The 57,458-nt window shown below is 72.8% G+C and carries 49 protein-coding genes and 1 tRNA gene (1 of these 50 running past the window's edge); 38 read left to right on the plus strand and 12 right to left on the minus strand.

What is annotated here, in order from left to right; translation table 11 throughout:
* Positions 1 to 133 precede the first annotated feature (133 nt).
* The gene (locus D1350_RS22015) at positions 134 to 1,117 is read right to left on the minus strand and encodes an acetylxylan esterase (RefSeq protein WP_125778249.1); all 984 of its coding nucleotides are present in this window, start codon (positions 1,115 to 1,117) and stop codon (positions 134 to 136) included.
* Between the two features lie 61 nt (positions 1,118 to 1,178).
* On the opposite strand from D1350_RS22015, the gene D1350_RS22020 reads away from it, so the two are divergent.
* Positions 1,179 to 3,131 (plus strand): ABC-F family ATP-binding cassette domain-containing protein, encoded by a 1,953-nt coding sequence (locus D1350_RS22020; RefSeq protein ID WP_125778204.1) that lies wholly within the window; start codon positions 1,179 to 1,181, stop codon positions 3,129 to 3,131.
* Positions 3,132 to 3,180: 49 nt separating this feature from the next.
* Here D1350_RS22020 and D1350_RS22025 read toward each other — a convergent pair whose 3' ends face one another.
* Genes D1350_RS22025 through D1350_RS22035 form a run of 3 tightly spaced genes read right to left on the minus strand, consistent with a single transcriptional unit; the run spans position 3,181 to position 5,059 of the window.
* Positions 3,181 to 3,627, minus strand: a complete 447-nt coding sequence (locus D1350_RS22025; protein WP_125778205.1) for a DUF6623 family protein — start codon at positions 3,625 to 3,627, stop codon at positions 3,181 to 3,183.
* A gap of 17 nt (positions 3,628 to 3,644) precedes the next feature.
* On the minus strand, positions 3,645 to 4,085 hold the full coding sequence (locus D1350_RS22030) for a hypothetical protein (RefSeq protein WP_125778206.1): 441 nt from the start codon (positions 4,083 to 4,085) through the stop codon (positions 3,645 to 3,647).
* Between the two features lie 17 nt (positions 4,086 to 4,102).
* Positions 4,103 to 5,059 carry a DUF6623 family protein gene (locus tag D1350_RS22035; protein ID WP_338068198.1) on the minus strand — a complete coding sequence of 319 codons (957 nt, stop codon included), beginning with the start codon at positions 5,057 to 5,059 and terminating at the stop codon, positions 4,103 to 4,105.
* Positions 5,060 to 5,223: 164 nt separating this feature from the next.
* Between D1350_RS22035 and D1350_RS22040 the strand changes: the two genes are divergently transcribed.
* The 4 genes from D1350_RS22040 (at position 5,224) to D1350_RS22055 (ending at position 8,393) form a co-directional block, all read left to right on the plus strand.
* Complete coding sequence (locus D1350_RS22040) at positions 5,224 to 5,685, plus strand: Lrp/AsnC family transcriptional regulator (protein WP_420807832.1); 462 nt, start codon at positions 5,224 to 5,226, stop codon at positions 5,683 to 5,685.
* Between the two features lie 51 nt (positions 5,686 to 5,736).
* Entirely contained in the window at positions 5,737 to 7,062 is a 1,326-nt protein-coding gene (gene lat, locus D1350_RS22045; protein WP_125778209.1) for an L-lysine 6-transaminase, read from the plus strand.
* An 87-nt stretch (positions 7,063 to 7,149) separates the two neighbouring features.
* Positions 7,150 to 7,701, plus strand: a complete 552-nt coding sequence (locus D1350_RS22050) for a hypothetical protein (protein WP_125778210.1) — start codon at positions 7,150 to 7,152, stop codon at positions 7,699 to 7,701.
* Positions 7,698 to 8,393 carry a hypothetical protein gene (locus D1350_RS22055; RefSeq protein ID WP_125778211.1) on the plus strand — a complete coding sequence of 232 codons (696 nt, stop codon included), beginning with the start codon at positions 7,698 to 7,700 and terminating at the stop codon, positions 8,391 to 8,393. Before D1350_RS22050 ends, D1350_RS22055 begins: the two co-directional genes overlap by 4 nt.
* Here D1350_RS22055 and D1350_RS22060 read toward each other — a convergent pair.
* Together D1350_RS22060 and D1350_RS22065 are read right to left on the minus strand one after the other, a co-directional pair.
* Positions 8,377 to 9,600: an MFS transporter gene (locus D1350_RS22060; protein WP_125778212.1), complete on the minus strand. Its 1,224-nt coding sequence runs from the start codon at positions 9,598 to 9,600 to the stop codon at positions 8,377 to 8,379. The genes D1350_RS22055 and D1350_RS22060 overlap by 17 nt on opposite strands.
* A 195-nt stretch (positions 9,601 to 9,795) precedes the next feature.
* Positions 9,796 to 10,302, minus strand: coding sequence for a MarR family winged helix-turn-helix transcriptional regulator (locus D1350_RS22065; protein ID WP_125778213.1), 507 nt, complete (start codon positions 10,300 to 10,302; stop codon positions 9,796 to 9,798).
* Positions 10,303 to 10,386: 84 nt separating this feature from the next.
* On the opposite strand from D1350_RS22065, the gene D1350_RS22070 reads away from it, so the two are divergent.
* Complete coding sequence (locus D1350_RS22070; protein WP_125778214.1) at positions 10,387 to 11,616, plus strand: hypothetical protein; 1,230 nt, start codon at positions 10,387 to 10,389, stop codon at positions 11,614 to 11,616.
* Between the two features lie 11 nt (positions 11,617 to 11,627).
* Here D1350_RS22070 and D1350_RS22075 read toward each other — a convergent pair whose 3' ends face one another.
* Positions 11,628 to 12,224: a TetR/AcrR family transcriptional regulator gene (locus D1350_RS22075; protein ID WP_125778250.1), complete on the minus strand. Its 597-nt coding sequence runs from the start codon at positions 12,222 to 12,224 to the stop codon at positions 11,628 to 11,630.
* A 207-nt stretch (positions 12,225 to 12,431) separates the two neighbouring features.
* Here D1350_RS22075 and D1350_RS22080 point away from each other — a divergent pair.
* From D1350_RS22080 to D1350_RS22120, 10 genes are all read left to right on the plus strand, one after another.
* Positions 12,432 to 12,503, plus strand: a tRNA-Gln gene (locus D1350_RS22080).
* A gap of 105 nt (positions 12,504 to 12,608) precedes the next feature.
* Positions 12,609 to 14,006, plus strand: a complete 1,398-nt coding sequence (gene glmU, locus D1350_RS22085; protein ID WP_240644287.1) for a bifunctional UDP-N-acetylglucosamine diphosphorylase/glucosamine-1-phosphate N-acetyltransferase GlmU — start codon at positions 12,609 to 12,611, stop codon at positions 14,004 to 14,006.
* Positions 14,006 to 14,989, plus strand: a complete 984-nt coding sequence (locus D1350_RS22090; RefSeq protein ID WP_125778216.1) for a ribose-phosphate diphosphokinase — start codon at positions 14,006 to 14,008, stop codon at positions 14,987 to 14,989. Before glmU ends, D1350_RS22090 begins: the two co-directional genes overlap by 1 nt.
* Positions 14,990 to 15,172: 183 nt before the next feature.
* The gene (locus D1350_RS24800; RefSeq protein WP_276313782.1) at positions 15,173 to 15,304 is read left to right on the plus strand and encodes a hypothetical protein; all 132 of its coding nucleotides are present in this window, start codon (positions 15,173 to 15,175) and stop codon (positions 15,302 to 15,304) included.
* 73 nt (positions 15,305 to 15,377) lie between these two features.
* A complete protein-coding gene (locus tag D1350_RS22095) occupies positions 15,378 to 16,199 on the plus strand; it encodes a 2OG-Fe(II) oxygenase family protein (RefSeq protein WP_125778217.1) in 822 nt (273 codons plus the stop codon).
* Positions 16,196 to 16,825, plus strand: coding sequence for a LysE family translocator (locus tag D1350_RS22100; RefSeq protein ID WP_164545278.1), 630 nt, complete (start codon positions 16,196 to 16,198; stop codon positions 16,823 to 16,825). Before D1350_RS22095 ends, D1350_RS22100 begins: the two co-directional genes overlap by 4 nt.
* Positions 16,806 to 18,317: an FAD/NAD(P)-binding protein gene (locus D1350_RS22105; protein ID WP_125778219.1), complete on the plus strand. Its 1,512-nt coding sequence runs from the start codon at positions 16,806 to 16,808 to the stop codon at positions 18,315 to 18,317. The genes D1350_RS22100 and D1350_RS22105 overlap by 20 nt, the downstream gene beginning before the upstream one ends.
* A complete protein-coding gene (locus tag D1350_RS22110; RefSeq protein ID WP_125778220.1) occupies positions 18,317 to 19,420 on the plus strand; it encodes a hypothetical protein in 1,104 nt (367 codons plus the stop codon). The genes D1350_RS22105 and D1350_RS22110 overlap by 1 nt, the downstream gene beginning before the upstream one ends.
* A gap of 28 nt (positions 19,421 to 19,448) precedes the next feature.
* Complete coding sequence (locus tag D1350_RS22115) at positions 19,449 to 20,711, plus strand: ATP-grasp domain-containing protein (protein ID WP_125778221.1); 1,263 nt, start codon at positions 19,449 to 19,451, stop codon at positions 20,709 to 20,711.
* A complete protein-coding gene (locus tag D1350_RS22120; protein ID WP_125778222.1) occupies positions 20,708 to 21,643 on the plus strand; it encodes a hypothetical protein in 936 nt (311 codons plus the stop codon). The genes D1350_RS22115 and D1350_RS22120 overlap by 4 nt, the downstream gene beginning before the upstream one ends.
* Positions 21,644 to 21,675: 32 nt before the next feature.
* Here the strand turns inward: D1350_RS22120 and D1350_RS22125 are convergent, their stop codons facing one another.
* On the minus strand, positions 21,676 to 22,383 hold the full coding sequence (locus tag D1350_RS22125) for a LuxR C-terminal-related transcriptional regulator (RefSeq protein WP_125778223.1): 708 nt from the start codon (positions 22,381 to 22,383) through the stop codon (positions 21,676 to 21,678).
* Between the two features lie 221 nt (positions 22,384 to 22,604).
* Between D1350_RS22125 and D1350_RS22130 the strand changes: the two genes are divergently transcribed.
* From D1350_RS22130 to D1350_RS22155, 6 genes are read left to right on the plus strand one after another with little or no spacing between them, the layout of a single operon-like run.
* On the plus strand, positions 22,605 to 23,843 hold the full coding sequence (locus D1350_RS22130) for an ATP-grasp domain-containing protein (RefSeq protein WP_164545279.1): 1,239 nt from the start codon (positions 22,605 to 22,607) through the stop codon (positions 23,841 to 23,843).
* A complete protein-coding gene (locus D1350_RS22135; RefSeq protein WP_164545280.1) occupies positions 23,840 to 25,129 on the plus strand; it encodes an MFS transporter in 1,290 nt (429 codons plus the stop codon). Before D1350_RS22130 ends, D1350_RS22135 begins: the two co-directional genes overlap by 4 nt.
* A gap of 2 nt (positions 25,130 to 25,131) precedes the next feature.
* Positions 25,132 to 26,364, plus strand: coding sequence for an ATP-grasp domain-containing protein (locus tag D1350_RS22140; RefSeq protein WP_125778226.1), 1,233 nt, complete (start codon positions 25,132 to 25,134; stop codon positions 26,362 to 26,364).
* Positions 26,348 to 27,634: a lysine N(6)-hydroxylase/L-ornithine N(5)-oxygenase family protein gene (locus tag D1350_RS22145; protein ID WP_125778227.1), complete on the plus strand. Its 1,287-nt coding sequence runs from the start codon at positions 26,348 to 26,350 to the stop codon at positions 27,632 to 27,634. Before D1350_RS22140 ends, D1350_RS22145 begins: the two co-directional genes overlap by 17 nt.
* Positions 27,631 to 29,238, plus strand: coding sequence for an aminoglycoside phosphotransferase family protein (locus D1350_RS22150; protein WP_125778228.1), 1,608 nt, complete (start codon positions 27,631 to 27,633; stop codon positions 29,236 to 29,238). Before D1350_RS22145 ends, D1350_RS22150 begins: the two co-directional genes overlap by 4 nt.
* A gap of 5 nt (positions 29,239 to 29,243) precedes the next feature.
* The gene (locus D1350_RS22155; RefSeq protein ID WP_240644288.1) at positions 29,244 to 30,458 is read left to right on the plus strand and encodes an ATP-grasp domain-containing protein; all 1,215 of its coding nucleotides are present in this window, start codon (positions 29,244 to 29,246) and stop codon (positions 30,456 to 30,458) included.
* Between the two features lie 124 nt (positions 30,459 to 30,582).
* Here the strand turns inward: D1350_RS22155 and D1350_RS22160 are convergent, their stop codons facing one another.
* A complete protein-coding gene (locus D1350_RS22160; RefSeq protein WP_125778230.1) occupies positions 30,583 to 32,475 on the minus strand; it encodes a serine/threonine-protein kinase in 1,893 nt (630 codons plus the stop codon).
* 212 nt (positions 32,476 to 32,687) lie between these two features.
* Here D1350_RS22160 and D1350_RS22165 point away from each other — a divergent pair, with 212 nt between their 5' ends.
* From D1350_RS22165 to D1350_RS22185, 5 genes are all read left to right on the plus strand, one after another.
* Positions 32,688 to 33,821, plus strand: a complete 1,134-nt coding sequence (locus D1350_RS22165; protein ID WP_125778231.1) for a glycosyltransferase — start codon at positions 32,688 to 32,690, stop codon at positions 33,819 to 33,821.
* Between the two features lie 277 nt (positions 33,822 to 34,098).
* Positions 34,099 to 34,713 carry a 50S ribosomal protein L25/general stress protein Ctc gene (locus tag D1350_RS22170; RefSeq protein ID WP_125778232.1) on the plus strand — a complete coding sequence of 205 codons (615 nt, stop codon included), beginning with the start codon at positions 34,099 to 34,101 and terminating at the stop codon, positions 34,711 to 34,713.
* 95 nt (positions 34,714 to 34,808) lie between these two features.
* Positions 34,809 to 35,414: an aminoacyl-tRNA hydrolase gene (gene pth / locus D1350_RS22175; RefSeq protein WP_125778233.1), complete on the plus strand. Its 606-nt coding sequence runs from the start codon at positions 34,809 to 34,811 to the stop codon at positions 35,412 to 35,414.
* Positions 35,415 to 35,514: 100 nt separating this feature from the next.
* Positions 35,515 to 36,738 carry a glycosyltransferase family 4 protein gene (locus tag D1350_RS22180; RefSeq protein ID WP_125778234.1) on the plus strand — a complete coding sequence of 408 codons (1,224 nt, stop codon included), beginning with the start codon at positions 35,515 to 35,517 and terminating at the stop codon, positions 36,736 to 36,738.
* Positions 36,739 to 36,797: 59 nt separating this feature from the next.
* On the plus strand, positions 36,798 to 41,477 hold the full coding sequence (locus tag D1350_RS22185) for a DUF4082 domain-containing protein (protein ID WP_164545281.1): 4,680 nt from the start codon (positions 36,798 to 36,800) through the stop codon (positions 41,475 to 41,477).
* Between the two features lie 42 nt (positions 41,478 to 41,519).
* Here D1350_RS22185 and D1350_RS22190 read toward each other — a convergent pair whose 3' ends face one another.
* The gene (locus D1350_RS22190; protein ID WP_125778236.1) at positions 41,520 to 42,122 is read right to left on the minus strand and encodes a hypothetical protein; all 603 of its coding nucleotides are present in this window, start codon (positions 42,120 to 42,122) and stop codon (positions 41,520 to 41,522) included.
* A 199-nt stretch (positions 42,123 to 42,321) separates the two neighbouring features.
* Between D1350_RS22190 and D1350_RS22195 the strand changes: the two genes are divergently transcribed.
* Genes D1350_RS22195 through D1350_RS22235 form a run of 9 tightly spaced genes read left to right on the plus strand, consistent with a single transcriptional unit; the run spans position 42,322 to position 51,762 of the window.
* Positions 42,322 to 43,389 carry a Gfo/Idh/MocA family protein gene (locus tag D1350_RS22195; RefSeq protein ID WP_125778237.1) on the plus strand — a complete coding sequence of 356 codons (1,068 nt, stop codon included), beginning with the start codon at positions 42,322 to 42,324 and terminating at the stop codon, positions 43,387 to 43,389.
* The gene (locus tag D1350_RS22200; protein WP_125778238.1) at positions 43,386 to 44,438 is read left to right on the plus strand and encodes an NAD-dependent epimerase/dehydratase family protein; all 1,053 of its coding nucleotides are present in this window, start codon (positions 43,386 to 43,388) and stop codon (positions 44,436 to 44,438) included. Before D1350_RS22195 ends, D1350_RS22200 begins: the two co-directional genes overlap by 4 nt.
* A 29-nt stretch (positions 44,439 to 44,467) precedes the next feature.
* On the plus strand, positions 44,468 to 45,580 hold the full coding sequence (locus D1350_RS22205) for a DegT/DnrJ/EryC1/StrS family aminotransferase (RefSeq protein ID WP_125778251.1): 1,113 nt from the start codon (positions 44,468 to 44,470) through the stop codon (positions 45,578 to 45,580).
* 1 nt (position 45,581) lies between these two features.
* Positions 45,582 to 46,235 carry an acetyltransferase gene (locus D1350_RS22210; RefSeq protein ID WP_125778239.1) on the plus strand — a complete coding sequence of 218 codons (654 nt, stop codon included), beginning with the start codon at positions 45,582 to 45,584 and terminating at the stop codon, positions 46,233 to 46,235.
* Positions 46,232 to 47,359: a DegT/DnrJ/EryC1/StrS family aminotransferase gene (locus tag D1350_RS22215; protein WP_125778240.1), complete on the plus strand. Its 1,128-nt coding sequence runs from the start codon at positions 46,232 to 46,234 to the stop codon at positions 47,357 to 47,359. The genes D1350_RS22210 and D1350_RS22215 overlap by 4 nt, the downstream gene beginning before the upstream one ends.
* A complete protein-coding gene (locus D1350_RS22220) occupies positions 47,356 to 48,561 on the plus strand; it encodes a glycosyltransferase family 4 protein (RefSeq protein WP_125778241.1) in 1,206 nt (401 codons plus the stop codon). Before D1350_RS22215 ends, D1350_RS22220 begins: the two co-directional genes overlap by 4 nt.
* A complete protein-coding gene (locus tag D1350_RS22225) occupies positions 48,558 to 50,048 on the plus strand; it encodes a glycosyltransferase (protein WP_125778242.1) in 1,491 nt (496 codons plus the stop codon). Before D1350_RS22220 ends, D1350_RS22225 begins: the two co-directional genes overlap by 4 nt.
* Positions 50,045 to 51,520: an oligosaccharide flippase family protein gene (locus D1350_RS22230; RefSeq protein WP_125778243.1), complete on the plus strand. Its 1,476-nt coding sequence runs from the start codon at positions 50,045 to 50,047 to the stop codon at positions 51,518 to 51,520. The genes D1350_RS22225 and D1350_RS22230 overlap by 4 nt, the downstream gene beginning before the upstream one ends.
* 20 nt (positions 51,521 to 51,540) lie before the next feature.
* Positions 51,541 to 51,762, plus strand: coding sequence for a hypothetical protein (locus tag D1350_RS22235; protein WP_125778244.1), 222 nt, complete (start codon positions 51,541 to 51,543; stop codon positions 51,760 to 51,762).
* Between the two features lie 157 nt (positions 51,763 to 51,919).
* Here D1350_RS22235 and D1350_RS22240 read toward each other — a convergent pair whose 3' ends face one another.
* A complete protein-coding gene (locus D1350_RS22240) occupies positions 51,920 to 53,197 on the minus strand; it encodes a glycosyltransferase family 1 protein (protein ID WP_125778245.1) in 1,278 nt (425 codons plus the stop codon).
* 5 nt (positions 53,198 to 53,202) lie between these two features.
* Positions 53,203 to 55,065, minus strand: a complete 1,863-nt coding sequence (asnB, locus tag D1350_RS22245; protein WP_125778246.1) for an asparagine synthase (glutamine-hydrolyzing) — start codon at positions 55,063 to 55,065, stop codon at positions 53,203 to 53,205.
* Positions 55,066 to 55,292: 227 nt separating this feature from the next.
* Here asnB and D1350_RS22250 point away from each other — a divergent pair, with 227 nt between their 5' ends.
* Entirely contained in the window at positions 55,293 to 56,525 is a 1,233-nt protein-coding gene (locus D1350_RS22250) for a hypothetical protein (RefSeq protein ID WP_125778247.1), read from the plus strand.
* A 4-nt stretch (positions 56,526 to 56,529) separates the two neighbouring features.
* Positions 56,530 to 57,458, plus strand: partial view of an acyltransferase family protein gene (locus D1350_RS22255; RefSeq protein ID WP_125778248.1) — the 5' portion only. Its footprint extends 115 nt past the window's final position; only the first 929 of its 1,044 coding nucleotides appear in the window; its start codon is at positions 56,530 to 56,532; the stop codon falls past the right edge of the window.

Here is a 57,458-nt window from a genome sequence, read left to right on the forward strand (position 1 = left end):
GCGGGCGCAGGTGCGCGCGGGTGAAGCCTTGCGCAGAGAGTAGCGCCGCTCGCTACGGGAACACACGTGCGGCTCCCGTACGGACGAAGTCACTATCTCGCCTGCGGGGTGGGGTGGGGCTTGCCGGGGCAGGTCAGGCCAGGTGCTTCGCGAGCCAGCCCACGTGCCGGGGGAACCGGTAGCCCTCGCCGCCCTCGTGCCCGTTGTACGGGTAGACGTCGATCTCCTTCTCCACCCCGCCCGCACGCTCGCCCCACGCGTTGTAGGCGGCGTAGACCGTGGACGGCGGGCACACCGCGTCCATCAGCGCCGTGGAGAACAGGGCGGCTGCCCGCGCCCGGCGGGCGAACGAGACACCGTCCAGGTACGAGAACGTGTGCCACACCGCGTCCTCGTGGGTGCGGTGCACGTGCAGGTACTGCGTGATCTCGCCGTAGGGGAAGGCGTCGGAGACCTGCACGGCGCGGCGGTAGTGGCAGAGGAAGGGCACGTCGGGCATCGCGGCCACCAGGTCCGGGACCAGCCCCGACACCGCGACGGCGATGCCGCCACCCTGTGACCCGCCCGTGACGGCCACCTTCGAGGCGTCGATCCCGTCGATGGCACGGACGGCGTCGACCGCCCGGACGCCGTCGGTGAAGACCCGCCGGTAATAGTGGTCGTGCGGGTCCAGCACGCCCCGCGTCATGAAGCCGGGCGACGACGGACCGGTGCCCACCGGGTCCGGCGTGTCGCCGCCCGTGCCCCAGGCCGACCCCTGCCCGCGGGTGTCCATGACGAGGTGCGCGTAGCCGGCTGCCGCGGCGCCGAGCCGCTCGTGGGGGAGGCCCCGCCCGCCGCCATAGCCCACGAACTCGACCACGGCGGGCAGCGGGCCCTCGGCGTGCGCGGGCCGGGTCAGCCACGCCTTGATCGGATGCCCACCGAAGCCGGGGAACGTCACGTCGTCGACGACGATCTCGGTGAGCCCCGTGTCCACGCGCTCCACGACGGGCGCGCCGCCCGCCGCCCGTGCCTCGGTGAGGGTGCTGCTCCAGAAGTCGTCGAAGTCGGCGGGTTCGTCGATCTGGGGGGAGTAGGTCTCGAGCTCGGCGAGCGGGAGGTCGAACTGGGCCACGGGTTCCTCCGGGTGGGTCTGCACTGACGGCCAGAGCGTAGCGGCCAACTACCCTGGGGGCGTGGCACATCTCCTCGGTGCGGACGGCATCACGCTCGCCGTCGGCACACGCACCCTCCTCCGCGACGTCTCCCTCGGCCTCGACGACGGCGACCGGATCGGCGTGGTGGGGCCCAACGGCGCCGGCAAGTCGACGCTCCTTCGTCTCCTCGCCGGTACCACCACGCCCGACGACGGTCGGGTCACCCGGGTGGGCGGCTCCACCGTGGGCATGCTCGACCAGCGCGACGAGCTGCCTCCCGGGGCGAGCATCCTCGACCTCGTGCACGGCGACGCCGAGACGCACGCCTGGGCCTCGGACGCCCGGGTCCGCGCCGTCCACGAGGGCCTCCTCGCCGACCTCGAGCTCGACGCGCCCGCGACCGAGCTGTCGGGCGGCCAGCGCCGCCGGGTGGCGCTCGCGGCCCTCCTGGTCCAGGACCCGGACGTGCTGCTGCTCGACGAGCCCACGAACCATCTCGACGTCGAGGGCGTGGCCTGGCTCGCCGCTCACCTCACCGAGCGCTACGGCAGGCCCGGCGCCCGCGGGGCTGTCGTGGTCGTGACGCACGACCGGTGGTTCCTCGACGCGGTCTGCACGCGGACCTGGGAGGTGCGCGGCGACGAGACGGGTGACGTCGACGGCTACGAGGGCGGCTACGCGGCGTACATCCTGGCGCGCGCCGAGCGGTCGCGGCAGGCGCAGACCGCCTCCGAGAAGCGTGACAACCTGCTCCGCAAGGAGCTCGCCTGGCTGCGCCGGGGCGCCCCGGCACGCACGTCGAAGCCCAAGTTCCGGCTGGACGCGGCGTCGGCGCTCATCGCGGACGAGCCGCCGCCGCGCGACTCGCTCGAGCTGACGCGCATGGCGACCCGGCGGCTCGGCAAGGACGTGCTGGACCTCGAGGACGTGACGGTCACGGTGGGCGGCGACGGCCAGCCCGAGCGCACGCTGCTCGACAACGTGACGTGGCGGCTCGGCCCGGGCGACCGGTACGGCGTGATCGGCGTGAACGGCGCCGGCAAGACGACGCTGCTGGCGCTCCTCGCGGGTCGTCGCGCCCCGGACGGCGGGCGCGTGCGCCGCGGCAAGACGATCCATGTCGCGGAGCTGAGCCAGGACGTGGCCGAGCTCGACGAGCTGGGCGACCTCACCGCCGTCGAGGTGGTGGAGCAGGAGAAGGGCCGCGTCGTGGTGGGCGGCAAGGAGCTCACCGCCGCCCAGCTCACGGAGAAGCTCGGCTTCACGCGCGACCGCGCGTACACGCTGACGCGGGACCTGTCCGGTGGCGAGCGCCGCCGCCTCCAGCTCCTGCGCCTGCTCGTCGCCGAGCCCAACGTGCTGCTCCTGGACGAGCCGACGAACGACCTCGACACGGACACGCTCGCCGCGCTCGAGGACCTCCTCGACGGCTGGCCGGGCACCCTGATCGTCGTGTCCCACGACCGGTACCTCCTGGAGCGCGTCGCCGACCGCCAGGTCGCCCTCCTGGGCGACGGCGCCCTGCGCGACCTGCCCGGGGGCGTCGAGGAGTACCTCGCGCTGCGGCGCGCCGCGGCCTCGACCGGGTCGTCGGCCCTCCGGGCCCCCGCCCCGGGCAGGACGGGTACGGGAGGCGAGCGACCGGCGCCCTCACCCCACGAAGTGTCCTCGCTCCGCTCCGGTACTTCGCGGGGGCCCCGAGGTTCGGGCACCGGCAGCGGGACGACGGCGGACCGGGCGCCCGTCGGGGGGACCGCGCCCGCCCCGGCGGCGAGCCAGGGGGAGCTGCGCGCCGCGCGGAAGGAGCTGGCGCGGATCGAGCGGCGCCTGTCGCGCATCGCCGAGGAGGAGAAGACGCTGCACGACGCGATCGCGGCCCAGGCCACCGACTACACGGCGGTGGCGGGGCTGGACGGGAAGCTGCGCGACCTCGCCGCCGAGAAGGAAGAGCTGGAGCTGGCGTGGCTGGAGGCGGCTGAGACAGCCGGCTGAGACACGGACAGGGCCGCCGTGGCGGAGCGACGCCACGGCGGCCCTGTCGTCACGGGAAGAAGTCGACTCCCGCGGAGGCGAGCTCGAGCGTGTTCGCCGCGTCGGTGGTCCCCGTGAAGGAGACGCCGACGGTGACGCCCACGCCCCAGCGCACCTCGGGACGGCCTGGGACGGCCCAGCGGAGCATCTGCCAGGTGGTGGGGGCGACGGAGAGGCTGTCGTGGGAAGCGATCTTGCGCTCCCCGTCGAAGACGTGGACATTGGTGATCTTGGCGCCGGCGCCCGCGGACTTGAGCCGCACGAGGGCGGAGTCGACGGTGAGCCGGTTGTCGTCCACGATGACGGGCGTGGGGATGCCGAAGTGGAACCAGTTCGTGGTCCCGCGGCGTCCGACGGTCCGGATGAAGAAGCCTGCGCGCCACTCGCTGACGAGCGCCGCGGGGTTCTCCACGACCATCGAGTGGCCGTGGGACCACATCGCGTGGTTGATGGGCATGGCGGTTTCCTTCCTGGTCAGCCGAGCCGGCGGAGGGTGTCCGCCGACAGGTCCCGGACGACGTCGGACGGGCTGGAGGAGCTGAGCCGGCGAAGTCGGTCGGTGAGTGCGGGCGAGAGCTCGCCCTCGAGGGCGCGGATGGCGAGCTTGTCGACGGCGGCGTCGCCGCGGCCCACCAGCTTCTCCGCGATGTGCGCCCGGGCGGGCGCCGGAAGGTTGGCGAGCGCCGACGCCGACGCCGCCTGCAGGATCGGGTCGGTGGCGTCGGCCGCCTCGGCGACGACGTCGGAACCGCCCAGGAGGCTTGCGAGGTAGATCGCCTTGCTGGCGCGCATCGGGTCGTCGTCGTGCGCCAGCTCGGTCACCATCGGGAGGTCGGCCGCGGTGAGCTGCGGCGCGATGCGGGAGTACTGCGTCTCGTCGGCGTCCAGGAGCCGGCGGAGCTCGTCCGGTGTCATGGCAGGTCCTTTCTGGCTCATGGGCCCTGGGTCAGGGCGCTGGCGAGCATGGTCGTGACCTCGGTGCCGACCAGGTCGGGCGGGGGGTTCGTGATGTTGTTGGTGCCGCCTCCCATCATCAGACGGTCGGTCGGCGTGACGTGGCGGAGGCCGAGCACGTGCCCCACCTCGTGGGCGAGGGTCCACCGGCTCGCACCGGACGCCACGACCGCGCCGGGACGACCGGCAGGGTGGGCGGCGCAGCCGTTCGTGGGCGGGTTGGTCGCGCGGACGAAGTAGACGACGACGTCGTTGGCGCCCGCGCTGTTGCGGTTGCCGTACAGCGTCGTCTGCTCCGCCGTGGGCGTCTGGCCCATGTTGCACTCGCCGATGTCGACGATGTCGAGCGCGGGCAGGTTGAGCGTCTGGTCGGACGCCCGGACCACGCGGATGCCTGCGGGCTCGTAGACCTGGCGCATGGCGGCGATCATCTGGTCGATGGTGAACCGGGTGGGCGCCGTCAGGGTCTTGACGTGCAGCCGGATGGTCTGGACCAGGGTCAGGTCGACCCCGGCGGACGCGATCTCGATCGTGTTCTCGGCGTTGGTGGTGCCGTCGAACCGGACGCCGAGCGTGACCCCGAGGCCTTCCCAGACGTCCGGACGCCCGGGGACGTCGAACCGCTCCATGCCGAAGGCGCTGGGCGAGAGCGACAGACCGTCGTACGCAGCGATGCGCCGGGTGCCGTCGAAGACGTGGACGTTGGTGATCTTCGCGCGGGGAGAACCGGTCCGCAGCCGCACCAGCGCGGAGTGGACCATCTGGCGCTTGTCGTCCACGATGACCGGGGTAGGAACCGGCAGGTGCAGCCAGTTCGTGGTGCTCGGCCGGCCCACCAGGCGGGCAAAGAACCCGGCCCGCCAGACCTGTGCCATACGTTCAGGGTTCTCGACCCGTACTTGATGGCCGTGGACCCACATGGCGTGTGTCAGCATCTTGTTCCTCCAAGCCTCGTGTGCTCGGGTGTGGGCGGGTGCCCACACCTGGAACGAGGACCGGCGACACGCCGACGGGACGCGCCGGAAGGGTGAAACAGCGAGGCGGATGCGGGTGAAGCGGCGGGTGAATCGGCCGGGCCGCTCGGAAAGGACAAGAGATGCTGGACGACGAGGTGGACCGCGCGATCGTTCGCGCGCTGCGTGAGGACGGGCGCACCACGCTCGCGCAGCTGTCGGAGGTGTCGGGGCTGTCGCTCTCCGCCGTCCAGGTGCGCGTGCGCAAGCTGGAGGCTCGCGGCGTCATCACCGGGTACCGGGCGGTGGTGGACCCCGAGTCCGTGGGCCTGCCGCTCACGGCGTTCGTGGAGGTGACCCCCTTCGACCAGTCGCAGGAGGACGACTCCCCGGAGCGGCTGCGCGACCTTCCCGGGATCGAGGCCTGCTACTCGGTGGCGGGCAACGCCAACTACATGCTGCTGGTGCGGGTCGCCTCGCCGCGGGCACTGGAGGAGCTCCTGGGCCAGATCCGGCGCGCGGCGTCGGTCTACACGCGGTCCACGGTGGTGCTGCAGACGTACTTCGAGGGGCGTCCGGTCGCGGCCCCAGGGGACCCTGACAAGTAGATTTCCGCTCGGGTGTTGTCAGGACAGGAAGTTCTCCCATAACGTGCGGCTATGGCCGCTACTGTTTCCGTCACCCCCGCTGACGTCCTCGACACCCTCCGGGAGCACCTCCTCGTGGACGGGTTCGACCTCGTGCTGGACCTCGAGAAGTCTCGCGGGTCCCTCCTGGTCGACGCCCGGGACGGCCGCGAGTGGACCGACCTGTTCACCTTCTTCGCGTCCAACGCCCTCGGCATGAACCACCCGGCGCTCACCGACGACGCCACCTTCCGCACCGAGCTGCTCACCGCCGCGCTCAACAAGCCGTCCAGCTCCGACGTGTACACGGTGGAGCAGGCCCGGTTCGTCGCCACGTTCGAGCGGGTGCTCGGCGACCCCGCCCTGCCCCACCTCTTCCTCATCGACGGCGGGGCGCTCGCCGTCGAGAACGCCCTCAAGGTGGCGTTCGACTGGAAGTCGCGCCTCAACGAGTCCCGCGGCCTGTCGCCGGAGCTCGGCACCAAGGTGCTGCACCTCGAGCACGCGTTCCACGGCCGCTCCGGCTACACGATGTCGCTGACCAACACCGAGCCGGGCAAGGTCGCCCGGTTCCCCAAGCACGACTGGCCCCGCATCCCCGCGCCGTACACGGGCACGCACCGGGACGGGACGCCGCGCGACGTGGACGCCCTGGAGGCGGAGTCGCTCGCCGCCGCGCGGGCCGCGTTCGAGACGTACCCGCACGACATCGCGTGCTTCATCATGGAGCCCGTCCAGGGCGAGGGCGGCGACCACCACTTCCGGCCGTCGTTCCTGCGGGGCATGCAGGACCTGTGCCGCGAGTTCGACGCGCTGCTCGTCATGGACGAGGTGCAGACCGGGGCCGGGATCACGGGCACCGCGTGGGCGTACCAGCAGCTGGGCGTGCAGCCCGACGTCGTGGCGTTCGGCAAGAAGACGCAGGTCTGCGGCGTCATGGCCGGCGGGCGCGTCGACGAGGTGCCGGACAACGTGTTCGCCGTCTCCTCCCGCATCAACTCCACCTGGGGCGGCAACCTCACCGACATGGTGCGGTCGCGCCGCATCCTCGAGGTGTACGAGGCCGAGGGCCTGATCGCCCGGGCCGCCGAGCAGGGCGCCTACCTGCTCGGCCGGCTCGCCGAGCTCGCCGGGCGGTACCCCGCCGTGACCGACGTGCGGGGCCGGGGCCTCATGTGCGCCGTGACGCTGCCGTCGCGCGAGGTGCGGGACGCGGTGCTCGCGGGCCTGGTGGAGCGCGGGATCCTCATGCTGGGCTGCGGCGAGCGCTCGGTGCGGTTCCGGCCGGCGCTGACCGTGGACCGCGAGACCCTCGACCGCGGCGTCACGGCCCTCGACGAGGTGCTGGCCGCCCTCTGACGGTCCGGTTGCCGCCGTTCCAGGCGTTCCGCCGGATACGACCGGATTGGTACGCTCACCACCGCCGACGAAGAGCGGAGGTGCGGCGTGGCGGACGGCGGCAGCAAGCCCTGGGTGCACTTCGTCGGGATCGGCGTGGGTGTGGCCCTCGTGGCGTACCTGGTGTCGTTCAGCGACGAGGTCCGGTACGCGTGGACGGATCGCGACCGGGTCGGCACGTGCGAGAACCGGACGTCCGACGAGCAGGGCGGCGAGGTCCTCGCGCTCCAGAGCATCCTCGCGGCGACCACGGGCTTCACGCCCGCGGACAGCCGCTGGGACAAGGGCACGGAGACGGCGACCCTCGCCCTGCAGGGCTGGACCGGGCTGGACCCGAACGGCTGCGTCGAGGACAGCACATGGGTCACGATGCGGGTGCTCGCGGTCCCGATCTGCGCCCCCGGGCGGGACTGCGGCGGTCCCGACCACCGGGTCCGGTTCCCCGGCACCGAGGGGGACCCTCGGGAGGCGTGGTTCGCGCACGACGAGTGCGACTGGGGGACGTACGCGTTCCCCGGCGTCGTGGCGTCGCCCGTGTCGTCCGGAGCCGTCTACGCCTTCGGGGAGGACGACCTCGTCGCGCTCAGGTGCGACCGATGACGTCCGTGGTGACGCACAACCCCCGCTCGCACCGCCGTCTTCCGCGGCCCGAGCTGATGATCGGGATCGGGGTGGGCCTCATCGTCGTGCTGCTCGTCGTGGTGGTGATCATGAGCGTCCAGGCCCTGGGCGACGACGAGCCGGTGGTGCGGACCGACGCCTCGGCGCTCACCGACGGCACCTGTGCCGAGGGCCTGGCGCAGCCCACATGGGTGCCGGCGGCGGTCCTCGACGCCACGGTGGAGTGCCCGGACGAGATCGCCAGCCGCATCGGCTACCTGTCGGCCACGGACCGGCTGGGCACCTGGGTGGTGTACTCCCTCGACGGCGTCGAGAACGCCGAGGCGCTGCCCGGCGACCCGGCCGACCGCTGGTCCCGGGCCGACGCCGAAGCGGGCGCGATCCACCCGGCCACGACGATCGTCTTCGTCGTCTACCCGGGAGCGACGGAGATCTCCGAGAAGCTCCGGGGCCAGAACCTCATCATCTCCGACACGGACCTCGGGGAGGGCCGCACGGCCCGCCTCACCCGCGTCGACAACAACGGCTACGGCCCGGTCCGCCTCGAGTGGGCCGACGACGACGGCTCCTACCTGCTCCTCAGCGTCGTCGGGCGCACGGCGGACGGCCGCAGCGGGCCCACCGTCGAGGAGCTCGTCCGCATGGCCGAGAGCGTCAACCCCGAGCGGTAGCGGGCGGCCGGCGCCGGGCGGTGGCCACGATCATGGCGGCCGCCATCGTGGTCAGGGCGCCGAGCACCACCAGGAGCGGTGCGTCCCACCCGTGGGTGGCGGCGTGCACGGCGCCGAGGACCGAGGGCCCCGTCGCGGCGCACGCGTAGCCGACGAGCTGGACGGTGGCCGCCGTCCGCCGCGCCTGCGCCGGGTTGTCCGTGCGCTGCGCCACGAGTGTGAAGATCACCGCGAAGTTGCCGCCCTGGGCCACGCCGGCGAGCGAGCACCAGAGCGCCCACGCCTCCGGGGCCAGGAGGAGGCCCACCGGCAGCGACAGCCACATCGCGGCCATCGCGACGGCCACGCCCCGCATCGGGACGCGGGTCGCCAGCGCGGCCGGGACGGCCACGCCGCCCAGGATCGCCAGCGCCTGGAACAGCGACGCCGCCCCGCCCGCGGCGGCCGGGTCGATCGAGAGCAGGTCGCCGAGGAGGTCGGGCAGCCAGCCGGTCACGGCGAAGTACGAGAAGGCCTGGCCGCAGAACGCGGCGGCCAGCACCCAGGTGATGGCCCGCCGCAGCACGCTGCCCGACGCCGGTGCGTCCGACGGCGACGCGACCGCCCGGGGCGCGCGACCGGCGTCGGGCAGCCTGCGGCTCACCACCAGCCACCAGACCAGGGCGACCACTGCCAGGACCGACCAGGAGGCGAGCGCGCCCTGCCACCCGAGCAGGGCGGCGAGCGGGACGGTGAGCGTGGTGGTGAAGACTGAGCCGAGGTTCAGCGACGACGTGTACAGGCCGGTGGCGAGAGCGGCGCGGCGCTTGAAGTCGCGCGCGACGATGACGGGGACCGCGACGTTGCCGATGGTGATCGCCGCGCCGATCACGACGGTGCCGGAGAACGCCGCGACCGCGCCGGGCGTCCCCGTGCCCACGGAGCGCAGGAGTGTTCCGGCGAGAACGCCCACCAGGGCGACCGTCACCGCACGGTAGGGGCCTACGCGGGCGATCAGCGCGGACGCCGCAGGGGCCACGACGGCGAAGCACAGCACGGGCAGGCCGGTCAGGAGCCCGGCCATGGCCGGGTCGAGATGGAGCGCGGCGGCCACGTCGGTGACCACGGGCGGCACCGCAGTCACGGGGGCGCGCAGGTTGAGCGCGAAGACGAGGACGGCGCCCAGGAGGGCGGCTGAGCCGACTGCGCGGCGGGGGAAGGAGCTCACGATGCTGCCATTGTGCGCCAGCGGGCCGGATCGATTCGACCCTGCCCGCGCGCATCACGTCGGGCGCGAATGTCTGTGCCCGCGCACATCACTTCGGCAGTTCGTCGTCGGATCGGCACTTTGAACTGCCGATTCGACGACGAACTGCCGAAGCAAAGTGCCGAATCGAGGCGCCCCGACCGCGTGCAGCGATCCTCACTCGTCGAACTGGGCCACGACCGTGCGCAGCAGGTCCGCGAGCTGCGGCCGCTCGCTCGGCTTGAGCGCCGTGAGGACCTGAGACTCGACGTCGAGCAGGTCACTCATGGCGGCGTCCACCCGGGCGAGGCCCGTGGCGGTCAGGTGAACCACGATGCCGCGGCGGTCGTCGGGGGAGCGGTGCCGCTCCACGAAGCCGCGCGACTCGAGCCGGTCGATCCGGTTGGTCATGGTGCCGCTGGTGACGAGCGTCTGCGTGACGAGCGCCCCCGGCGACAGGCGGTACGGGTCGCCGGCGCGGCGCAGGGCCGACAGCACGTCGAACTCCCACGTCTCCAGGCTGTGCCGGGCGAACGCGCCACGGCGCGCGAGGTCCAGGTGCCTGGCCAGGCGCGACACGCGGCTGAACACTGTCAGCGGCTCCAGGTCCAGGTCCGGCCGCGCGTCCTTCCAGGCCGCGACGATGCGGTCGACCTCGTCGGGATGAGCGGTCTCGTGCTCCATGGCGTGAGCCTACCGCGACTGTCTCGACGTCAAGAGTCTTGATGGCTAGGGCCGGGCCCGCTGAGGGGCAACTAGCATCGGAGCATGTCAGACAAAGGGGGCGGGGATCCGGGGCAGAGCGAGAACGTCTCGGAGGAGGACAGGCGGCTGTGGGCGGCGGTGGAGGCCGCGCAGATGGAGCTCAGCCGGGCCCACCGTGACTTCTTCGAGCATGTCGGGGCCGGCGCGCGGCGCGAGATCCTCGCCGAGCGGCTGACGGTCAAGTTCAACCGGTCTGCCCTCGACTTCCTCGACGGCGTGTCCGACGATGTGCCTGACTTGCTGGACGAGCTTGTCGTCGCCGTGGGGATGGCGTGGGGGCGCAAGGCGGTGTACGCGCTCTGGCGCCGCCGCTGGATGATCCGGCCCGAGGTGCGCTCGATCATCGCCCGGGACCTTGCGACCAGCGACTACGAGAGCGACTTCGCCGAGCTGGGTGCCCTGCTCTACGAGCTGCGCGACTTCGACGGGTTGCGTGCCGTGATCCGGCTGGCCAGGGAGCGCGAGGACCCAGAGTTCGACGAGGTCGCCGACGGACTCGACGAGCTTCTCGACGTCAGTGATCCGCGACCCCAGGACCACACCGACCCCGCCGTGATCCTCCGGACACCCCGCGAGCCCTGGTGGGACTACCTGCGGGAGCTCGCCGACGAGCTCCTCGACCGGCCGCTCGAGCCGGAGGACGGGTTCACGGCCGACGAGCTCGACGCCGCCGAGGCGGCGCTGGGCGTGACGCTCCCGGTGGCGCTGCGTGAGGCGTACTCCTTGTTCGGTCGCCGACGCGAGCTCACGACCGTGCAGGACCAGTTCCTGCCGCCGCAGGACCTGCGGGTCGAGGCGGGGGTGCTCGTCTACCGGGTCGAGACCGAAGGGAACCTCGCCTGGGGGGTCCGTGCGGAAGACCTCAAGACCGACGACCCACCGGTGGTGCGAGTGTCCCGGGGCTCCACGACGGCGCCGCAGCCCTGGGCGGCCACGGTGACCGACGACGTGGTCCGGGCCGCCCTGGCCGAGCTGGTGCAGCCGGACGGCACCGGGACCACCGCCTGGACGGACACCTTCGACCAGGGTTTCGAGCGGCTGAAGGCCTCGACGATGCAGGCGTCCGCCCCGAGACTGATCGGTGAGGGCGACGGCCGCACCTGGCGACGCAGCGGCACCCCGCTCTACCTGCTCGGGCCAGGGCAGATCGTCCGGGTCCGGGCGGCGACGCCAGAGATGCTCGCCTGGGTGCTCGACGTCCATCCCGGGGCGTGGAGGACCGAGCTGGACTGACCGGCCGCGGCCTACGGCTTGGTGAGGATCGGCTTCTTCTCCATGTTGGAGAGGCCGTTCCACGCCAGGTTCACCAGGTGCGCGGCCACGTCCGCCTTGCGCGGGCTCCGCGCGTCCAGCCAGTACTGGCCCGTCAGGGCGATCATCCCGACGAGCATCTGCGCGTACAGCGGCGCGGTGCTCGTCGGTAGGCCGTTGGACTTGAACTGGTCGATGAGGATCTGCTCCACCTGCGTGGCCACGTCGCCGATCAGGCTCGAGAAGGTGCCGGTCGCCTGCGCCACGGGGGAGTCGCGCACCAGGATGCGGAAGCCGTCCTCCGAACGCTCGATGTAGTCGAGCAGCGCGAGCGCCGTCCGCTCCAGCAGCACCTTGGGATGGCCGCCCGAGCCGAGGGCGCCGGACAGGGCCGCCGTGAGCCCCTGGACCTCCCGGTCCACGACCACCGCGTACACACCCTCCTTGCCACCGAAGTGTTCGTACACCACCGGCTTGGACACCTCGGCGCGCGTGGCGATCTCCTCGACGCTCGTCCCCTCGAAACCCTTCTCCGCGAACAGCCCGCGACTCACCGCGATGAGCTGCTCACGGCGCTGGCTGGCCGTCATGCGGGGGCGTGGTGTCTTGCGGGGGTCGGCGGCCATGGACCCATTCTGCCGTGCCCGCGTTTCCGGGGAGCGGTGGTCCATGTGGCGGGGACCACCCTCGGGTGCGTCCGGAATGCCCGCGACCGGCCCGAGGCACCCGGCGTGACCTGGCAGACTGTGAACGGACATGCGACGGTGGCGCCGCAGCGCAACTCCGGCGTGGTCCGGTCCGCCTTGGTGTAATCGGCAGCACAAGGGTTTTTGGTGCCCTTGGTCCAGGTTCGAATCCTGGGGGCGGAGCCTGCACGTCGTCGTCCGATCCGCCTCGTCCCCCGGAGCCACTACGTGACTGACACCCCCAAGCCTGCCGCTGTCGTCGTCCTCGCCGCCGGACAGGGCACCCGCATGCGGTCCGCACTGCCGAAGATGCTGCACCGGATCGGCGGGCGCAGCCTCGTGGGGCACGTCATCACCGCCGCCCGGGAGCTCGAGCCGCGGCGCCTCGCCGTCGTCGTCCGGCACGAGCGGGAGCTCGTCGCCGCGGCCGTGACCGAGCTCGAGCCGCGCGCCATCGTGGTGGACCAGGACGAGATCCCGGGCACCGGCCGCGCCGTCCAGTGCGCCGTCGAGGCGCTCGGCGACTCGATCGAGGGCGCCGTGATGGTGCTCGCGGGCGACATCCCCCTGCTCGACGGCGCCACGCTCGGCCGCCTGCTGGCCACGCACTCGGCCGACGGCAACGCCGTGACCGTCCTGACCACCGAGGTCGCCGACGCCACCGGCTACGGACGTATCGTGCGCGACGCCGCGGGCGACGTCGTCGCGATCGTCGAGCACAAGGACGCCACGCCCGAGCAGCGCGAGATCCGCGAGATCAACTCCTCCGTCTACGTCTTCGACGCCGCGGTGCTCCGCGCCGGGCTCGCGAGCCTCGGCACCGACAACGCGCAGGGCGAGGTCTACCTCACCGACGTCATCGCGTTCGCCCGCCAGGCCGGCGGGTCCGTCCGGGCCCTGGTCAGCGACGATCCCATGACCGTCGAGGGCGTCAACGACCGCGTGGCGCTCGCGGCGCTGGGCGCCGAGCTGAACCGCCGCGTGCTGGACCGCTGGATGCGGGCCGGCGTGACGATCGTCGACCCGCGTTCCGTGTGGATCGACGTGGACGTCGAGCTGGCCGAGGACGTCACGATCCTGCCGGGCGTGCAGCTGCACGGCGCCACGCGCGTCGAGACCGGCGCGACGATCGGCCCCGACACCACACTGACCGACGTCGAGGTGGGTGCGGGCGCCACCGTGGTGCGCACGCACGGCAACCTCGCGGTGATCGGCGAGGGCGCCTCGGTGGGCCCGTTCGCGTACCTCCGCGCCGGCACCAACCTGGGCCGCGACGGCAAGATCGGCACCTTCGTCGAGACCAAGAACGCCGAGATCGGCGAGGGCTCCAAGGTGCCGCACCTCTCCTACCTCGGCGACGCGACGGTCGGCGAGCACACGAACGTCGGCGCGGCGTCCGTCACCGTGAACTATGACGGCGAGAAGAAGCACCGCACGGTGATCGGCTCGCACGCGCGCACCGGGGCGGACAACATGTTCGTCGCACCCGTCACCGTCGGCGACGGCGCGTACACGGCGGCCGGCTCCGTCATCGTGAAGGACGTGCCGCCGGGCGCGCTCGGCGTGGGACGCGCCCAGCAGCGCAACATCGACGGCTGGGTCGCCCGACGGCGCCCCGGCAGCGCAGCAGACCGGGCCCAGGCCGCCGCCCAGGCAGCCGAGGCCGCCAAGGAAGGAAAGAACTGATGTCCAGCACTATCGTCGGCCCCGCGGGCCACCCCCTCGTCCTGGCCTCCGGCCGGGCCCACCCGGAGCTGGCGAAGGACGTCGCCAAGGAGCTGGGGATCGACCTGCTCCCGGTGACCGCGTACGACTTCGCGAACAGCGAGACGTACGTGCGGTTCGGCGAGTCGGTGCGCGGCGCCGACATCTTCCTGCTGCAGAGCCACACGCAGCCGATCAACCAGTGGATCTTCGAGCAGCTGCTCATGGTCGACGCCGCGAAGCGCGCGTCCGCGCACACCATCACCGCCGTGGCGCCGTTCTACGGCTACGCCCGTCAGGACAAGAAGAGCCGCGGCCGCGAGCCCATCTCGGCCCGCCTCGTGACCGACCTGCTGACAGCTGCGGGCGCCGACCGCATCATGAGCGTGGATCTGCACACCCCGCAGATCCAGGGCTTCTTCGACGGCCCCGTGGACCACCTGTGGGCCATGCCGATCCTCGTGGACTACGTCCGTACGCGGGTGGACCTGGAGAACGTGACGGTCGTGTCGCCCGACGCCGGCCGCATCCGCGTGGCCGAGATCTGGGCCAGCAAGCTCGGCGGTGGCCCGCTCGCCTTCGTGCACAAGACGCGCGACGTGACGCGCCCCAACTCGGCGGTGGCGAACCGCGTCGTCGGCGACGTCGAGGGCCGTGACTGCGTCCTGGTCGACGACCTGATCGACACCGGTGGCACCATCGCCGAGGCCGTGAAGGTCATCATGGGCGCGGGCGCCCGCTCCGTCATCGTCGCTGCCACGCACGGCGTGCTCTCCGGCCCGGCCCCGCAGCGCCTTGCTGAGTGCGGTGCGTCGGAGGTCGTGGTGACAGACACGCTGCCCATCGAGGAGAGCAAGCGTTTCCCGAGCCTGAAGGTGCTCTCGATCGCGCCGCTGATCGCCACGGCGATCAACGAGGTCGTCACGGACGGGTCGGTGACGTCGCTGTTCGACGGGAACAGCTGACACAGTCTCACCGGAGGTCCGCTGAGGACCAGGAGCGGGCGGCCCCGAGCACGGGGCCGCCCGCTCTGTCGTCTGCGGACGGTCGTGGTGCGGGTCGTGGTGTGGCCAAAAGTGACCACTGCCGGGTCGCGGGAACGCATGATGTGATTCATTCGTCATCCCGACCGCATTGAGGGGAATTGCGTGATGCGCCGCAACACCGTGCTCGTGTTCATTGTCCTGGTATTCGGAATGGTTTTCACCACGGCGGGTGGAGAGCCGGGCGGAACATTCACGACGGCGGACGTGGCGAGCGACAACTGGGTCTGGGACTGATGACGGCTCTTTCGCTGTCAACGCCCGCCCGGGCTCGGTTCACGAAGACACCTCCGAGAAAAGGAGACGACGAATGACGGTCCAGCAGGAGAACGCAGGAGCAGCGACCCCGGTACACGGCCTGTTCGACGTGGTATCGACGGACAGCCTCACGCGGGAGCACATCGTGTCGCTCGCGGCCGGCACCACCGCGGCGGTACAGGTGAAGAACTTCTTCGACGTGGGGTTCTGCACGGAGATCATGGATGCGCTGGAGACGTGCGAGCTCGGGGCGTACGACGAGCAGGTGGTGGTGCCGCGCATCGCGAAGCTGGGCCCGGCAGCCTATGACGCGTACTTCGACGGTCAGCTCGCCGACTCGTACTGGGAGCACGCCGACCAGGCCACGACCACCCGCAGGTCTCTCGTGTCGGGGCGCGACCCGCTCTGGACGGCCTTCGACCGGCTCGAGTCCGCCTGGGGCACCAGCAGGATCGACTGCGCGACCGTGGGTGGTCGCCAGCTCTTCGCGGGCATGATCCGGGAGATCAACAAGGGCGCCCGGATGCACTTTGACGAGGTGGTACGCGAGTTCCCCGGCGTCTTCGACGAGATGCCGCTCGTGCAGCTCGCCTTCAACTGCCATCTCGCGATGCCGGAGACCGGGGGTGAGGCAACGGTCTTCCGCCGTCGCTGGCACCCGCAGGACGAGAACCACCGGGACGGCTACGGCTATTCGGCCGAGCTCGTCGAGGGCCAGCCGAACGTCAGCCTGCGGACGGAGGTAGGTGACGCGATGCTCTTCGACCCCCGCAACTATCACCGTGTCGAGCCCGCGACGGGCGCGGGCCGACGGGTGACGCTGTCCTTCTTCATCGGCATCACCGCAGACGGGCGCCTCATCGCATGGTCATGACCGGTACGGTGGCCGCGTTCGCCCTGGTGGTTCTCGTTGCGGTGATCTCTCCTGGGCCCGACCTTGTCGTCGTCCTCAGGAATGCCGCCGCGGCGGGCTTCCGTGGCGGCGCGGCCACCGCACTGGGTGTAGGTCTCGGCGTGGTGGCGTGGGTCGTCGCTACGGGTCTCGGCCTCGCCGCCCTCGTCGCCGCCTCCAGAGCGCTGTTCACCGGGGTCCTCCTCCTCGGCGCCGCGTACCTGGTCTGGCTGGGTGCGCGAGCGGTCTGGGGGGCATGGCGACCAGCCGAGACCGCTCGTCCAGGCCCCGAGCAGACCCTCGCCCCGAGCCAGGGTGTGGCGGCGGCGTTCTGGCAAGGGCTCGCCTGCAACGTGCTCAATCCCAAGGCCGCGGTCTTCTTCGTCGCGCTGATGCCTCAGTTCGTCGGTGCGGACCCGGACCTTCCCCAGGTCGTCCTGCTCTCTGTCGTCGCGGGACTCGTCACCGTCGCGTGGTTCGTCGCTGTGGCGGGAATGGTCAGCAGGGTGCGTCAGCTCCTCGCTCGTCCGGCGGTACAGCGAGCCGTCGGGACGGTGACCGGTCTTGTTCTCATCATCTTGGGGATCAATGTCGTACTCGGCATCTGAGCTTCCGGAGACGTCGTCGACGCGTCCGGACGCGGCACCGGGCCGCCACGTGGCGATCGTCGGCGGCGGTCCCACGGCGGTCGCGGCTCTTGTGCAGCTCGCGAGCGGCTCCGCCGTGCAGAGCGTCTCGATCATCGCGCCGAACGACATCGGGCTCACCCCCGCATTCTCGGCCGGCGGCTCGAGAGTCCTCTGCAACACGTCGGTGGACGTCACCTCGCTCAGTCCGGACGGCCGGTCGGACCTTCTCGACTACCTCGTGGGCCGGGGGTGGCCGGTGAGCTCCACCGACTTCGTCCCGCGATATCTCGTGGGCTGCTACCTGCGGGAACGTTATCTCCAGGCGCGGTCGGCGATGCGACGGACGCGGCGGCCGGTCACGCACGTACGGGACCGCGTCGTCTCGATCAGCGGCGGCCCGGGGACCTACCGGCTCGTACTGGCGGGCGGGGACGAGCTGTTCGCCGGTGATGTCCTGATCTGCACCGGTGGGGGAGCTCCCAAGATTCCCGAGGTCCTGGAGAGTCACGTGAACAGCCCGGGCGTCACCGTCATGCCCGTCGCTCCCTCACGGCTCCACGAGGTGCCTCCCGGGTCCCGCGTCCTGGTGCTCGGGAGCAAGCTGGGGGCGGTGGACGCGGCGCTGGTCCTCCTGGAGAACGGGTGCGTCGTCACCCTCTCCTCGCCGTCCGGCCGCCTTCCCGCTGTCCGTACCCGGCTCGTTCGCGGACGGGCGCACGGGGTCGCGGAGCAGTGGCGTGCGCGGGCCGCGCACCTCGCCACCCAGGAGGGGCTGCGCCACGTGACACGCCGGCTGGTCCGTCTGGCACGCTCGGCAGGTGCCGGTACGGCCGGGGTTGAACCGGCCAGGCGCGACCCCCTGGACCAGCTCGCCGCCGAGGCGGCCCGTGCCGCGGCCGACGACGTGCCGTGGCAGGACATCGTGTCCGAGGTCATCGACGCGATGAACTCGGTGCTCCCGGAGATCTCTGCAGACCACAGGCAGCGGATCATGGAGAGCTGCCGCGAGTCGGTCTCCCGGTACGTCTCGGCGATCCCGGAACGCAACGCACGTCGTCTCGTCAGCCATGCGCGGGCAGGCAGGCTGACGCTCGCCGGCGGTCTCGCCCGGTCGATCAGCCCCGGACCTGAGGGCGGCTGGCGTGTCGTCTGGGCGGACGGCGGGACGTCCGCCGGCTTCGACCACATCGTCTCGGCGGTGGGTCACCGCCGGCCGCAGCACCGGTTCGACGCGTCCGGGACGATCATTCTCGACGGCGGAGCCGGCCAGCCACGCCCTGGCTCCGAGGCGGGCGGAGGCCCGGTCCGGGTGCGACGTGACCTCCGGCTGGACCGCGGGCCGGGGACTCCCGCCGAGCGGATCTGGGCGCTCGGAGCGACGGCCTGGCCCACGTTTCCCGTCGTCAACTACCTCCGTGCCTCGGCCCAGCACGCTGCCCTGGTGTCGGCGCAGCTCGAGGGGGCCGACTGATGATCGTCCTCGTCGACCCGGCCGGGGACGGTCTCGGGCTCTCCGCCGCTTTCCGCGAGGAGGGCGCCGAGTGCGTCCACGTGTACTCGGAGGCCCGCAAGCGCGCATACGACGAGGACCCAGCGGCTCTGAGGGTCCTGCACGACGACCTCGAGTCCACCGTCCGGATCCTGCGGGACCTGGGCGCACGAGTTGTCGTCGCAGCACACAGGGGCGGGCCGGCGCTCGCGGACGAGCTCGCGGAGGCGCTGGGCCTGGATCATCACGACCCGTGCCGGCGCGCGGCGCGTGCGGACGGGGCGCAGACGCTCTCGGTTCTCCGGACCGCCGGTGTGGCGCACCTCGGGCTCCGTGCGACGCGGACCGTGGTCGGTCTCACCGGCCTGGACGAGGACGAGCCGGGGTGCGTCCCCGCCTCCTTGCGCGGCTGGGCAGGTGGTGACCGGTACGTCGTCAGCACTGTCAGTCTGTCAGGCAGCCACCTGGTGACCGAGGTCATGAGCGCCCGCGTGGACCTCGTTGCGGGCGTGCCGGTGCTGCGCCACCTGCTCGCGTCCGACGAGGCGGGCCGGCGGGAGCAGGAGGTGGTGTCCTGCGCCCTCGCGGGTCTTGACGCTCTGGGCGTCCGGGAGGGTCCGGCCCATACCGAGGTCCTGCACGGCGCTGACGGTCCACGGCTGGTCCGGACGAGCTCCTCGCTGATCGAGGTCGGACGGCGGACGGACCCGTTCCACGCAGCACTGGGCTACAGCCACCGGTACCTCACCGTGGAGCGATACCTCCGGCCGCGGGAGTTCGAGCGGCGGCTCGGCCACGGATACCAGCCCCGTGCCGCGGTCGGCGTCGCGTATCTGCGGGAGCGAGGAGAGGGCAGGCGGCGGTCGGCCGACGGGCTCCGTTCGCTGCGCCGGATGCCTGGTTTCCACAGCGTCGTCGATCTCCCCGTGGTCGGCACGCCGCAGGTCCGGCAGGAGGAGCCCGCGCGGCAGAGCATCGCCTACTTCGTGCACGAGGACGGTGCGCTCGTGGCGCACGTGCTGGCTTCCCTGCACGAGATCGAAGACTCCGGGGACCTTGTCCGTACACCGTCCGCGATCCGCTGATGTCGCTTCTCGAAAGGCTTGCCGAGTCATGAAGATCCTTGTCATCGACCCTGTGTCCAGCGGACGTGACCTGGTCGAGGTCCTTGGCCGCGCCGAGGGGACCGACCTGCACGTGTACAGCCAGCAGGCGCCGGTCGAGTTCACCGCGCCGGGGCAGCACAGCGACCCGGACCCGGAGCTGGTCGACCTGCTGTCCGGTGAGCGTTTCGACCGGGTCCTGGCCGGCTCCGAGCGCTCCGTCACGGCGGCGGACTGGGCCGCCTCGCTCGTCGGCGTCCCTGGCAACGTTCCGGAGCTGATCTGGCACCGGCGGAACAAGAGAGGCATGGTCGAGCGCGCGGAGCGAGCAGGGCTGGCGGCCCCGCGCACCTGGCTCTTCCGCGACGAAGGCGAGCTGTCCGAGCAGGACTGGGCGACGGCGGGCCTCGCCGACGGGTTCGTCGTCAAGCCCGCGGGCAGCGGCGGCAGCGACGGCTGCTTCATCTGCCCGGGCCCGGACGACGTCGCTGACGTGGCCCGCAGGGTGCTGGGGGCACGCAACCTTCTCGGGATCGCCAACCAGGAGGTACTCGTCCAGGAACGCGTCGTCGGCGACCAGTACTTCGTCAACGTGGTCTCGGTCGACGGATCGCACCTGGTGACCGAGGTGTTCCGTTACGGCATGGACGAGTCCGGGGAGACCCCCCACATCTACAGCGCCTGGACGATCGCCACGGACGACCCCCTGTACGCGTCGAGTGTCGCGTACGTGCTCCGGCTCCTGGAGGCGCTCGGTGTGCGGGACGGCGCTTCGCACACGGAGCTTCGCCGATCCGGCGACCGGTGGGTGCTGATCGAGTACAACGGGCGGTGCATGGGGCCGACGGTCCCTACCGCTGTCTACCGGAAGGACCGGGGCTTCAGCCAGGTGACGGTGCTCGCCGACAGCGTCCGGTACGGCTTCCAGGCCGCGGAGGCGGCGGTCGCGGACGGGCGCCCCGACGCCTGCGTGGGCTGGCACATGCCCGCCCCGCGCCAGGACGGCGAGCTGGCCGGGCTCGACTGGGGCCCGGCGGAACGGCTGCCGACGTTCGCGGGGGTGTACGACGAGCCCCGGCTCGGGCAGGTGTTCCGCACGGACGGGCGTGTCACGACCGCGTCGGGCGGTCTGCTCTTCTTCAGCGACCCCGACGGCGCCCTGGTCGACGAGGACCTGCGGCGTTCCCGGCTGGTCGAGCTTGCTGGTGGCTACTACCGGTTGGGCGCCCTCCCGGGCGCGCGCGAGGTGTCACGCGCAGGGGCCCTCTCGTGAGCGACCAGGTCGTCGCCCCGGTCGTCGAGCGAGCGGTACAGAGGACCGGTTCGGCGGGCGTCCTCGTGGTCGCGGCCGCGGTCGTGTGGCAGGGCGTGGGAACGGCGATCGTGGGCTCGACCGTGACCCCCTCGCTCGCCACGTTCGCCACGTTCGTCGCCTTCGCGGCGGCTGCTGCTGCTGCGATGGCCGCGCGTACGGGGATCCGCGCCCGGAGTGGTTCCCCCGTCCCGGGATCGGCGCGGATGAGCCTTCGTGACGCGGTATGGATCAACGTGGCGACCGCTGGAGCGTTCGTCTCCTTCTATGTCGCCGTGACCCTCGTCCCGCCGACTGCCTCGAGCGTCATCGAGACGGGGGTGGGTCCCTTCGCCGTGACGGTGCTCGCCGTGCTGCGCGGTGGGCAGACGGCCCGCAGCCTGGCGTGGCCCGTGTTCGTCCTCGCGGCCTGCGCAGGTGTCGCGGTCCTGTCTGTGGGCGGTGCGCAGCCTCCCGGCAGCGTCGGGCAGACGGTGCTGGGGGTTGCCCTCTCGGTCCTCGCGGGAGCGTGCGCGGTCGGTATCCTCCTGGCGAGCCACCGGTTCGCGCGCAGCGGCCTGGGGGCCGTCGACGTCGCCGCCGTGCGCTTCCACCTCGCATGGGTCGTCTGTGGAGCGCTGGCGATCCCCGCCCTGGCCTCAGGAGTGGCGGACGCGGCGGAGCTGCGCGGCGTGGCGCTCACGGCGGTCCTGTGCGTGGCTGCGCCGATCCTCCTGCTGCAGTGGGGGATCACCCTGTGCCCGCCGCTGCCGGCGTCGCTCGTCATCGCGACGCTGCCTGCGGTCGTCCTCGCCACCGAGGTGCTTCTCGAGGGCAGGCTCGATCCCGTACTCTCCGCGGCGATGGGCCTCCTCCTCGTGGTCTCCGTGCTGGCGGCACTGAGGAGCAGGTGACCGTGCGGAGGCATACCCAGGTCGAGCAGCGGTCAGGGAAGCTCGGCGGAGCGGACGAGACCGAGCTCCGAGGCGCGCAGCCCCACCTGGAACCGGCTCGTCGCTCCGATCTCCGCCGACACGCGGTCACTGATCCGGCGCACCGTGCGGTGCGACACCCCCAGCTTCCGGGCCACCATCTGGTCGGTGCATCCCTCGGCCCAGAGCTCCAGGGCTCGTTGCTCCTGAGGGGCGAACACTGTCGACCGGCGGGGTCGCCGCTCGCAGAACGGTGCCGCCCTGCGCCACGTGGCCAGGAAGAGCTCGGCCAGGCCGGCGACAACCGGTGCGGTCGAGAGCAGCAGCGCGCCGGCGGAGCTGTCCTCGGGATCGAGCGGGATCACGGCCACCTGCCTGTCCACCACCAGCATCCGCATCGGGAGGGTGGGTACGGTCCGGACCTCGGCGCCCCGCTCGGCCAGCCAGGTGATGTGGTCGAGGGTCGGCTGGTCGTTCCTGAGGCTGTCGAGGTAGATGGTGCGCATGTCGACCCCGCGCGCCAGGGTGGCCTTGTCGAGCGGGCGCGAGGCGGCCAGCGCGGCGGGGGACTGAGCACCACCAGGCTGGAACGCCCAGAGAGACGAACGGCACCCGGCGGCGAGCTGGGTGAGGCGCTCTCGGACCGCCTCGATGCCCTCGACGATCTCGCTTCCCTCGTCCGGCAGACGCCCGGCCTGTTCTCGCGTGCTGACCGATGCCATAAGGCCCCCCAACCTTGCATTGAACAGTGCGGTGGAATCGTAGGTCCTCTTTGCCGTTGGAGGTCCTGAAGTACCACTTCTTGAGACCTGATCGTTGCCGCGGGCTGCGATTATTTGGGCGATATACCCCGCTATGCGGGTCTGTTGGCGTCCCTTTTGCACGTTATCTCACGATGTGAACCATGGGTGAACAGAAGTTAACGACAGGGTTAACTGATTGGGTGTTCGTTACTTCCGGTTTTAGCAAGGGCCTGCTCGCTGATCTCGACAAGCTCGTGCCCGCGGGGTCTGTGGTGGTCCTGGAAGAACGGGACGTCATCGTGGTGCGCGAGGTCGAGCGGCGCGCGGCGAAGCATCCGTGCGTCGCAGAGGTCCGCGCGGTCCCGATCCAGGACGAGGACGCGATCGAGTCGGCCACGGCAGGGGTCGAGCGCCCGTCGACGCTCCGCGCTGTGATTCCCGCGGTCGAGTACGGCGTGGTCGCCGCCGCCGCGCTCGCCGAACGCTGGTGCCTCCCCGGTGCGGGTCTCCACGCGGCACGCCGGCTCCGGGACAAGCGGCTGCTCCGTCGTGCGGCGGAGGCCGCGGGCATCTCGCAGCCGGCGTGGCGCGAGGTACGGGACGCCGAGGATCTCGCGGGCTTCCGGACGACCCGGGACGCATGCGTGCTCAAGCCCGCCAACCGGCAGGCGAGCCTGGGCGTGCTCCGCCTCGGGGCGGAGGATGACACCGTCGCCGCCTGGACCGTCGCGAGCGCCGTCGAGGAGCCGAGAGCGCGTGCGTCGAGCGCGCCACCGACCGCCTACATGGTCGAGGAGCTGCTGGTGGGACCCGAGGTGAGCGTGGAGGCCCTCGTCGTCGCTGGGTCCGTCACGTTCGCGAACGTGACGGCCAAGGCCGTGGCGGAGGGAAGGCACCCGGTCGAGACCGGGCACCTGGTGCCCGCGCCACTACCCACCGAGGTCGGGCGACGGCTCCGTGCGGCGATGACCTCTCTCGTGCGAGCGGTCGGATTCCGTGACGGGGTGCTGCACGCCGAGTGGATCCTCGTGGACGGGAGCCGTCCCCACCTGGTGGAGTGCGCGGGACGCCTTCCGGGGGACGGGATCGACACCCTCATCGACCTCGCCTACGGCGGCAGCCTCCTGGCCGACTACCTGGCGGTCCTGGGCGGCGAGCCTCGCCCCGAGCGCGGTGGGCCTCTGCGTGCGGCGGCGGTCGCCTACGTCTGTCCTGTGCCCGGCACGGTGGTCAGGGTGGGTGAGCCGTCCGCGGTGCTGCGGAGGGACGGGGTCGTCGCCGCGGAGCTGACGGTGGCCCCCGGCGACAAGGTCCAGCCCTTGTCGAGCTCGTGGGACCGCGTGGGGCACGTCGTCGTCGTGGCCGAGACCCCGCAGGGGGCGCTGGCGGACGCCCGGGCCCGCGCGGCGGAGCTCGCCGTCGAGACGGTGCCCCGGTGAGCGGGCGCATCCTGGAGCGGTACGTCCCCCGGACGCGCGCCGGCAGGCTCTTCGTCGGGATCGCGCTCGTGGACTCGCTCGGCACGGGGCTGTATCTTGCGGCGTCGGCGATCTTCTTCGTGAGATCGGTGGGCCTCACGCACACGGAGGTCGGGATCGGCCTGGCCGTCTGCGGCGGCGCGGCGCTCCTGTCCACGGTGCCCCTCGGACGGGCGTGCGACCGGTGGGGCGCGACGAGGATGCTCGTCCTGTTCCAGCTCTGGCGTGCCGGGGCGTTCACCTGGCTCGCGCTCGTCGACGGCCCGGTCGGCTTCGTGCTGGCCAGCGCGGCCGTCGGGCTCGTCGACCGGGTCGTCTCGCCGGCCTCGCAGGCGGTGGTCGGTCTGGCCGTCGGCGACGAGGACCGCACCCGGACGATGTCGGCGATGCGGGCCGTGCGGAACATCGGTTTCGCCGTGGGCTCGGCCGTGGCCGCTCCGGTGATCGCGACGGGTTCGTCGGACGCCTTCCGGGCACTGATCGTCGCCGACGCGGCAACGTTCCTCGTCGCCGCGCTGGCGCTCGCGGTCCTGGCCCGGTCGCTGCCGGTCGTGGTCCGGCAGCCTGCGGGGCGGGCAAGCGGGGGTCGCCCCGGTCGCGGCGGTCGGCAGGTCGGCAGGTGGTACCTGGCGCTCACCGGGCTCAACGGTGTCCTCGGCGTGCACATGACCCTCCTGTCCGTCGGCCTGCCGCTCTGGACGATGTCCGGGACGGCCGCGCCGGAGTACCTGGTCGCGGGGCTCCTCGTGGCCAACACCGTCCTGGTGGTGACGCTCCAGGTGCCCCTCTCGGGCATCGTGGAGCGGGCCCGGGGGGCCGAGCGTGCGTGGGCCTTCGGCGGCGCGTGCGTGGCGGGAGCGTGCGTGGTCGCGGCGCTGGCCGGCGTGCCGAGCTCGGCGGTCGTCGCGAGCGCCCTCCTGGTCGGCACCGTCGTCGTCCTGACGTTCGGTGAGATGTGGCACTCGATCGCCGCCTGGGAGCTGTCGTACCGCTACGCGCCTCCGGCGCGCCGGAGCGAGCACCTGTCGGTGTTCGCGCTGGGTCCCGCGGTCCAGGAGGTCGTGGGACCGCTCGTCGTGACGGGAGTGGTGCTGGCCGCGGGCTGGCCCGGGTGGGTGGGGCTCGCCCTCGTCGTCGCACTCGCGACCGGTCTGGTTCGGCCGGTCCTCGGCCGTCTGGACGCAGCGCGAGAGCCGGAGCCGGAGCGCGCGCCGGACGCCCGGGCTGCCGCCGCAGAGGTGAGCTAGCCGTGCACGTGCTCGTGCTCCAGAGGCCCGGTTCCACGGCGCGGCCCGACGTCTGGCTGGCCGAGGCGGCGCCGGGGGTCCGGGTGACTCTCGTGACCGGCAGGCAGACCGTCCGACCGGACAGCGACCTCGCACCCGGTACGCGCCGGGTGGTCCTCGACGGCTACGACGACGGGCGGTCGTTCGAGGCGCTGGCCGACCTGTGCCGGCGTGACACGCCCGACCGGATCGTCGCGAACTCCGAGGACGACGTGCTGCGGGCCGCGGAGCTCCGCACGACCTTCGGCGTCCCCGGGCAGCCCTCCGACGTCGCGGTGCTCTTCCGCGACAAGATCCGGATGCGCGCGTTGTACCGGGACCCGCTCGTCCCCCCACCAGGGGCACGTGGTCTTCGCTGTGCCGGAGACCTGCTCGACGCCGTGCGGGAGCTCGGGCCGGTCGTCGTCAAGCCGCGATCGGGCGCCGGTTCCGTGGGCGTCCGCATCCTCGCCGACCGCGGCACCTGCCTGCGTGCGCTGGCGGACGAGCCGGCACTGGTCCGGGCGGTCGGGTCGGGCGCCCTCATGGCGGAGGAGTACCTGCCGGGCGACGTCCTCCACGTCGACGCACTGGTCCGGGAGGACCGGGTGGTCCTGGCCTCTGCGTCCCGGTACACCACCCCGCCACATACGTTCGTCACCCACAACCTCGGCTCGGTGATGCTGGACGAGACCTCGACGGCCTACCGGACGACCACCGCGGCGGTGCGGCGACTCGTCGCCGGGCTGCCGCGCGGGCACGGCGTCCACGTGGTGCACGCCGAGTTCTACCGGCTCGCCGATGGTTCGTTCCGGGCCGGCGAGGTGGCGTGCCGCGTCGGCGGCGCGCTGGTGCGGGACGCAGTGAGGCACACCTACGGCGTCGACCTCTCGCGCGCGGCGAGCCTGCTCGCTGTCGACGCGATGGATCTCCCGGAGCGCGGCGTGCTGCCCAGGAGAGCCGGGCCCACAGGCTGGCTGCTCTGGAACGGCGGGCCCCGGGTCGGCTTCCGCGAGCCGCTCCCGGAATGGGTGGTCCGGTACGACAGGCCCGACGAGGCATCCCGCACGCCCAGCAGCTCGGTCGACGCGAGGGCCGCTGTCCTCGTCGAGGGCGAGGACGAGGCCGAGGTCGAGTCCCGGCTCTCGGACGCGGTGCGACCGCACGAGACATTTGCCGATCACAACAGGGGAGAGATCCATGCAGCACGTCCATGATGTCGTCGGGGTCGGCTTCGGTCCGTCCAACATCTCGGTGGCGGTGGCGGCCCGCGAGGCCGGCACCGGGCTCTCGACGCTGTTCGTCGATCGCAAGCCGGCGTTCTCGTGGCACGAGGGGCTGATGTTCGAGGGAGCCGAGATGCAGGTGTCCTTCCTCAAGGACCTCGTCACGATGCGGAACCCGCGCAGCAGGTTCTCGTTCCTCAACTACCTGGAGCAGTGCGGCCGGCTCGCTCACTTCATCAACCTCCGGCAGTTCTATCCCACCCGGATCGAGTTCAACGACTACTACCGGTGGGTAGCGGACGAGCTGTCCGACGTCGTCCGATGGTCGACCGAGGTCGTCGACGTCCGGCCGACGTCCGAGCCCGGCGAACCGGTCGAGGTGCTCGCCGTGATCCTGCGCGACATGGCGACGGGACGCGAGCACGAGGTCCTGACGCGTTCGCTGGTCCTCGCGCCCGGCGGGGAACCTGTGACACCGTCGGGCGCCGAGACGGGCCCCCGGGTGTTCCACGCGTCCCGAACGCGCGAGCTCTTGCCGGCTCTCCTGACCGACACCGGGGCGCCGTACACCGTGAACATCGTCGGGGCCGGCCAGACGGCGGCGGACGTGTTCCTCCATGTACGCCGCACGTACCCCGAGGCCCGGGTGGTGTGGAGCTTCCGCGGGTTCGCCCCGCGTCCCGAGGACGACACCCACTTCGTCAACGAGCTGTTCCTCCCCGAGACGACGGACTGGTTCTACGAGCAGTCGCCCGAGTTCCGCGCCAAGGTGTTGGACGACTACCGGCTCGCGGCCCACACGGGGGTCAGCTACGACGTGCTCCCGCAGATCTACAAGGAGGTCTACGCGGACAAGGTCGCCGGTGCGCTGGACCTGGAGATCCAGCGGTACAGCGAGCTCGTGACCGCTCGTGGCGAGGACTCGCACGCCGTGGCCACGTACCGCCGGCTCGACACCGGCGCGCTGGTCGACCTGGAGGCGGACGTGGTCGTCCTGGCGACCGGATACCGCTACGCCATGCCCGTCCCGGCGCTCGCGCCGCTCGAGCGCTGGCTGGACAAGGATGATCTGGACAGGTACGTCATGGGACGCGACTACTCCGTCAGCACCTCGCAGGACTTCCGCGCCAAGGTCTTCCTCCAGGGTTTCGCGGAGCACACGCACGGGTTCAGCGAGGTGCTCCTCTCGCTGATGCCCTTCCGCGCGGCGGCCATCGTGGACGCGGCCGGGCTGGCTCGCGTGCAGGTGGCGGCCCCGTGAGCCGCGCGACGGACGAGCTGCACGCCGTCGCACGGGAGGCCACCGAGGCCGAGCTGGTGGCGGTCGGCCGGCTGCTCCGGGGCTCGGGCCGGACCGGGCTGCGGCCCCGGGTCGTGCTCGCGTACCCGGGGGTCGGGGTCGGCGAGCGCATCTCCTCCCTTGCTGGATGCACCAGCCAGCTCGCGGTGCTGAACCTGGCCCGGGAGGCGCTCGAGCGCCTCGGAGTCGAGGTCCTGGTGCTCAGCACGCAGGACGCGGACCGGCCGCAGGTGGGCGAGATGCGTGACGCGCACGTCCAGGTGGACGAGGTCACGGCAGGACTCCTGCCGCACGTCGACACCGACGAGGGCCGATTCCTGACGAGGTGGTCCCTCGTGCTCGGCGGCGTGCTCGGCGGCACGCTGTTCGAGGACATCACGGACTCGGCGGCGCACACGAGGGCGCTGATCGAGGTCGTCGCCGCCAAGAGGCTGGCGGCGTGGGCAGCGGTCGCGGGCAGGGCCGCGCCGGAGCACGGGGCCGAGGTGGTGTCGTACCCGTGCGGTGCCGACAGCGACGGGATCGTCTCGTTCGTTGCCGACGGGACCCTCGTCGTGAAGACGACGTCGACGGCCGTGGCCCGGGTGGAGGTCCGGGCGCTCAGCCGGTTCGCCGCCGTGACGGCTCCCGGCGAGCCATCCTTGGTGCCGGCCGTCCACGGCGTCCTCGAGGAGGGTGAGCGGTCGTCGATCGTGATGGAGCACCTGCCCTCGGGCACGATCGAGGACGACGTCTTCGCGGACGAGCGCCGTCAGCGGGTCGACCCAGGCGTACGAGCGGTGCTCCGGCCGTTCGTCGAAGGACTGGGCCGTGCGGCCGGCAGGACCGCGGTGGCGGGGGGGCCCGCCGCCACCGACTACCTCCTCCGCCGGAGGTTTACGGTGCTGCGCCACCACCCGGACTTCCTGGCGTGCTTCGACGCGCTCGGGGTCCAGGGGTCGCCCGCCCGGGTGCTCGGCGCGGCCGTGCGCCTTCCCGGCGGCCGTGTGATCCCGGGCTGGGACGAGGCGGTCGGCCGGCTCGACGGGGTCGCCCATCGGCTGGCGCCGGCAGAGGGTGCGCTCATGCACGGGGACGTGCACCTGCGCAACATGCTCAGACGTGGTGACGGCAGTCCTGTCCTGATCGACCCCCGGCAGGCGTGGGACGAGACCTTCGAGCTTGTCGACGGCGTCGGCGACCCGGCCTTCGACCTGGGAACCTTGCTGCACAGCCTGCTGCCGATGAGCGCGGTCCTCCGGGCCGTGGACGCGGGCCGTCACGAGGACCTCCTGGAGCGCGGGCCGACGCTGTCGGACGGCATCGTCGATGTCACGGGCCTTGCCCTGGACCTGAGGGTGGAGGGCAGCCTGGCGGACCTGGAAGCCGACCTCGTGGCCGCGCTCGCGGACCCGCGGGAGGGCGTCGGTCGCGCGCGACTTGCTGTCGCGGCGGCGAGCGCGCTGGCAGGGTGGCTGAAGTACCCGGACGCCCTGAGGTCGGCGGAAGCCTGGTGGGCCGTCTACGTCGCGACAGTCTGGTACCTGGACCGCGGGTGCGGGCTCGCGGGCGGAGAGGACGCGTGAACCGTATGCATGTGGTCGTGATCAACACCGGCAAGTCCGGGGTCGTTCCCCGTATCCGCGCGATGGCCCCCGGCGCGCGCGTCCAGGTCGTCACCGAGAGCTCCTACACAGGTCTCTACGCGGGCTCGGAGGTGGAGCTGACGATCGTCTCTGACGTCGGTGACGTCCAGGAGGTCCTGCGTGCGGTCCTGCGGATCGCGGCGGCGGACCCGGTGACCGCCGTCGTCTCGCCGTCGGAGCGCTCGGTCCCGGCAGGCGGCTACGTCCGCTCGATGCTGGGCCTCCCGGGGACCACGGTCGAGACCGCCCTGCGTTTCTCCCACAAGGGCATCATGAAGAGCGTCCTGGCCCGCGGCGGCCTCCCCGTGGCGGACCATGTCCAGACGGTGGGCCGTGCGGGCGTCGAACGGGCTCTTCGCGAGCTGGGCGGGCCTGTCGTCGTGAAGCCGGTGCTCGGGACCGGCGGCATGCAGACCGCCGTGGTGCGGACGCCGCGAGAGCTCACGGACTTCTGGGCGACGACGGGTCGTCGCCTCGACGACAGCGGCTCGCCGGTGGTGGTCGAGCGCCTGGTGGACGTGACTAACGAGCTGCACTGCGACGGCGTCGTCGTGGACGGAACGGTGCGGTTCGCGGCGGTCCAGCGCTACTTCATGCCGCTGCTGGGCCAGATCGACGCGTTCACCGGCTCGTCCTTCCTCGCGGCGGGCGACCCGTTGGCCGACGAGGTGACAAAGCTTCACCAGCGGGTCGTGTCGACGCTGGGGCTCAAGGAGGGGGTGACCCACCTGGAGGTCTTCGAGACGGCCGAAGGGCTCGTCGTAGGCGAGATCGCGTGTCGTCCCGCGGGTGGCGGCATCGTGGAGAGCATCCGCCTCCAGCTCGGGGTGGACCTCTGGGAAGCCTTCCTCGCGATCTCGCTGGGGCTGCCGGTGCCGCACCTGGGGAAGGGCGAGCGCATGCAGCCGGGGATCGTCGTCAACTGCGACCTGCCGACGAGGCCCGGCCGTGTGCTCCGCATCACCTCGGCGGACGAGCTCGCAGCACTTCCCGGCGTCGTCCGGGTGGAGATGTTCACCACGGTGGGCGACGTGATCGGGTCGCGTCTGCACTCGGCCTCGACGACGGGTCTGGTGTATCTGGTCGTCGAGGACGAGACAGCGCTCCCGAGCGCCCTCGCCGGCGTGCGCGACGCCTACGTCCTGGAGACCGTGGTCTGACGGGTCGGAGCGACCTTCCACGACGCGCCCCCCGGTCGCTCGTACCGGCGGCCCGGGGGCGCGGTCGCGTCGACCGCCTTGGTGACCCTCGACGACGGCGGTGCCGATCCGGGAGCCCTGTACGTCACTTCGGCTTGATCGGCCCCACCGCCGCGCTGCTCTTGTCGACGGTGGTGTAGCCCGGCTTGGTGACGGTCACGTTGCAGCGGACCTTGAAGCCCTCGGCCGCGGAGGGGATCGTCGCGTAGTGCTGGGTCAGGGGGCGGCCCGTCTTCGCGAACTCGGTCGGGTCGCCCGCGCCGTCGCCGTGGTAGAAGCGGTAGGCGTACGAGGCGCCCGGGATGCTGTTCACCTTGCACGTCAACCGCTGGCCCACCCTCAAGGTCCCGGTGGCCTGCGGCGTGTCGACGGCGAGCGTCGCCTTGACCACCTCGGCAGTGTGTCCGGACATCGCGGACCCCGGCTCGTGCCCGGCGGCGGTAGCGGTCAGCTCCACCTTCAGCTGCTGCCCGACGTCGGACTGCTGCACCCGGTACGTGCAGCCCCCGTCGGTCGCGAGCCGGGTGGTGCCCCGGAACCAGACACATGTCGTCGCCTCGGGTGCGGGCACCCACCCGTCGGCGGTCGCGGTGAGGTCCTGGCCGAACACCGGGCTGCCGGCGATGCCCACCGTCCCGATCGTGAACAGGGCGGGCGGCGGCGGTTCCACCTGGACCGGTGCGGACTCCGGCGACGGCGTAGGTGGCTCGACCGACGGTGACGGTTCCGGTGACGGCGACGGTGACGGCGCAGGCGGCTCCGGCGAGGGCGACGGGAGGGTCGGCGAAGCGGATGGCGACGCGACCGGCGGGGTCTCCCGTTCGTCGTCGGGCTGGAACGCGAAGGCGGCCGCCGTGCCCAGGCCTGCGACCAGGACGGCGGCGATGCCGACCAGGAGGGCGCGGCGCGGCTTGCGGGGCGGTGGCGCACCGTGCCCCCCGCGCGCGGAGCCGTCCGGAAGAGTGACCGGCGCCGCCAGGTGCGTGGCCGTGGCCATGCTCGTGAACGGGTCCGGGACGGGCGTGTGGAGCGGCACGGGAAGCGGTGCGCGGAGGGAGGTCCGGTCGTCGTCGGCCCCTGGAGCGGTGACCCTTGCGAAGGGCGCAGCCGGTGCCGCGACCGCACCGAGCGGGAGCGAGCCGGGCTGCCCGACGGCGGACGCGACCGCAGCCGGCGAGGGACGAGCCGCCGGGTCCTTGGCGAGGCACGCCGCGACGAGCGGGCGGAGCCAGTCCGGGCACGCGCCGAGGTCCGGCTGCTCGTGGACGACGCGGTAGAGGATCGCGCTCGGGGTGCCGTCGCCGAAGGGGCGCAGCCCGGTCGCGGCGACGTACGCGAGCAGGCCGAGGGCCCAGACGTCCGCGGCCGGTGTCACCCCGACGCCGCGCGCCTGCTCGGGTGCCATGAAGTGCGGCGTGCCGATCTGCAGGCCCGTCGTGGTGAGGCCCGTCGCGTCGAGCGTGCGGGCCACCCCGAGGTCGATGACGCGGGGGCCGTCCGGGGCCAGGATCACGTTCGACGGCTTGAGGTCGCGGTGGACGAGCCCGGCACGATGGATGGCCACGAGCGCCTCGGCCACTCCCGCGACCAGCGAGCGCACCGCGGTCGAGGGGAGCGGTCCGCGGTCGGTGACAGCCTGCGCGAGCGTGGGGCCGGGGACGTGCTCGGTGGCCATCCACGGCCGGGGTGCGTCAGGGTCGGCGTCGACGAGGGCCGCCGTGAAGGGGCTGCGGACCCGGGCGGCTGCCTCGATCTCCCGGCGGAAGCGCGTGCGGAAGTCCGGCGTCCGCGCGTGCTCGGCGAGGACCGCCTTCACCGCGAGCAGGCGACCGCTGCGCATGCGCGCGAGATACACGGTCCCCATGCCGCCGCTGCCGAGGCGCCCGAGGAGCTCGTACCCGCCGAGCTCGGCCGGGTCGCCGGGCACGAGCGGAGCGACCTTCGGCGGCGGGCCGAACGGGCCGGTCGTAGACGTCACGGAGGTACCCCCTGGATTTCCGGACACGCTGAGCGAGAGGTTCCCTATGTCTTTCGCCCGCAGAGATTAGCGCAGGTCTGTTGGCGTGCGGAGATCCCTCCGGACGGGCCGTCGGGCGCCACGGGGGAACTACCTAAGCGATTTTGCTGACTTGACGAGAACGTGACCTATGGGGAACCGTGTCATGGACCACGAAAACGTCGGGAGGGCTCATGAGCATCACCGTTGTCGTCCCGACATTCAACGAGGGACCGAACATCGCCGAGCTGGTGCGCCGGCTCGAGGAGGCGCTCGTCGGACGCGGCGCGGAGGTGCTGTTCGTCGACGACTCTCGTGACGACACGCCGGCCGAGATCGAGCGGGTCGCGGCGTCGTCGGCCCTGCCGGTACGGATGATCCACCGGGAGACGCCCACGGGCGGTCTCAGCGGGGCGGTCGTCGAGGGCCTGGGTTCGGTCACCACCGAGTGGGCAGTCGTCATGGACGGCGACCTGCAGCACCCTCCGGAGCTCGTGCCGTCGCTCGTGGCGACAGGGGAGAAGCTCGGGGCCGAGGTGGTGGTGGCCTCGCGGTACCTCAAGGGTGGTGACGCGAACGGCCTGGACGGCCGCTGGCGGCGCCTGGTGTCGACGGCGTCGTCGCTGCTCGCGCGGTCCATGTTCCCCAAGCGGCTGCGGAACGTCACCGACCCGATGACCGGGTTCTTCGCGGTGCGGCCCGACGCGCTGGAGCTGGACGCCCTGCGTCCGCGCGGCTTCAAGATCCTCCTCGAGATCCTCACCCGGAACACGGTGGTGGTGGCTGAGGAGCCGTTCGTGTTCGGCGAGCGGTTCGCCGGGGAGTCCAAGGCGTCGTTCGTCAACGGGCTCCGGTACGTGGAGCAGCTGGCGTCCCTGCGGTTCGGCCGCATGTCACGGTTCGCCATCATCGGCGCCTTCGGCGCCGTCGCGAACCTGGCGATCATGTGGGTCCTGGTCCACCCGTTCCAGCTGGGCTACGTCTGGGCGGCGGTGGTCGCCGCAGCCGTGACCATCACCACGAACTTCGTCCTGCAGGAGCGCTTCGTCTTCCGCGACCTGCGGAACGAGGGCCGCAGCCTGTGGAACCGGGCGGCGCACTCGTTCGCGTTCAACGGCGCTGAGGCGGCCCTCCGGCTGCCCTTCCTGATCTGGATCGTCGAGGCCACCGGGGCGCCGGCGGTGCTGGTCCAGGCCGTCACGCTCGTGGTCGCCTTTCTGCTGCGGTTCGTCTTCCACTCGCAGGTGGTCTACCGCCCGCGGCGTACCACTCCCGTGGGTCCGGTGCCCGACCTGCCGGCCGTCGTAGGGCGCGACACCACCGCCTGAGCCGGGGTGTGTCGCACCAGACCGACCCCCGAGTTTCGGTGGCGACCAGCAGACGGGTACAGTATTCCGGTTGCCTCGGCGAGGGACGTCTGACGGCCGCAGCGGATCGAAAGACCCGCTTCGCGCCCCAATGTCCGTGATCGACTGGGCGGCCGTCGGTGGATGTCCCGGACCTTCGGGCCGGATCCCGTACGCGCTGCCTCGCGTCCGTCACGCGTCCCACGCCGACGCAGCCGCCCCGCTTCCACAGCCATTTGCCTCCCAGGAGTGATTCATCGTGTCCGAGATCAAGCTCGTCGCCGAGACCCGTACCGAGTTCGGCAAGGGCGCCGCCCGTCGCATCCGTCGTGACTCCAAGATTCCCGCGGTGCTCTACGGCCACGGCACCGAGCCCGTTCACGTCGCCCTCCCGGGCCACGAGACGTCGCTCGCCCTGCGCCACAGCAACGCCCTCTTCTCCATCGAGCTCGACGGCAAGGGCCAGCTGGCCATCGCCAAGGACGTGCAGCGTGACCCGGTGCGCAACGTCATCGAGCACATCGACCTCCTCGTCGTCCGCAAGGGCGAGAAGGTCACCGTCGACATCCAGGTGAACGTGGTCGGCGAGTCGGCCCCGGGCACCATCCACCTGATCGAGACGCAGACGCTGTCGGTCGAGGCCGAGGCCACGAACCTGCCGGAGTCTGTGGACGTCGACATCACGGGCCTCGAGGCCGGTACGCACATCAGCGCCGCCCAGGTGAAGCTCCCCGCCGGCGCCACGCTGCTCACGGACGGCGACCACCTCGTCGTCGCGATCGCCGAGCCGCGCGGCAACGCCGCCGACGAGGCCGCGGACGCCGCGCAGGCCGCCGTGCAGTCCGCGCAGTCGGCTGCGGCGCTCGAGGACTGAGCCTCCGCGTAGCAGCACCTGCCAGAAGCTCCCCGGTACGTTTCCCGGGGAGCTTCTGACACTCTGCGGCCCCGTACCCCTGACGAGGAGATGACGTGAGCGACCAGCCCTGGCTCGTGGTCGGGCTCGGCAACCCCGGGCCGCAGTACGCCGGCAACCGGCACAACGTGGGTCAGATGGTGCTCGACCTGCTGGCAGCCCGCACGGGCGGGCGGTTCGCCCGCCACCCCCGGGCACAGGCCGTCGTCGCCGAGGGTCGCCTGGGCATGCTGCCGGGCGGGGCACCGGGACCTCGGGTGGTGCTGGCCAAGCCGACGACGTACATGAACACCTCCGGCGGCCCCGTCAGCAGCCTCCTGAAGTACTACGGCGTGGACCTGGACCACCTGGTCGTGGTGCACGACGAGGTGGACATCCCGTTCGACACCATCAAGCTCAAGACGGGCGGCGGCGAGGGCGGTCACAACGGGTTGCGCGACATCTCGAAGGCGCTCGGCACCAGGGACTACCTCCGGGTCCGGGTAGGTGTGGGGCGTCCGCCCGGGCGCATGGACACCGCCGACTACGTGCTCAAGGACTTCTCCGCGACCGAGCGGAAGGACCTGCCGATCCTGCTCGACGACGCGGCTGACGCGGCCGAGATGCTGGTCACCGAAGGCCTGCTTGCGGCGCAGGGGAAGTTCCACCCGGCCAAAGGGTGAAAAAGCCCCGGTAGGGGTGAAAAGTGGCAAACGGGTGAAGTCCGGCTTTCACCCCTCCTGAGGGGGGAAGCAGGACAGGTCCCGCTTCGATACTTCAAGCATGGCCACCCCTGCTTCGTCGCAGCCGCACGTGCTTGTCGTCATCCAGAACCTGCCCTTCCGGATCGACCGCCGCGTCCGGACCGAGTGCCGCGCCCTGACCGACGCCGGGTACCGGGTCAGCGTGATCTGCCCCCAGGAGATCCGCGACGAGCAGGACCGCTTCATGATCGACGACACGACCGTCTACTCCTACCCGGCCCCGCCCGAGTCGGTCGGCGTGGCCGGCTACGTGCGGGAGTTCCTCGTCTGCTGGCTGCAGACGGCCAGGCTGTCCGTGCGCGTGCACCGGGACGCGCCCTTCCGCGTGATCCAGGCGTGCAACCCGCCGGACACCTACTGGGCGCTGGCGCTGCTGTGGCGCGTGCTGTTCGGGGTGCGGTTCGTCTACGACCAGCACGACCTCTGCCCCGAGGTCTACGAGGCACGGTTCGGCCGCACGGGCTTCCTCCACCGGGTGCTGCGTCTGCTCGAGGGGGCCACGTACCGGACCGCCGACCGCGTCATCTCGACGAACACCTCGTACCAGGAGATTGCCCAGGCGCGGGGCAAGGTGCCCGCCGACCGGAGCGTCGTCGTGATGAGCACGCCCGACGCGGAGCTGATGCGCCGCCGCGAGTCCCTGCCGGAGCTGCGCGGCGACGCGAAGCACCTTGTCTGCTACGTCGGCATCATGGGCCCGCAGGACGGCGTGGACCGGCTCCTCGCGGCGGCCGACCACGTGATCCACGCCCGCGGCCGCACGGACGTGCGCTTCGCGCTCCTCGGGTTCGGCGACTCCCTCGAGAGCCTGCGCCGGGAGTGCACCGAGCGTGGCCTCGACCGATGGGTGCAGTTCACCGGGAAGGTGGACCACAACGCCATCGGCCGGTGGCTGTCCTCCGCCGACCTCGGCGTCACGCCCGACCCGCCGAGCGAGTTCAACGACCGCTCCACGATGAACAAGACGCTCGAGTACATGGCGCACGAGCTGCCCGTCGTGGCCACCGACCTCACCGAGACCCGCCGCAGCGCGGGCGACGCCGCGCGCTACGTCGCGGGCGACGACCCCAAGGACCTCGGCGACGCGATCCTCGAGATCCTCGACGACCCGGAGCGGGCCCGGGCGATGGGTCTGATCGGCCGGTCCCGGATCGAGGACGAGCTCTCCTGGAAGCGTCAGGCCGAGGTGTACGTCGGCGCGTTCGACGGTGTGACCGGGCGCGTCGCGGTTCACCCGGCATAAACGGGTGAATGGAGTACGAACCGCCCGGTGACGGTATTTCACGGGCATACAGTGCGGGCGTGCGAACCACCCTGATCGGCATGCTGGCCGCGGTCGGCCTCGTCGCCACGCTGGGCGGAGGCGCCGTCGTCGCCCCCGCAGCCGCGGCGACCGACCCCTGCGGCCCGGGCTCCAACCCCGTCGTCTGCGAGAACTCCAAGCCGGGAGACCCGGCGAGCGAGTGGGACATCGCGGGCGCGGGCGACCCGGACATCCAGGGCTTCGCCACGGACATCAGCGTCGACGCGGGCAGCACCGTCGGCTTCAAGATCGACACGGACGCCAGGGCGTACACGATCGAGATCTACCGGACCGGCTGGTACCAGGGCCTCGGCGCGCGCCGGATCACGGCGGTGACGCCGTCGGTCCCCCTGCCGCAGGTGCAGCCGGAGTGCGAGTCGAACCTCGAGACCGGCCTCTACGACTGCGGGAGCTGGCGGGTCTCGGCCTCCTGGGCGGTCCCGGCCAACGCGGTCTCGGGCGTCTACGTCGCGCTGCTGACCCGGACCGACACGGGGGGTGCCAGCCACATCACCTTCGTGGTGCGTGACGACGACAGCCACTCGGACATCATCTTCCAGACGTCGGACACGACGTGGCACGCCTACAACACCTACGGCGGCTCGAGCTTCTACCAGGGCGGGGCGGTCGGCCGGGCCTACGAGCTCAGCTACAACCGGCCGTTCGCCACGCGCGCGCACGAGCGGGGCCGCGACTTCTACTTCAGCGCCGAGTACGCGATGGTGCGGTTCCTCGAGCAGAACGGGTACGACGTCACCTACCAGGCAGGCGTCGACACCGACCGGTACGGCAGCCTGCTGCTCAACCACGACGTCTTCCTCTCCGTAGGCCACGACGAGTACTGGTCGGGGCAGCAGCGCGCGAACGTGGAGGCGGCGCGCGACGCGGGCGTGAACCTGATGTTCCTCAGCGGCAACGAGGTGTACTGGCGCACCCGCTGGGCGCCGTCGACCGCCGGTGCCTCGACCCCGTACCGGACGATGGTCTCGTACAAGGAGACGTGGTCCCACAAGAAGCTCGACACCTCGTCGCCCGAGTGGACCGGCACGTGGCGCGACCCGCGCTACGCCTCCCCGGCCAACGGCGGTGGCAAGCCCGAGAACGCCCTCATCGGCACCCTCTACATGGTCAACTTCTCCGACCTGCCGGTGACGGTCTCGGCCGCGGAGGGCAGGCTGCGCCTGTGGCGCAACACGAGCCTGGCGTCGCTACCCGCCGGGAGCTCCGTGCAGCTCGCGCCCCACACCGTCGGCTACGAGTCCAACGAGGACCTCGACAACGGGCACCGCCCGGCGGGCCTGATCCGGCTCTCCACCACCGTCGGCGCGGTCCCGGAGTACCTCCAGGACTTCGGCAACGTGGTGCTGCCCGGCACCACCACGCACCACGTGACCCAGTACCGCGCGGCGAGCGGCGCGCTCGTCTTCTCGGCCGGGTCCGTCCAGTGGACCTGGGGCCTCGACGCGGAGCACGACGGTCTCGGCGCCCCCGCCGACCCGCGCATGCGGCAGGCCACGGCCAACGTCCTCGCGGACATGGACGCCCAGCCCGCGACGCCCGCGGGCATCGTCGCCACCCCGAAGTCGTCCGACACGGCCGGGCCGACGGCGCAGATCACCTCGCCCGCCGCCGGGGCCGACCTGGCGAACGGCTCGCTCGTGACCGTCTCGGGCACCGCGTCCGACGTCGGCGGCCGGGTCGCGGGGGTCGAGGTGTCGCTCGACGCCGGCTCCACCTGGCACCCGGCCCAGGGCCGCGAGACGTGGTCGTACACGGCGCGCGTGTCCGGGTCGGGTTCCGTGGAGCTGCGTGCCCGGGCCGTGGACGACAGCGCGAACATCGGCAGCGCCGTGTCCCGCGCCGTCGACGTGGCCTGCCCCTGCACGGTCTTCGGCGACGAGGTTCCTCCCGTCCCGGCCGCCGACGACGCGGCCCCGGTCGAGCTGGGCCTGCGGTTCACCCCGATGAGCACGGGCTTCGTCGCCGGGGTCCGTTTCTACAAGGGCCCGGGGAACACCGGCACGCACCGCGGCACTCTCTGGGACAGGAGTGGGCAGGTCCTCGCCCAGGCCACGTTCACCGCCGAGACCACGACCGGCTGGCAGACCGTCCCGTTCAACCAGCCCGTGCCGGTCGCCGCGGGGGAGCCGTACGTCGTCTCCTACACGGCGCCCGTGGGCCGGTACGCCATCGACGAGGGCGCGTTCGTCGCCCGCGGGCGTGACGCGGCCCCGCTCCTGGTCGACGGCGGCTTCGGCGCCCAGCCCGCGGGCCTGTTCGGACTGCCGGGTACGTTCCCGACCGGCTCCTTCGGTAATGCGGCCTACTACGTGGACCCCCTGTTCACGGCCAGCGACGACTCGCCGCTCGCGGCCTTCGCCGCCGAGCCGCTCGGCGGTTCCGTGAGCGTGCCGCTCGGCTCGACGGTGCGCGTCCGGCTGTCGAAGCCGGTCGACCCCGCGTCGGTCGCCCTGGCCCTTGCGGACGAGGCGGGCAACGCGGTGGCGGGCAGCACGGCCTACGACGCCGTCACACGGACCGTCACCTTCACGCCCGCCGGGCCGCTCGCCGGCTTCGCCGGGCACACGGCGACGGTGACCGCCACGTCCCTGGACGGGCTCGGCGTCTCGAGCGGCGGTACGTGGTCCTTCCGTACGGTCCGCCCGGCCTCCACCGCCTGCCCGTGCGGGCTGTACGACGACGGAGTGGTCCCGGCCCTCGTCGACGTCCCCGACCCGGACGCGGTCACCCTCGGGGTCCGGTTCACGCCGGCCGAGGCGGGCACCGTGACCGGGGCCCAGCTCTACAAGGGCCCGACAGGCTCCGGCCCGTACACCGCGTACCTCTGGGGCCCGGACGGCCAGGTGCTCGCCCAGGGCCAGGTGACGCAGACGGTGACCAAGGGCTGGCAGGACGTGCCGTTCGCCGTGCCCGCGCAGGTCCAGGCGGGCGTCCAGTACACGGTGGGCTACCGCGCACCGGCGGGCCGGTACTCCGTGACGGCGGGCGCGTTCACGTCGCCGCTCACGGTGGGCAGCCTCAGCACGCCGGCCTCGGCAGGCGTCTACACCTACGGTGCTGGCCGCCCGACGGCGCCGACCAGCACCAGCTACCTCGTGGACGTCGTGTACGACCCCACGCCGCCAGGCCCGGCCGTCACCGGCCGGACGCCGGCGGCGGGCGCGGTCGAGGTGGCGGTCGGCACGCCGGTCTCCGTCACGGTCTCCGAACCGGTGGCCCCGGGCGCCTCGCTCACGCTGACTGACGGCGCCGGGGTCACGGTCCCCGGGACGGTCGCGGTGTCCGCGGACGGCACGACCGTCACGCTCGACCCAGCGGCGGACCTGCCGCACGGCAGCGCCCTCACGGTGGCGTTCAGCGCGCAGACGGCCGACGACGGCACCGCCGTCGGACCGCTGAGCTGGGCGTTCACGACGCAACCCGCCGCCGGGACGTGCCCCTGCACGATCTTCGGCGGGGCGGTACCGCCCATCACGTCCAGCGACGACGCGGCAGCCATCGAGCTGGGCACCCGGTTCACGACCGACCACTCCGGCGTGGTGTCCGCGGTGCGGTTCTACCGCGGCGCGGGGAACGACGGCCCGCACACGGTCACGCTGTGGTCCGCCACCGGGGCCGTCCTCGCGACCACCACGGCGCCCGCGGCGACCACCGAGGGTTGGCAGACCGTTCCCTTCCCGGTGCCGTACCCCGTCGTCGCCGGTACCACCTACACGGTGTCCTACCGGGCGCCGCACGGTCGCTACGCGGCGGGCGCGGGCCACTTCGCGCAGCCACGGACCATCGGGCCGCTGAGCACGCCCCGGGCGGCGGGGGTCTACACCTACGGCGGCGGCTACCCGCAGTACTCCTGGAACGACGCCGGCTACTGGGTGGACCCGGTGTTCACCAGCGGTTCGCTGGGCCTGGTCACCACCACGCCCGCCGGGGGTACCACCGGGGTCGACCCCGCGACGACCGTCAGCGCTCGCCTCACGTACTCGCCGGTCGGCGAGGAGCCGGTGCTGCGCCTCTCCGGCCCGGGCGGGGTCATCCCAGGAGCGAGCAGCTTCGACGCCGCGACCCGGACGGTCACCTTCACGCCCGCCGCCGGCCTGCCCGGCGGCGCGCTGATCGCGGCGAGGGTCGATGTGGCCGGAGCCTCCGTGGGGTCGTGGATGTTCACCTCCCGCGTGACCTTCCCTGCAGGCACCGTGACCCTCTGGTCCGACGCGGACGCTCCGGCGGTCGCGAGCTGGTCCGACCCGGACCCGGTCCAGGTGGGGACGCGCGTGCACGTGAGTGCCGCGGGGACCGTGCACGGCATCAGGTTCTACAAGGGGGCGCAGAACACGGGAACCCACACCGGGTACCTGTGGTCGGCGTCCGGTGACCTGCTCGCGAGCGGCACCTTCGCGGACGAGACCGCGACGGGGTGGCAGACGCTCTTCTTCGACCAGCCTGTGACGGTCACCGCCGGGACCGACCTGGTGGCGTCCTACCGGGCGCCCGCGGGGCACTACGCCGTGACGGTCGACGCGCTGGCCGCACCGCGGGTCCAGGGGCCGCTCAGCACGCTCGTCCCCGGCGGGGCGTACGTGTACGGGACGGGCTTCCCCGGCTCGACGGTGAACCACAGCTACTGGGTGGACGTGCTCTTCGCCCCGACGGCCCCGTAGGGGCCGGACGAGGTCACTGTCTCGGCGGGGAGGGGAGTCGGCTCAGCCTGCCGTCAGGCTGCCGAAGAGCGTGACCCGGCAGGCGCCGTCCTGCTCCTCGGCGTCGACCACCACCGACCCGTCGTCGCGCACGAAGGTTGCCGTGGTGGACCCCGGGGCCACGTCGGTGGTGGACTCGACGAACCCGCCGCCGGTGAACCACGTGCGGTACGAAACGAGGAGGGGGCCGCAGCCGCCGTCGGCCCGGCCGTCCAGCGTGACCTGGTAGCGGGCGCCCTCGACGGACAACGAGCTGGTCACGACGGACAGCCCGTCCGGGACGGTCACCACGTCGGCGGGGAAGCCGGGCGCGAGCCCCTCGGCTGCTCCGGAGGCAGGGGCCGCCGAACGCCGCCCGGCCACGGGCGCTGCCGCAGCGAGGTCCCCGAGGGGCCCTTCGGTGGCTGCCTGCGTCGGCAGCGACTCCGAGCCCTCGCCGCCGGTCTGCCCACCGCTACGGCCCGTCACGGTCGGCACGGGCCCGGGCGAGGCCGTGCCGGAGGTGCCGTCCGCGCCCGGGGTGCCGGGACCGGCGTCGGGCGAGGCGGTGCAGGCCGACGTCGTCAGGACGAGGGTCGCGACCAGGGCGAGGACAGGCGTGCGCATGATCGCCAGGCTAGGTGTTCCCGGGGGTGCCGGAGGGCCCCTCGCCAGGTGAAATGCCCCCGGGGGACTTCACCCGGCAGTGACGGGTGAACTGGGTTGCTGGGCGGCTTTCGGGCCTGTGCCCGCGACTATGTTGATCGCGGTCCGGACCCCACGTGCGGTGAGCGGGCCACCCGACCCGAGCCCGAAGGATGCCAACATGTCCGAGCCGAACGTCCTGCGTGCCGCCGTGGTGGGCGCCGGCTACTGGGGGCCGAACCTCGCTCGCAACTTCGCCACGTCCGACCGGTGGGAGCTCGCGGCAGTGTGCGACCTGGACGCGGGGCGTGCGGCACGCGTCGCACGGGCGAGCGGCGGGGCCGACGTGGAGACGTCGCTCGACGAGCTGCTGGCGCGGGACGACGTGGACGCCGTCGCGATCGCCACCCCGGCCCGGTCCCACCACGCCATCACGATGGCGGCGCTGCGGGCCGGCAAGCACGTCGTGGTCGAGAAGCCGATCGCCGACAGCGCCGCCCTCGCGGACGAGATGGTCGCGGAGGCCGAGGCCCGCGGTCTCGTCCTCATGACGGACCACACCTTCTGCTACACGCCCGCCGTGCGGAAGATCCGCGAGCTGGTCGAGGCGGGCGAGCTGGGCGACCTGCTCTACATCGACTCGGTGCGCATCAACCTCGGGCTGATCCAGCCCGACGTGGACGTGTTCTGGGACCTCGCCCCGCACGACCTGTCGATCGTGGACTTCGTGCTGCCCGGCGGGCTGCGGCCCGTGTCGGTCGCGGCGCACGGCGGCGACCCGCTCGGCACGGGCAAGGCGTGCGTCGGCTACCTGTTCATGCCGCTGGAGAGCGGCGCGGTCGTGAACGTGCACGTCAACTGGCTGAGCCCCACCAAGATCCGCCGCATCACCATCGGCGGGTCGAAGCGCACGCTCGTCTGGGACGACCTCAACCCGCAGCAGCGCCTCAGCGTCTACGACCGCGGCGTCGACTACGAGCAGATCGTGGCCGACGGCGAGGAGCGCCGGGCGGCGACCGTCTCGTACCGCCTGGGCGACACGTGGTCCCCGGCGCTGCCCGAGCGGGAGGCGCTCGGCCAGATGGTCACCGAGCTGGCCGACGCGATCGGCGAGGCGCGCGCGCCGCTGACCGACGGCCGCGCCGGTCGGCGGGTGCTCGGAGTCCTCGAGGCCGCGTCGTCGAGCCTCGCCGCGGGCGGCACAGCAGTCACCCCCTACCTCGAACGAGAGCTGGAGATTTCCGCATGACCACCCTGCAGGGCGCGAACATCCTCGTCACCGGAGGCGCCGGGACGATCGGCTCGACCCTCGTGGACCAGCTCCTCGACGCGGGCGCCGCCCACGTCGACGTGCTCGACAACCTCGTGCGCGGCCGCCGCGCCAACCTCGACGACGCGCTCGCCGACGGGCGGGCGACCCTCGTCGAGGGTGACGTCCGGGACCGCGACCTCGTCCACGACCTGACCCGCGGCAAGGACCTGGTGTTCCACCAGGCCGCCATCCGGATCACGCAGTGCGCCGAGGAGCCGCGGCTCGCGCTGGAGGTCCTCGTGGACGGCACGTTCAACGTGCTGGAGGCCGCCGCGGAGCAGCACATCGACAAGCTGGTGCTGGCGTCGAGCGCGTCCGTGTACGGCCTGGCGGAGGAGTTCCCCACGCCCGAGCGGCACCACCACCACGACAACGACACGTTCTACGGCGCGGCGAAGTCGTTCAACGAGGGCATGGTGCGGTCCTTCCGCGCGATGCAGGGCCTCGACTACGTGGCCCTGCGCTACTTCAACGTGTACGGCCCGCGCATGGACGTGCACGGCCTCTACACCGAGGTGCTGGTGCGCTGGATGGAGCGCATCGCCGACGGCCGCCCGCCCCTGATCTTCGGTGACGGCCGGCAGACGATGGACTTCGTCTGCACGCCCGACATCGCCCGGGCGAACGTGCTCGCCGCGAGCAGCAGCGTGGTCGAGGGCGTCTACAACATCGCGAGCGGCACCGAGACGAGCCTGCTCGAGCTGGCCGAGGCGCTCCTGCGGGTCATGGGCTCCGACCTTCCGGTCGAGCACGGGCCGGAGCGTGCGGTGAACGGGGTGGTGCGGCGGCTCGCCGACACCACCGCGGCCCGCGAGGACCTCGGGTTCGAGGCGACGATCGGCATCGACGAGGGTCTCCGGCTGCTCGTCGAGTGGTGGCGGCCCCTGCGCGAGGAGATCGCGTCGGGCCGCACGCCGGTGGCCGGGGCGCCCGTGGCCGCGGCGCCGGTGCCCGCCACGGCGGGCGCGCCCGGGGGCGCCGCGTGACCGCGACCGCGCCGGCCCGCGTCAACGTGATGAAGCCGTGGCTGGGGGCCGAGGAGGTCGCCGCCGTCACGGAGGTCATCGAGTCGGGCTGGGTGGCGCAGGGGCCGCGGGTGGCCGCGTTCGAGGCGGCCTTCGCCGAGACGATGCAGGCCGGCGAGGCCGTGGCGACGTCGAACTGCACCACCGCGCTGCACCTCGCGCTGGTCGTGGCGGGCGTAGGCGCGGGGGACGACGTCGTCGTGCCCTCCTTCTCCTTCGTCGCCACGGCGAACGCGCCCACCTACGTGGGGGCACGGCCGGTGTTCGCCGACGTGGACCCGGTGACGGGGAACGTCACCGCCGAGACGGTCGCGGCCGCGCTCACACCTGCCACGCGGGCGGTGATCGTCGTCGACCAGGGTGGTGTGCCCGTGGACCTCGACCCGGTGCGGGCGCTGTGCGACCCGCTCGGGATCGTCGTGATCGAGGACGCCGCCTGCGGCGCGGGCTCCACGTACCGTGGGCGGCCGGTCGGGGCGGGCGCGGAGCTCTCCGCCTGGTCGTTCCACCCGCGCAAGATCCTCACCACGGGCGAGGGCGGGATGCTCACCACGAGCCGGCCGGAGTGGGCGGCGCGGGCGCGCCGCCTCCGCGAGCACGCGATGAGCGTCTCCGCCGCCGAGCGGCACACGGCGCTGGTGGCCCCGCCCGAGGAGTACGGCGAGATCGGCTTCAACTTCCGCATGACGGACCTCCAGGCCGCGGTCGGCCTGGTCCAGCTGGGTCGCCTCCCCGAGGTCGTCGCCCGACGACGGACGCTGGCCGCCGCCTACCGCGCGGCGCTGTCGGACGTGGCGGGCGTGCGGCTGGTCGCCGACCCGGACTGGGGCACGAGCAACTTCCAGTCGCTGTGGCTCGAGGTGCTGCCGGAGCACCCGCTCGACCGCGAGGGTCTGCTGCTGGCCCTCGCGGAGGCGGGGGTGTCGGCGCGGCGCGGCATCATGGCGGCCCACCGGCAGCCCGCCTACGCCGGACGGGACACGGGGACGGTGCCCCTGCCGGTGACCGAGCACCTGACCGACAGCACCCTGATCCTGCCGCTGTTCCACCAGATGACCGACGAGGAGCTCGGCCGGGTCGTCGCGGTGGTCCGCGGGGCGTGACATGACCGGGGGAGCGGACAGCGCGCCGGTCCTGCTCGTCGGCGCGAGTGGGCTCGCCCGCGAGGTGCTGGCGGTGCTGCGGGAGGCCGGACGACCCGTCGCCGGGATCCTGGACGACCGGCACGCCGACCTCCCGTCGCAGGTCGGCGGGGTTCGGGTGCTCGGCGGGACCGACGACGCGGGGGAGTACCCCGGCGCCGGTCTGCTGCTCTGCATCGGTCCCGGCCGGGGCCGGGCGGCGGTACGGGAGCGGCTCGCGGCCGCGGGGGTCGGTGACGGCCGGTTCGCCACGGTGGTGGACCCGTCGGTGCGCAACCCGGCGGGGTGCCCCGTCGGCGCGGGCTCGATCCTGCTCGCTGGGGTGACCGTCACCGCGGACGCGGTGCTGGGGCAGCACGTCGTGGTGATGCCGGGCGTGACCGTGACGCACGACTGCGTCGTGGAGGACTTCGTGACCTTCGCCGCGGGCGTGTCGCTCGGCGGGGGCGTGCGCGTCCGACGAGGCGCCTACCTGGGGATGAACGCCTCGGTCCGGCCCGGCGTGATCGTCGGCGCGGGAGCCACCGTGGGCATGGGCGCCGTCGTGCTGACGGACGTCCCGGACGGACAGACGTGGGCCGGAGTGCCCGCACGACAGCTGGGAGAGCACCCGTGAAGGTTCCGTTCCTCGACCTCGCCGCGCAGTCGGCCGAGATCGCCGGCGAGGTGCTGCCCGCGTGGCAGGACATCCTCGCCTCCGCCGCGTTCGTCGGCGGCCGGGAGGTGGCCGCGTTCGAGGAGGAGTACGCCGCGTACACCGGCGTGGGTCACTGCGTGGGCGTCGCCAACGGCACCGACGCGGTGGAGCTCGCGCTCCGCGCCGTGGGCGTGGGCCCGGGCGACGACGTGATCCTGCCCGTGAACACGTTCATCGCCACGGCCGAGGCCGTGTCGCGGATCGGCGCCGTGCCCGTGCTGGTCGACGTCGACGACGAGCACCTCCTCATCGACCCCGCCGCCGTCGGGGCCGCCGTGACGCCGCGCACCCGAGCGATCGTGCCGGTGCACCTGTACGGGCAGGTCGCGCCGGTCGAGGCCCTCGAGCCGGTCGCGGCGCGGCACGGCCTCGTGATCGTGGAGGACGCCGCGCAGTCGCAGGGGGCGTCGTCGGCCCGCGGGCGCTCCGGGGCGATGGGCCGCGTCGCGGCCACGAGCTTCTACCCGGGCAAGAACCTCGGCGCGGCCGGGGACGCGGGGGCCGTGACCACCGACGACGCCGATGTGGCCGCGTTCGTGCGGAACGTCTCCGCCCACGGCAGCTCCGTGAAGTACGTGCACGACCGGGTCGGGTTCAACTCCCGGCTTGACGCCGTGCAGGCCGTGGTGCTGCGGGCCAAGCTGCGCCGGCTCGAGGGCTGGAACGCAGCCCGCCGCGCGGCCGCCGAGCGGTACACGGCCCTCCTCGCGGACGTTCCCGGCGTGCGGGTCCCTGCCACCCGGCCGGGCAGCACGGACGTGTGGCACCTGTACGTGGTGCGCGTCGAGGAGCGCGAGCGGGTGCTCGGCGAGCTGGCGGCGGCGGGCGTGGGCGCGGCGATCCACTACCCGACGCCCCTGCACCTCACCGAGGCCTACGCCTCCCTCGGCCTGGGCGTCGGCGCGTTCCCCGTCGCGGAGGCGGCGGCGTCGCGGCTCCTGTCGCTGCCGATGTTCCCGCACCTCACGGCTGCCCAGCAGGAGCGGGTGGTAGAGGTGCTGGCGGGCGCGGTGCTCGGGGCGCCGGAGGCGGTCGGCCGGTGAGCCCTGACCGGCGCGTGCTGGTGCGCCTCAACAGTCTCGAGCTCGGCGGCACGCAGATCAACGCCGTCGACCTGGCCGCTGCGCTGCGTGCGCACGGCGTCGAGTCGCACCTGGTGGGTCCGCGGGGCTCGCGGCCCGACGGTCCCTCCCTGCTCGACGTCGCCGCCGCCCGCGGTGTGACGATCGAGCCGTACGACCCGGCCCCCGGCCTCCGCGCCCACGCGCGGCAGCTCGCGGAGGTCGCCGACCGTGTGCGCGCCGACCTGGTTCACGTCTACGGCTCCTGGGGTGGCGACCGTCCCGTGTTCTGGGGCCCCGCGCTCGGCGGCCGACGGCCGTGGGTGCACACCGTCTACGAGATGCAGGTGGCACCCGTCGTGTTCCGGCACGTGCCGCTCGTGGTGGGCACCGGCTACCTCCTCGACGAGGCGGTGGACCGGCCCGGCCGCACGGTGCTGATCAGCCCGCCCGTCGACACCGACGCCGACCGTCCCGGCGGGGCCGACGGCGGCAGCGGTGCCGATGGCGCCGCGTTCCGGCGCGAGCTCGGCCTCGCCGACGGCGAGGTGCTGCTCGGCATCGTCAGCCGGCTCGACACCGACATGAAGGCCCTGCCCGTGGAGATCGCGATCGACGCGGTGCGGCACCTGGGCGACGGCGTCACCCTCGCCGTGGTCGGGACCGGCGACGCCGAGGCTCGCCTGCGCGAGCGCGCGGCCAAGGTCAATGCAGCCCTGGGCCGCGAGGCAGTCCGCCTGCTCGGCCCGACGGCGGACCCCCGCCCCGCGTACGACGCCTCCGACATGGTGCTCGGCATGGGCGGCTCCGCGGCGCGGGCCCTCGCGTTCGGCACGCCGCTCGTGGTGCAGGGCGAGGCGGGCTGGTCGTGCCTCTTCGAGCCCGCGACCGCGGAGGGCCTGGCCCGCAACAGCTACTGGAGCCCGGACCCCGTGCCCGACCCGGTCGCCACGCTTGTCGACGCCGTCCGCCCGCTCCTGGGCGACCCGGCGCGACGGATCGAGCTCGGCGCGTTCGGGCGCGAGTTCGCCCTCGGCCGGTTCGGGCTGCCCGCCATGGCCGAGCGCCTGGCTGCCCTCTACGAGGAGTCCCCGCGGCTGTACACGGCGCGCGAGTGGGCGGCCGACCTCGCCCAGGAGGCCGGCCGGGTCGCCCGCAAGGCCGCGGGCAGGGGCACCGCATGAGCGGGGCTGCGGGCCCCTCCGCCGAGGCAGTGCCTTCGTCCGGGGCGTCGCGCCCGGCCTGGCGCGAGGCCGGGATGTCGCGCCCGGCCCGGCGCGGGGCTGCCCTTCGCGCCCGGGTGCTGCGGACGGCGTCGGCCGCGTCCGACCTGCTCCCGCCCCGCCTGCGGTACGGCCACGCGCGCACGCTGGCGGGCAGGCTGCTGGGCCGGACGGAGCTGCCGGTGCTGGCCGCACCCGCCGCCGCCCCGTCCCCCCCCGCCCCTCGTGCTGTGGGTACGCAGGTGGTCGCCTCGCAGGCCGAATCGGCGACCATACGTGTACCCACAGCGACGGGCGCCGGGGCGACGGGAGTGACGTGCGTGCTGGTGGCGGGCGGGCTTGATGTCGGCGGGGTGGAGGCCGTGGTCGCGACCCTGGCGCTCGGGCTCCCGGGGGAGGGGGTCCGCGCGGTGGTGGTCGGCACGGGCGAGGGCCGCACGGCCGACCGGCTCCGGGCGGCGGGCGTGACGGTGATCCGGTCGACGCCCTCCGACCTGGCGGGCGTGCTCACCGGCCTGGCCCCCGACGTGGTCCAGGTGCACGACGCCTCGGCAGCCCAGGGTGTCGCTGCCTGGGGCGGCCCGGCAGTCTGGGTGGCGCACAACCTGGAGATCCACCGCGGAGCGGACGAGTGGGCTGCCGTGTCGTCCGCGTGCGCCCGGGCGGACTCGGTCGTGGCGGTGAGCGACGCCGTCGCCCTGCACCACTCGCGGCACACCGGCGGGTCCCATGACGAGGTCGTCGTGATCCCCAACGGGGTGGGCCACCTCGCCGCCGGGCCCGGCCGGGCGGAGGCCCGTGCGGCACTCGGCGGGGTGGTCCCCGTCGAGGCGGACGACGTCGTGGTCGTGAGCCTCGCCCGCTACGACGCCCAGAAGAACGTGCCCGGGCTGGTGCGGGCGTTCGCCCGCGCTCTGCTGGCGGAGCCACGGCTCCGGCTTGTCGTCGCTGGCGGCGTCGCGGACGTCCTCGAGCACCGTTGGGCCGACGCCGAACGGGTCGCCTCGGGCGCCGAGAGCCGGGTCCACCTGCTGGGCCCCTCCGACTCCGCGACGCTCCTCGCCGCCGCCGACGCCTTCGTGCTCGGCTCGTTCTTCGAAGGCTGGTCCGTGGCCGCGACGGAGGCGGTGGTGGCCGGCCTGCCGGTCGTGCTGTCCGACGTCGGCGGGGCCGTCGAGCTTGCTGCCCTCGCTCCCGGCCGGGTGACGGTGGTACGACCACCAACCGGTGACGCGCCCCTGACGGACTGGGCGGTGCGGGAGTCGCGCCGTCGTCGGCGGCAGGACAACGAGGCCGAGCTGGCCGCTGCGCTCGCCGCGCTCCCCGGGAGGCCCCCGGTGGAGCCGGATCCCGGGTTGCTCGCGGTGCTGTCGGCCGGCGAGATGGTCGCCCGGCACGCCGGGCTCCTGCGCCACGTGACGCCCGGCGTGGCGGGGAGGACCCGATGACCGCGGTGGAGGACCCGGTCGAGGACTCGGTCGACAGCGCGTCCGGGCCGTCGCTCGCGCGGCGTGTGCGCGGTGGCCTGGCGTGGAGCGCGGTGTCGACGGTGCTGCTCAAGATCGGTGGCCTCGCTGTCGGCGTGGTCATCGCGCGGCTGCTGACGCCCGAGCAGTTCGGCGTCTACGCCGTGGCGCTGACCATCCAGACGGTGCTCGTCGCGGTCGCGGACCTGGGGCTCAGCACAGACCTGATCCGCAGCAAGGAGCCGGAGCGCCGGGCGCCCACGGTGGCGACGGTGTCTGCCGTGGTGAGCCTGGTCCTCGCCGTGGCGACGGCGGCCACCGCCCTGCCGCTCGCCGGCGCGCTCGGGGCTCCGGACGCCGCCCCCGCGATCGCGGTGCTGGCGATCACGATCCTGTTGGCTGGCGTGGGCGTGGTCCCGTACGCGCGGTTGCAGCGCGAGTTCGACCAGCGGAGCCTGTTCGTCATCGGCATCGCCGACTTCGCGGTGAGCACCGTCGTGACGATCGGGCTGGTGCTGCTCGGCTGGGGCGTGCTGTCGCTCGCTGTGGGGCGGGTTGCCGCGCAGCTCGTGTCGACGGTGCTGCAGTTCGTGCGGGCGCGGGTGCGGCCGTCGTTCGGCCTGGACCGCTCGCTGGTGCGGTCGGTGATCCGGTTCGGCGTGCCGGTGGCGGGGGCGAACATCCTGTCGTGGGCGGTGCTGGGTGTGGACAAGCTGATCCTGGGCCGCCTCGCCGGGCCGACGGCGCTGGGCTACTACGTGCTGGCGTCGAACGTGTCGTCGTGGCCGATGAGCTTCCTCGGTCAGGCCGTGCGGGGCGTGGCGCTACCGCTGTTCTCGCGGCCCGAGGTCCTGGCCGACAAGCGGGCTCCCGCCTCCGTGGTGGGGCCGGTGTGGGCCGTGGCCGCGCTCGGTGCGTGCATGATCGGCGCCGGGGCCGACCCGCTCGTGGCGGTCGTGTACGGGCACGCCTGGGACGCTGCGGCTCCCGTGCTGGTCCCGCTCCTCGCCCTGGGCGGGCTGCGCGTGGTCTTCGACCTCTTCGCCGCGTACCTGTACGCGCACGGCCGGTCCGCGAGCGTGCTCGTGGTGCAGGTGGTGTGGTTCGTGGGGCTCGTCGCGTCGCTGATCGCGGGGGTGTCCGGACTGGGGCTGATGGGCGCGGCCTACGCGCACCTTGCCGTGAGTCTCGTCGTGGTTCTGCCGCTCTACGGGGTCGCGGTGGCGAGGGCCGGAGCGTCTGGGCTGTCGCTCGTGTCCGCGCTGTGGTGCCCGGCGCTAGGGGCTGTCGTTGCCGGGTTCAGCGGGCACGTCGTGGGCGGGTTCGTCCAGCACGACGTGGCCGCGCTCGGGGCGTCGTTCGGGGTCGCGGCCGGGGTGTACGGGGTGCTGGTGGGCTGGTGGGCGGTGCCGCGCGTCCGGTGGTTCCTCCGGACGGGCGCGGGCCGGGGATAGGGAGATCAATGCGGTTTCAGGTGAGCGCTGGCGGGCCGAGTCCAGTGACGGTCGTCCTCGAACCGTCGGGCATGGAGTACGTGCTGCAACCTGGCGATCACTTCGAGTTCGAGTGGGAGGACGTCACGGGGGACCTCATCGGCACGATCGACCATCAACCCCACACGATCACGATCGGCGAGGGCAGCGGTCGGGCGCGGATGTGGAACTCCAACGGCGACGAGCTGTCGATGCTCGGGTGAGAACCAACTGAGCCGGGGATGCAGCCGCCGCGAGTGAGGCCCGGGAGCAACATGAGGTGTGCTGACGTTGTCACTCTGCGTAGACATCGTCACCGATAGTGACATCGCCAGCGACGACGCTGCTCTCAGCGGCCCTGCCTCAGAGGCATGCCCGGCGTCAGCCGGAGGCCGCCACGCGGCCGTCCCTCACCTCGCACCCCAGCTCGTCCGCCAGGATCCGCACGACCGCCTGCTCGGTCTCCGTCCAGGAGCGCGCCCGCACGCTACGCGCAGCCGCTCGCGCCACCTCCGGCGTGTGCCGCTCCACGGCGTCGGAGAGCGCTGCCGCGAGGGCCGACGGCGTCGGCCGCGCCCACGCCACGTGCGGGTTGTCCAGCACCGCGCGGGCGAACCCGGTGTCGTTGAGCACGGGGGTGGTGCCGCACGCGAGCATCTCCTCGGGCACGAGCGAGATGTTGGTGAACGACAGGCTCAGCCCCGCGGCGGCGGACCGGTACAGCGCGGCCAGGTTCTCCGGCGTCAGGCGCCCGTGGTCCACGACGGGGAAGCCCAGCCCGCTCACGTGGTCGCCGTAGGCGTGGATCGGCTGGTCGGGGTGTCTCTCGTGGAACTGCCGCAGCGCGAGGACCGCCAGGCGGAAGCCGCGCCGGTCGTTCCCCGGCTTGGCGTAGAAGACCACACCGCGCCGCGGGCGCACAGGCTCCACGAGCCCGTAGTCCGACGTGTCGCCGCCGAACGGCACCACGTCGCTCGGCACGTCCAGCTCGCGGGCGAGCGCCTCCTGGACCATGGGGCCCAGGGCGATGTTCCGGAAGCCGAACCGGTAGGTGTCGGCGGCGAACTCGTAGATGTCGCCCCGCGGGAAGAAGTACGGCTCATAGTCCTGCACGAAGTAGAGCAGCCGGGTGCCGGGTGTCGCTCGGCCGGCGAGCACGTGCGCCGTCGACCAGGAGGAGGCGACGCACGCGTCGAAGCCCTCGACGACCGGGCCCACCTCCGCGATCTCGCAGTCCAGCCAGGGCCAGCCGGTCCGGACGATCTCCGCGTACTCCTCGACCGGGCTGTGGAACCGGTTGTAGAAGAGGAGCGTGTTGCGCAGCCCCGCCTCCTGGGCGGCGCGCATTATGCGGAACAGCGTCGTGTGGCCGCCCGAGCCCGCCGCGGGCGGGATGGCCAGCCACGCGACCCGGGGCGGGCCGCCGTCGGCCGAACGCCCGCCGCGAGGCGCCGGGCCCGGGCGAGCCGCGCCGCCGTCGGCCCCCGCGGCGGCGTCGCTCAGGGCGGCCCGGCGCCGCGCCAGAGCGTGGGAGTCGGCGAGGTCCTCGAAGAGGATCGGGACGTCCAGCTCGCCGATGTCGAGCGCGTTCGCGACGCGCTGGACGGCGAGCTGGGCGAGGAGGCGCGGCGGCTTCTTGAAGCGGGAGAGGCGAGGCACGGGGGTCAGCTCCGGACGTTTGCGACCCGGGCGTCCCGGATGCAGGTCTCGTGCCAGATCTCCAGCGACAGGAGCGTCCAGATGCGGCTCTCCTCGTTGAAGCGGCCGCTGTCGTGGCGTTCGAGCAGGTCGCGCACCAGGGCGCGGTCGAGCGTGGCGCCCACGAACGAGCTGGGGTCGGTGAGCCGTCCCCACAGGGAGTCGCGCAGCCCGGACCGGAACCACGCGTCGAGCGGGACGCGGAAGCCCACCTTCTTGCGGTCCACAACCTCGGTGGGCAGGTAGCGTCGCGCCACCTCCTTGAGCGCCCACTTCGTGACGCCTCCACGCACCTTCACCGACGACGGCAGGCGGAACGCGAGCTCGACGAGGCGGTGGTCGAGGAGCGGTGGGCGCAGCTCGAGCGACGAGGCCATGCTCATGCGGTCGCCCCGCTCGAGGAGGTTGTCGGGGAGCCAGCTCTCGAGGTCGTAGCGGAGCATGCGGTCCACGGCGTCCGCCCCGACCGGAACCTCGCGGAGGCGGTCCGGGGCGGGCGTGCCCCCCAGCAGGACCTGACGCTCGTCGGCGGTGAACGGCGCGAACCAGCTCTGCAGCTGGTCGCGCTCGGTCGGGGCGGCGACGGCGCGCAGTGCGATGCGGGCGCGGCCGAGCCGGGCCGGGAGGCGGGACTCGGTGAGCCGGGCCACGGAACCCCGCAGGGGCGCCGGCACCGCGCGGGACGCGTCCAGCCAGGGCGCGACCCGGTACTTGGGGTAACCGGCGAACAGCTCGTCGCCGCCCTCGCCGGAGAGCACCACCGACACGTGCTTGCGGGCCGTCTCGGCGAGGCGGAACACCGCCATGTCCGCGGGCTCGGACACGGGCGCGTCGCGGTGCCACGTGAGCCGGGGCCACAGCTCCTCGAAGTCGGCGGCGCGCACGTCCACCTCGTGGTGGCGCGTCCCGACGTGCTCGCTGACGCGCCGTGCCCAGCCCAGCTCGTCGTGCCGGGGGTCGCCGAACCCGGCGGCGAACGTCTCCACGGTGGAGTCGCCCCGCAGCTGCTTCATCACGGCTACGATGAGGCTCGAGTCCACGCCGCCGCTGAGGTACGAGCCCACGGGGACGTCGGCGACCAGGGCGGCCGCGACGGCGTCGCGCACGGCCTCGTCCACGGCGTCGACGACCTCGGCGTCCGACCACCGCCGGGTCGCGTCCACCGGGGGTGCCGACCAGTAGCGGCGCACGGTCACGGTGCCGTCCGCGGCGAGCTCCGCGCGGTGGGCCGCGGGCAGCTTGTGCACGCCCGCGAACAGGGACCGGGGCGCCGGGACCGAGCGGCCCGCGAAGTACGCGTCGAGGCTCAGGGGGTCCACCGCGGGCGTGCTGTCGGCCACCGCGTTGACGGCCTTGACCTCGGACGCGAAGACCAGCCGGTCGCCGTCGTGCCGGTAGTAGAGCGGGAGCACGCCGAGGCGGTCACGCACCAGGTGCAGGGTCCCCGACGGGCGGTGGAGCGCTGCGAACGCGAACTGCCCGCGCAGCTCCTCGACGAACCCGACCCCCCGCAGGGCGAGGCCCGCGAGGAGCACCTCGGTGTCGCCGTCGGTCCGGAACGGGTAGTCGAGCGTGGCCCGCAGGTCGCGGTAGTTGAAGATCTCGCCGTTGAAGACGAGCACCCACTGCCCGTCGGCCGAGTGCATCGGCTGGTGCGAGGCGGAGAGGTCGATGATCGAGAGTCGCGTGTGGGCGAACCCCGTCCCCGGCTCCGACCAGTGCGACGACTCGTCCGGGCCGCGGTGTGACAGCAGCCCCGCCATGGCGGTGAGCGCGGTCTCCGGGACGACGCCGCCGGTCAGGTCGCGGACGCCGGCGATGCCGCACATCAGGCACGCCCGGGCACGGTGGGGAGGTGGGTCACGCCCGCCAATCTAGGCGAGCGCCGACGGCCCGGACGGGCTCCCGCGGGCGAAATCGCACCTGGTCGCGGGCGAAAAGCTGGAGGAGAGGGGCGAGGTCGGGCAAGCAGGGTGAAACCACAACGAACGGTTGTCGCACCGGGAGGCCCGTGCGAGGCTCCGGGCGAGGACGCCTCCCGCCGAAGGATCGGTCCATGAACGCAGAACCTCGTCACAGCCGCCTGACCCGCCTGGGTCCCGGCGCCGCCCGACGGGTCGTCACCACCCTGATCGCCCTGCTCTGCGCGGGCCTGCTCGTGCCGTTGCTCGCCAGCGGCGCGCAGACGCCCGGGCGGCCCGGTCTGGACGGCCCGCTGCCGTTCGGGGCCCAGCCGTCGGGCAGCACGTCGGCCTCGTCGTCCCCGTCCGGATCGGCGTCGGCGTCGGCCTCTCCGAGCCCGTCGCCGACGGCGTCGTCCGAGGGTGCGGGGGCCGGGGGAGGTGCGGGGGCCGACGCCGGGGCGCCCGCCGCCGTCGTGCCGCGGCAGCCCGCCCCGGCGGGACCCGTGGTGCCGCCGAGCACGTCCGGGCCGGGCTGGACCGTGGACGCGAGCACGGTGGGGCTGCGGCCGCATGGCCTCTCGTGCGACGCCCTCCCCGTGTACACGGGGAGCTGGCAGGTGCCGCGCGGGACGGTGATCTCGGGCATGCGCATCACCGAGGCCATCGACCTGTCGGCGGGCGGCATCACCATCGAGCGCAGCTGCGTGCGGCCCGGCGAGGTTTCGGCGGGCAACCCGGTGATCACGACGAAGAGCAACATCACCGGCGGCATCGCGCCGGAGCGCGTCGTCATCCGGGACAGCGACATCGACGGCTCGCTCCTGGACACGGAGTCCGCCGCGATGGTGGTCGCGTTCATGGGCGTGGCGGACCTCGTGGGGAACTACGTGCACGGGTTCGGCAGCGGCATCGCCGTCATGAACGCGGGAGAAAAGCACGACATGCGCGTGGAGCGGAACTACGTCACGGGCCATGTCGCCTGGGGCGACGCCGCCGGGAGCGGCAACCACTCCGACGCCTTCACCATCCGCGACTTCTCCGCCGCCTCCCGCTCGGACCGGTCGCTCGTGGTGCGGAACAACAGGTTCGACTGCGACTCCGGCAACGCCACCGGCGCCTTCTTCATCCAGACGTACGCCGGGCGCATCGACAACGTGCACATCGAGGGAAACCTGCTCGAGGGCGAGGGCTGGCAGCTCGTGCTGCACGAGATGACCTACCCGTACAGCGGCATGGTGGCCCTGAACAACCGCCTCACCGGCACCGGCTGGGGCGACACGTACGTGGCGACCGGCCCGGGCTGGGCCCGCTGGCAGGACAACTACCGCTTCGGGCCCGGGGCGGCGGACGCTCGCGGCACCGCCATCGGCCAGCCGCGACCCTGACAGGATGACCCTCATGCAGCCCTCCGGTGGATACCGGCCCGCGCTGGACGGCCTGCGCGCCGTCGCGATCGCGGCCGTCGTCCTCTTCCACGACGTCGTCACCTGGGTCCCCGGCGGCTACATCGGCGTCGACGTGTTCTTCGTGCTCAGCGGGTATCTCATCACCGGCATCCTGCTGCGCGAGACCGACCTGCGCGGCGGGGTGTCGTTCCGGAACTTCTACGTGCGCCGGGCGCTGCGGCTGTTCCCTGCGCTGCTCCTGCTCGCGGGCCTGCTCATCACCGCCTACCTGCTCCTGCTCGACGGCGCCGACCGGCGCGAGAGCGTCATCGCCGCCCTCGCCGCCGTGACATACACGTCGTCGCCGCTGGCCGCCGCGGGCTACCCCCTCGGGTCGATGCTGCACGCGTGGTCGCTCTCCGTGGAGGAGTACTTCTACGTGGTGTGGCCCGCCGTGGTGGTCCTCGTGGCGCGGGCCCGCCGGCACCGGCTCGCCATCGTCGCGGGCATCACCGTCGCCGCCGTCGCGTACCGGCTCGGTGCGGCGCTCGCCGGCTGGGACCTCGAGCGGATCTACTACGCCGCCGACACCCGCGCCGAGCAGCTCCTCATCGGCTCCCTCCTCGCCGTGGTGCTGGCCCGCGGAACGCTTCCCGTGCGGGCCTGGCACGGCGTGGTCGCCGCCGCGGCGCTCCTCGCCTTCGCCGTCACCCCCGCGGACCTCACCGCGCCCCTCTACCGCTACGGCGGCTCCACCCTCGTGGCGCTCGCCGCGGCCACGCTCGTCGTGCTCGTGGTCCAGCGGCCCGACGGCGCCGCCGCCCGCCTCCTGTCCACCGCTCCCTTCACCTGGGTGGGGAAACGGTCGTACGGCATCTACCTCTGGAACCCGCCGATCGCCGCGCTGGTCGGCTTCGCCCTGCCGCAGCAGGT

The organism is Antribacter gilvus (assembly GCF_003946865.1).
Classification (GTDB): domain Bacteria; phylum Actinomycetota; class Actinomycetes; order Actinomycetales; family Cellulomonadaceae; genus Antribacter; species Antribacter gilvus.

Coding starts and splice junctions, on each gene's coding strand:
- D1350_RS22025 (WP_125778205.1), bottom strand. CDS start 3,627: ATGCCCATCAACCACGCGATGTGGTCCCACGGCCACTCGATGGTCGTG.
- D1350_RS22030 (WP_125778206.1), bottom strand. CDS start 4,085: ATGACACCGGACGAGCTCCGCCGGCTCCTGGACGCCGACGAGACGCAG.
- D1350_RS22035 (WP_338068198.1), bottom strand. CDS start 5,059: ATGCTGACACACGCCATGTGGGTCCACGGCCATCAAGTACGGGTCGAG.
- lat (WP_125778209.1), top strand. CDS start 5,737: ATGGCCGCTACTGTTTCCGTCACCCCCGCTGACGTCCTCGACACCCTC.
- D1350_RS22055 (WP_125778211.1), top strand. CDS start 7,698: ATGACGTCCGTGGTGACGCACAACCCCCGCTCGCACCGCCGTCTTCCG.
- D1350_RS22065 (WP_125778213.1), bottom strand. CDS start 10,302: ATGGAGCACGAGACCGCTCATCCCGACGAGGTCGACCGCATCGTCGCG.
- D1350_RS22070 (WP_125778214.1), top strand. CDS start 10,387: ATGTCAGACAAAGGGGGCGGGGATCCGGGGCAGAGCGAGAACGTCTCG.
- D1350_RS22075 (WP_125778250.1), bottom strand. CDS start 12,224: ATGACGGCCAGCCAGCGCCGTGAGCAGCTCATCGCGGTGAGTCGCGGG.
- glmU (WP_240644287.1), top strand. CDS start 12,609: ATGCGGTCCGCACTGCCGAAGATGCTGCACCGGATCGGCGGGCGCAGC.
- D1350_RS22090 (WP_125778216.1), top strand. CDS start 14,006: ATGTCCAGCACTATCGTCGGCCCCGCGGGCCACCCCCTCGTCCTGGCC.
- D1350_RS22095 (WP_125778217.1), top strand. CDS start 15,378: ATGACGGTCCAGCAGGAGAACGCAGGAGCAGCGACCCCGGTACACGGC.
- D1350_RS22100 (WP_164545278.1), top strand. CDS start 16,196: ATGACCGGTACGGTGGCCGCGTTCGCCCTGGTGGTTCTCGTTGCGGTG.
- D1350_RS22105 (WP_125778219.1), top strand. CDS start 16,806: ATGTCGTACTCGGCATCTGAGCTTCCGGAGACGTCGTCGACGCGTCCG.
- D1350_RS22110 (WP_125778220.1), top strand. CDS start 18,317: ATGATCGTCCTCGTCGACCCGGCCGGGGACGGTCTCGGGCTCTCCGCC.
- D1350_RS22115 (WP_125778221.1), top strand. CDS start 19,449: ATGAAGATCCTTGTCATCGACCCTGTGTCCAGCGGACGTGACCTGGTC.
- D1350_RS22125 (WP_125778223.1), bottom strand. CDS start 22,383: ATGGCATCGGTCAGCACGCGAGAACAGGCCGGGCGTCTGCCGGACGAG.
- D1350_RS22145 (WP_125778227.1), top strand. CDS start 26,348: ATGCAGCACGTCCATGATGTCGTCGGGGTCGGCTTCGGTCCGTCCAAC.
- D1350_RS22155 (WP_240644288.1), top strand. CDS start 29,244: ATGCATGTGGTCGTGATCAACACCGGCAAGTCCGGGGTCGTTCCCCGT.
- D1350_RS22165 (WP_125778231.1), top strand. CDS start 32,688: ATGAGCATCACCGTTGTCGTCCCGACATTCAACGAGGGACCGAACATC.
- D1350_RS22180 (WP_125778234.1), top strand. CDS start 35,515: ATGGCCACCCCTGCTTCGTCGCAGCCGCACGTGCTTGTCGTCATCCAG.
- D1350_RS22190 (WP_125778236.1), bottom strand. CDS start 42,122: ATGCGCACGCCTGTCCTCGCCCTGGTCGCGACCCTCGTCCTGACGACG.
- D1350_RS22195 (WP_125778237.1), top strand. CDS start 42,322: ATGTCCGAGCCGAACGTCCTGCGTGCCGCCGTGGTGGGCGCCGGCTAC.
- D1350_RS22200 (WP_125778238.1), top strand. CDS start 43,386: ATGACCACCCTGCAGGGCGCGAACATCCTCGTCACCGGAGGCGCCGGG.
- D1350_RS22205 (WP_125778251.1), top strand. CDS start 44,468: ATGAAGCCGTGGCTGGGGGCCGAGGAGGTCGCCGCCGTCACGGAGGTC.
- D1350_RS22210 (WP_125778239.1), top strand. CDS start 45,582: ATGACCGGGGGAGCGGACAGCGCGCCGGTCCTGCTCGTCGGCGCGAGT.
- D1350_RS22225 (WP_125778242.1), top strand. CDS start 48,558: ATGAGCGGGGCTGCGGGCCCCTCCGCCGAGGCAGTGCCTTCGTCCGGG.
- D1350_RS22230 (WP_125778243.1), top strand. CDS start 50,045: ATGACCGCGGTGGAGGACCCGGTCGAGGACTCGGTCGACAGCGCGTCC.
- asnB (WP_125778246.1), bottom strand. CDS start 55,065: ATGTGCGGCATCGCCGGCGTCCGCGACCTGACCGGCGGCGTCGTCCCG.
- D1350_RS22250 (WP_125778247.1), top strand. CDS start 55,293: ATGAACGCAGAACCTCGTCACAGCCGCCTGACCCGCCTGGGTCCCGGC.